Source organism: Conexibacter stalactiti (assembly GCF_033542075.1).
GTDB classification, from domain to species: Bacteria; Actinomycetota; Thermoleophilia; order Solirubrobacterales; family Solirubrobacteraceae; genus Conexibacter; species Conexibacter stalactiti.
This window is the reverse complement of record NZ_JAWSTH010000026.1, coordinates 1-57136: the sequence shown is the minus strand read 5'-3', so window position 1 is coordinate 57136 and position 57136 is coordinate 1. Positions and strand designations below refer to the sequence as shown.

Genomic DNA, 57136 nt, shown 5'->3' with positions numbered 1-57136 from the left:
GCACCGCCGAAGCTGCCAACAGTCGCTGCCAGATTGTCATCAACTACATTCGCGGGGGCGGACGCCGCCGGCAGAGCGCTGCCGAGAAGAAATGCCGCCGCGAGTACCGCGATACACCGACCTAAGGTCATCTCATCCTTCCGTAGATTTGAACTGTTCCGTGTCATCTCAGCGGCGATAGCGATCGTCAAATTGTGCTCTCTCAAGCAACAATTCTCTCGAATCGATTGCGATGCCCCTGTGAGTCTTCGTCATCTCGGACGACTGCTCTCAAGTCATCCACGCGCCCGAATCTCGATCCGCCGACGCGGCCTCCGCAAAGGTGCTCGACCTGCGAACAAGGTTGGCGCAAGCTCAGGAGCCAGCACGATTTGCTCGAAGCGTCAGCAACGCGTAGAGCGTCGGCACGACGGTGCCGGCCAGCGCGAGCAGCGCCCCCCAAGCAAGGTCTGCTCTTGATGCTTGTCCGAGACGTTCGTTGAGTTCATTCCGGGCAAATCCAGCAGTGTGGCCAGCAGGATTCCGAACGTTCCGATCCCTACCGAGAGATGCCATGAGCGCTCTGCGAAACCACAGCGCGAGTGCAGCGATCGAACTGCCCGCTACGACCAGCGCGCCGCCATGACTCCATGAGGTCGCAGAACTTGTCGCGGAGTCAACAAACGTAACGGTCACCCATGGCCCACCGCAGCCGCCAAGAACTGCGATCCACGCCGCGCCAGGAACGATCGCTCGTTTCATCTACGACCAGACCGCGACGCACGAAGCGACGAACAGACGGACCACTACCACGATCAAACGACCTTTCGTGCACCGGCCCCTGACGCCCCGACAGACAACGGCCAATGCACAGCGCCGCCCGCCGCGCGGCACGCTAGCACAGAAGTATTAGCTCTGACGTGTGGGGTTTCGGTCCCCGGGATCGCGTTTCTCGAGATGCTCCGGGCCCTGACCGAGACTCGTACGCAACCGCTCGGATGCCGCCACGGTCGAGGCGACCGCCGCCGAGATGGACGAGCGGTCCGCCAGAGAGGTGGAGGCGACGCGACGCGTTCTCACGGCGTTGACGCGTAGTCGACCGAGCGCGCAAACAGCTCGCACGCCCCGAGCAGCTCGTCTCGGACGGCCGCGTCGTCCAGGCGCCGCGCCTCGAGGTCGGCGTCGACGTCGTCTCCTGGTGCCGAGGGGATGTAGATGAGCCGCAGTCCGGCGGCCTGCGCGGCGGCCGCGCCGACCGGCGAGTCCTCGAGCGCGACGGCGTGCGACGGGGCGACGCCGAGCCGCGCGCAGGCGGCGATGTACACGTCGGGGGCGGGCTTCCCGGGTCCGCCGTCGGCGCTGACGACGGCGTCGAGGTACCGATCGAGGCCGGCGCGGCGGAGGGCGAGCGTCGCGAGCTCGGCCGGGGCGTTGGTGGCGACCGCGATCGGCAGACGCCCGAACAGGCTGGCCAGGAGCGCATGGGCGCCCGGCATCGGGGTCGGCACCGGGTCCGTCTCGAATGCCTCCTCGAGCGCATCGTGCAGGGCCGCGGCCGGGACCTCGAGCGCCGTGGCCGCCGACGTGACGGACGCACCGTTGAGCTGGGCGAGCAGCTCGTCGTCGAGGCTGCGCCCACGGCGCTGGAGCACGCGCTCGTACGCCGCGCGCCAGGATGCCGCCGAGTCGACGAGAAGCCCGTCGCAGTCGAAGATCGCAGCGGCCGGCCGCTCCCGCGCGCCCGCCCGGACGCTGCGTGCCTTCGCGCGGGCCGTCACGCGCTCGATCGCCGTCGATCGCCCGTCGAGCCCGACGGTCACGAGCATCGCCATCAGGACGCCGTCGCCAGTCGTCACCGGCCTCGGCAGCGTGGGCTGGCCCACGCGTTCGTTGCCCACGATGTCCTGCGGTTCGAAGCCGATGAGCGCGTCGTCCGAGGCGCCCGTCATCCCGGCGTCGGTCACGTAGGCCGTCCCGCCCGGGAGGATCCGGTCGTCGGCGGTCGGGACGTGGGTGTGCGTGCCGAGCACTGCGCTGACGCGCCCGTCCAGCATCCACGCCAGCGCAAGCTTCTCCGCCGGCCAGGAGCCGTGGACGTCCACCAGGACGATGTCCGCGAGCTCCGCGATCCGCTGCACCTCATGCTCGGCGCCGTCACAGGCGGAGATCGGCGCCTGCCCTTCCCGCGCTCCGATCACGTTGACCACGCCGAGCCGCACGCCGTGACGCTCGACCACGACGCCGGCCCTGCCCGGTCCGTCGTGAGGGAGGTTGTCCGGGCGCACGATCGGCGCGTCGGAGCCGAGCAGCGCGTCGGCGCCCGGGGCGTCGTACGCGTGGTTGCCGGTGGTGATGACATCGACGCCGGCGGCGAGCAGGCGTGCGGCGCCGGCCTCGTCGAGGCCGACGCCGCTGTCGAAGGAGTTCTCGCCGTTGGCCACGCAGAAGTCGACCGCGTGGTCGTCGCGCAGCCGCGGCAGGGTCGACTCGACCGTGGTCAGCCCGAGCGGGCCGACGACGTCGCCGACGAACAGGATGCGGACCAGGGTCTCGGGCATTGGAGTAATGGGCGTCTGGATCACGCGGGCAAACATACTCGCAAATACGTCGATCACAGAAAATTCACTCGCTCAGCGGGCGGCCGACCCTACTATGCACCGCATGCCGTCCTCTACTCAGCCGCCGATGGTCCAGGCCGTCGTGGCCCGGATCCGTTCCGCGTTGCCGGCCTTGCGGCCCAGCGACGCCAAGGTCGCCCTGGTGCTGCTGGACGCGCCCGGTTCGCTCATGTCGCTCACCGTGGCCGACGTCGCCGCGGCGGCGGGCGTCTCCGACGCGACCGTCATCCACTGCTGCAAGGAGCTCGGCTTCTCCGGCTTCCAGCACCTGAAGTTCGAGCTCGCTCGCGATCACGCGCCGGCCTCGGGGCTGCTGCACGAAGCGCAGCGCCTCGGCAGCGGGTCGCCGACGGCCGATGTCGTGGCCGACGTGCTGGGGTCCACGGTCAACGCCGTGCGCGACGTCTCCGCGACGCTCGACGTCGAGCACTTCGAGGCGGTCGTCGAGGCGATCGTGCGCGCGCAGCGCATCTGTGTGATCGGGGCGATGCCGTCGCTGATCCTGGCCGAGGACGCCGCCTACCGGCTGTCCACGATCGGGCGCCCGGCCGAGGCTCCGGCGACGGACACCGCTCAGCGCCTCGCGTGCACGCAGCTGACGCCGGACGACCTGTGCCTGGTGATCAGCCACACCGGCGCGACCAAGCAGAGCTTCGCGGCGGTGCAGGCGGCGACGGCGGTCGGCGCGACGACCGCGGCGATCACGAGCTTCGCGCGCTCGCGCCTGGCCTCCTCCGTCCAGCATCCGCTGATCGCCGGCGCCGCGGCGGTCTCGGTGCGTGTGGAGGCGATGGCGAGCCGCTTCGCCCACCTCGCGGTCATCGACGCGCTGTACGTCGCCGCGGTCCTGCGCGACGAGGAGACGGCGCTGCGAGCCCGCCGCGTCGCCGACGCCATCCACGCCGAATCCCAGTTGTGATGATGCCCGACACGATCGCATCGGCCGTCGGCCGCTCGATGACGCTCCGCGTCCTGACGCTGAACGTGTGGAACACCGACGGCGCGCCCGAACGCCAGGAGCTGCTGCGGACGGGCATCGCCGAGCTGGACCCCGATCTGATCTCGTTGCAGGAGGTCGTGCGGACCGACGACTACGACCAGCTCGATTGGCTCCTCGGCGACAGCGGCCTGCACGCCGTGCACCAGCTCGACCTGATCGACGCGCCGTCGTGGGGCGGCACCGCGCTCGCCTCGCGGTGGGCTCCGACGCGCACGGTTGGGACGCTCCTGCCCGGCAAGGTGGTCGGCGCGTGCACGATCGCCGCGGTCATCCCGCTGCCGATCGGCGTCGACCTACTGTTCCACGCCGTCAAGCCGTCGGCGCAGTTCGACCACGAGGCCGACCGCTGTCGCCAAGCGCTCGCCATCACCGCGCTGGACGAGCAGCTGCGCGGGCCCGCGCCCAGCATCATCGCCGGTGACTTCGACGCCACCCCTGACGCGGACTGCATGCGCTTCTACACCGGTCGCGGCGTGCTGGACGGTCGCAGCGTCCACTTCCGCGACGCCTGGGAGCAGGCGGGCGACGGCGGACCGGGGCACACGTGGACGTCGGACAACCCCGGCGTGGCCGCGACGACGGCGCTGGGCTGGATCCAGATCCCGCACCGGCGACGCATCGATCACATCCTCGTGGGCGGGCCTTTCGCCCACCCCGACGTCGATGCGCGGATCGTGCGCTGCGACGTCGTTCTGACCGATCCCCCGGCCAGCGATCACTACGGCGTCCTCGCCGAGATCGAGCTGGTCGTGCAGCCACCGCGCTGACCCCCGCCGCGCGCGGATCGATCCGCGTCGCGCTCCCTCTCTCCCAAGCAACAACCTCTCCCCGAAGAACAGGAGTTCTCGTGCAGACCGCCCGTGGTGACCAAGCGTCCCGCGGCGCTTCGCGGCGCCGCAATCGCAGTTCCATCCTGCTGGCAAGCGCCTTCGCGATCGGTGCCTCGGCGCTGACGATCGGCTGCGGCGGCGGGTCCGACTCCCCGGCGACCAGCGCCGCTGCGGCGCCCGGCGCCGCGTCGGCGGCCAAGCCAATCGAGCAGTTCAAGATCGGGCTGTCGGCGTCGGAGCCGGTCAGCAGCATGGATCCGAGCACGGACCAGACGGCCCACATCGTCGGTCAGTACTTCCTGGAGCGGCTGACCGAGGTTGACGCGGACGGCGTGCCGCAGCCCGCGTTGGCCGAGAGAGTCACCCAGCCCGACCCGAAGACCTACGTCTACCACCTGCGCCGCGGCGTCAGATTCTGGGACGGCGCGGAGCTGACGGCCGACGACGTCGTCTACTCGATGGACCATCTGTCGAAGCCGACCAGCGTCAGCTCGTTCCCCTGGTCGACGTTCAAGAGCGCGAAGGCGAAGGACCGCTACACGGTCGTCGTCACGCTCAAGCAGGCCGACGCGTCGTGGCCGAACAAGATCAGCCACCCGATGGCACCGATCTTCCAGAAGAAGTTCGCCGAGGAGCACCCGGGGAACCTGGGCAAGCCCGGCACCTTGATCATGGGAACCGGGCCGTTCGAGCCGAAGCGGTTCGATCCCGCCTCCGGCGAGGTCGAGCTGACGGCGAACCCGAACTGGTGGGGCGGGAGAGTCGGCATCGAGAAGCTCTCGCTGAACTTCTTCACGAAGGAGACGAGCCTGGCGCTGGCGATGCGCTCCGGCAGCATCGACGCGGGCGTCGGGGCGTCGCGCGCGGAGGCGTTCCAGGCCGCGGCCGGCCCCGACGTCGAGGAGGTCGCGTTCCGCTCGTGTTCGGAGCCGTTCCTCTCGATGAACGTCCGCAAGGCGCCGTGGAGCGACGTGCACGTGCGCCGCGCGGTCGCCTACGCGATGGATCACGACGCGCTCATCAAGGCGAGCGGTGCGCGGGCGGTGACGCCCGGACCCAACCCGACGCTGATCGCGACGCCCAACCTCGAGACGGTGGGCAGCAGAGAGCAGGTGGATGCGCTGCTCGCGTCGATCCCGCAGTACGAGCACAGCGTCGAGAAGGCGAAGGCCGAGCTGGCGAAGTCGAGATACCCCGACGGCGTCAGCGCCGACTTCACCTACTACACGTGGGGCCCTTCGGGTGACGTGATGCAGGTGCTCGCGGCCCAGCTGAAGGAGGCCGGCATCGAGATCAGACCGCGGCTCGTGCAGTACGCCGCCTGGATCGCGAACGAAGGGCAGGCGAACCTCGCCGAGCGGTGGCCGACGCTCAACTACGCCGGCGCGTGCAGCAGCCCGGACCCGAGCGGCTACGCGGGCTACCTGGGCGCCGACAGCCTGCAGAAGGGCTCGTACAACTTCGCCGCGTACGGCAACGACGAGTTCAACGGCTGGTGGGCGCGAGGGCTGGCCACGAGCGACAGAGCCGAGCGCTTCGAGCTGTACTCGAAGATGGTCACGGCGATGGCCGAGGACGTGCCGTTCCTGCCGCTGTTCCTCGGCTCCGATCAGCTCTACCTGCGCGACGGCTTCGCCGTCGCCGACGCCGGGAAGTGGCTGCCGACGGACTGGCCGCTCACGATCACGGCCGAGCACTAGCCGCATGCACTCGACAGCACGGGAAGACCGATGAGCGGCCGGGATGGGATCGCGTTCGTGGCGCGCCGCCTGGCGGTGCTGCTGGTCCTGCTGGTCGTCGTGTCGTTCGCGGTCTTCTCGCTGCTGTCGATCGCGCCCGGCGAGCCCGTCGACGTGCTCCTTGGCACGACGCCCCGAAGCGCGGAGACCGTCCAGGCGCTGACGCAGAAGTACCACCTCGACAAGCCGTTCCTGGAGCAGTACTGGATCTGGCTCAGAAATGCGGTGCAGCTCGACTTCGGAGATTCGATCCAGACCCAGATGCCCGTCACCGACGAGCTGCGGCAGCGCCTCTCGACGTCGCTGTTCCTCGGGCTGTACGCGTTCGCGATCGTGATGGTGCTCGGCGTCGGCCTCGGCGTCATCGCGGCGCTGCGCCGGCGGACCGGGGCGGACCGGGCGATCGTCGGCGCCTCGATCGTCGCGCTCAGCACGCCGTCGTTCGTCGGTGGGCTGGCGCTGATCTACCTGTTCGGCATCGTCCTCGAGCTGTTCCCCGTCTACGGCGTGGGATCAGGGTTCGGCGACGAGCTGTGGCACATGACGCTGCCGGCCGTCGCGCTGGCGCTGACGAGCACGGCGGCTGTGCTCAAGACCGTACGCGCGGCGATCGTCGGGGTCGTCGACCAGGACTTCATGACGTTCGCCCGTGCGCGGGGCCTGTCACGGGGCCGCGTCCTCGTCGCCTACGGCCTGCGCAACGCGCTGATCCCGCTCGTGACGATGAGCGGCATCGTCCTGACCCATCTGATCGTCGGCGCGGCGCTCGTGGAGACCACGTTCTCGTTGCCCGGGCTCGGCGAGCTGCTGGTGACGTCCGCCACGCAGCAGGACGTTCCCATGCTGCAGGCGATGGCCGTGCTGATCGCGGCGATCGTCGTGCTCGTCGGCCTGCTCGCCGACCTGGTGCTGGTGACCGTCGATCCGCGCATCCGGCTGGGACGGCGAGCATGAGCGCGGCGCAGCGGCCGGGGTCGTTCGGCCGGCGAATCGGAATGCTCGGCATCGTCGTCTGCGGCGCGATCGTCGCCGTCGTCGCGGCCGTCGCGATCCTCGGGTCGGCGGTCGCGCCCCACAGCGCAGGCGCTCAGGACGTCGGCAACATCCTGGCCGGACCCAGCGGCGCGCACTGGCTCGGAACGGACTCGCTGGGGCGCGACGTCGCCTCGCGGCTGATCGTCGGCGCGCGCTCGGCCTTCGTCGGTCCGCTGCTGATCGCCATCGGCTCGATGCTGATCGGCAACGCGCTCGGGTTGCTGGCCGGCTACCGCGGCGGCCGTCTCGACGCGATCCTGATGCGATGGGTGGACTTGATGTGGTCGGTGCCCGCCCTGCTGGTGATCATCGTCGTGCTCGGCGTGCTCGGCACGAGCTACTGGGCGGCGGTCGGCCTCCTGACCATCTTGACCGTGCCGTTCGACGCGCGGGTCGTGCGCGGCGCCACGCTCGAGCAGGCGCCGCGACCGTACGTGCAGGCGGCCCGCACGCTCGGCATCTCGGACACGCGGATCATGTTCTTCCACATCTGGCCGAACGTCGCGGCTGTCGCGATCGCCAACACGTTCCTCGTCTTCGCCGCGTCGCTGACCGCGATGGCCGGGCTGTCGTTCCTCGGCTTCGGCCTGGCTCCGGGCAGCCCGGACTGGGGGCTGATGTTGGCCGAGGGCTTCCAGGACCTCTTCCAGAATCCGTTGGCGATCCTCGCCCCGGGGGTGGCGATCGTCCTCGCCGCGACGTCGATCAACCTGATCGGCGACTGGCTCTACGAACGGCTCTCGAGCCGAGGAGCATCACGATGACCACAGTCGGCGGCGAGCCGATCCTCGAGGTCGAGGATCTCCGCATCGAGCAACCCCGCCGCGAGGGCGCGCGCACGATCGTCTCGTCGGTCGCGTTCTCCGTGCGCGCGGGGGAGACGGTCGGCATCGTCGGCGAGTCGGGCAGCGGCAAGTCGCTGACGGCTCGCGCGATCATGGGTCTGCTGCCACGCGGAGTGGCCGCGTCCGGTGCGATCCGGCACGACGGGCGCAACCTCCTGGAGCTGTCGGAGCCGCAGCTGCGTTCCCTCCGCGGCCGCCGGATCGGCCTGATCATGCAGGACCCGTTCACGATGCTCAACCCGCTTCAGCGCTGCGGGCAGATCCTCGCCGAGTCGTTGCCGTCGGGCCGCTCGATGGGACGCCGGGAGCGGCGGCTGGAGGTCGCGCGGCGTCTGGCCGAGGTCGGGATCCACGACGAGACGGTCTTGGACCGCTACCCGTTCCAGCTCTCCGGCGGGATGAGCCAGCGCGTGGGGATCGCGGCCGCCCTGGCCCGCGACCCGGAGATCCTGATCGCCGACGAGCCGTCGACCGCGCTCGACGTCGCGACGCAGCAGGAGATCCTGGCGGTGATCAAGCGCCTGCAGGACGCGCGCGGCATGGCGCTGGTGCTGATCACGCACGACCTGCGGGTGGCGTTCTCGATCTGCGACCGCATCAACGTGCTGTACGCCGGGTCGCTGATCGAGGCGGGAGAGGCCGCTGCACTGCACAGCGAACCGCTGCACCCGTACACGCAGGGCCTGCTCCTGTCCGAGCCGCCGTCGGACCGGCGGGTGCAGCGGTTGATGACGATCCCGGGCGCGGTGCCGACGGCCGACCAGGTGACCGGCAGCTGCGCCTTCGCCTCGCGCTGCCAATGGGCCGCCGAGGAGTGCCGCCGGAGCGCTCCGCCACTGGTGGAGGTCGCCCCCGGCCGCCTGTCGGCGTGCGCGCGGCTGCCCGAGATCCGCAGCGAGATGGCCGACCTGCGCGACGTGGCGCTCGTCGAGGCGGAGGCTCCGGTGCCGAGCGCCGGCGCGGCGTTGCTCGTCGAGGTGCGCGACGTGCGGAAGGTCTTCCGGGGCGCCGGGGTCCCAGCGCTCGACGGCGTGTCGATCGAGCTGCGGGCGGGGGAGAGCGTGGGCATCGTGGGGCAGTCCGGCTCCGGCAAGACCACGCTCGCGCGGATCCTCGTCGGCCTCGAGCGAGCCTCGGCGGGCAGCATCACGATCGACGGCGTCCCCGCCGACGACTGGCCGGCTCTGCGCCCCGCCGATCGCCGGCGCCTGCGCGGTGTCGTGCAGATGGTGTTCCAGGACCCGTACTCGAGCCTGAACCCGATGCGCACGATCGGCTGGACGCTGCGCCAGGCGATCACGGCCCACGACCGTGCGGCCCGCAACGTCGACGCGCAGCTGGCAGATCTCCTGCGCTCGGTCGGTCTCTCGCCGGACTACGCGCGACACCGGCCGCAGCTGCTCTCCGGCGGCGAGCGTCAGCGAGTGGCGATCGCCCGCGCCCTTGCCGTCCGCCCACGGCTTCTGATCTGCGACGAGCCGGTCTCCGCGCTCGACGTGTCAGTCCAGGCGCAGATCCTCAACCTGTTCGACGAGCTGCGGGCGGAGCGGCAGATCGCCTACCTGTTCATCACCCACGACCTCGCGGTCGTGCGTCAGGTCACCGACCGCGTCTACGTCATGCACCGCGGAAGGGTGGTCGAGTCGGGCGCGACGTCCGCGGTGCTGCGCGACCCGCATGCGGAGTACACCCGCACGCTCGTCGCCGCGTCGAGCACCACAGCGGACCGGTGATGCCATTCGACGATCGCTATGTCGCCTCAGTAGATCTGCTGGCCGAGGAGGCCGCCCTCGACGTAGGTGAGCATCGACCGCGGCTGACCCGAGTTCCAGTACGTGAATGTGTTGTCTTGAATGCCCTGAACGGCGGCATACCCGTTGGCCTGCTGACTTCTCCGAACGCAGCCGCAAGGGCCGTCGGCGATGTCGGCGTAGACGGTGCGGTTGCCGGGAGCCTGGTTGTTCTGGCCTATCGACCACTGCAGCGAGTGCCAGGTTCCGAAGCGCAGCGTGCTCGGGACGGTCCATGCGTCGTAGTAGGTGCAGAGGTTGGCGCTTCCGTACGGCACACAGCTGTACGCGCTCGCGGAGTCGGCGGCGGCACCGGACGTCATTGTCGCGACAGCCGTGCCGGCGAGGATGGCCAACGCCTTGCGGCGGATCCCGCTGCGGCGCTTCACGTGGCTCGTCATCGGAGGATCGATCTCTTTCTCGTGCACGGTTCCGGGCCTACTTGCTCGGCTTTGCGAAGGCAGAGGTGAACGTCCCGCTCTTGTCCTGCACCTGGACTCTCGTAAACGGCAGGTCGCTTCTCGCGTAGTCGGCGTGGCCCCTGACTGACCAAACGTTGTTCACGACTGGCACTCGCTCGGGGCTGCCGTCCGCGTGCGTGACAAGCGCGGCGACGACGTTGTCCGGAACGACGCCGACCAGCGTGCCTCTCAAGCCGCCGAGGAACGAGTTGTATGTCCACTGCTCGCCCGCGAGGGTTGTCGCGATCGGCGAGCAGCCGATGCCGACCGGCTTGGGCGCGTACTTCGGGTCGGTCATGAGGATGCACGTGCCCGCGGAGCCGGGGGCGACGGTGATGCTCACGTCGTTGGCCGTGGTCACGCTGCGCGCTGCGTTCAGCACCACGCCGTACGGGAGCGGCGGCAGCAGCCCGTAGTCGACCGCCGGACGCGCACTCTGCTTCTTTCGCAGCAGGCTGAACCGCTTGTACAGCCGTCTGTCGACCGCACGTCTGGGCTGCTTTTTCGCCACGACGGCTTGGTCGGCGGCGCCTGCAGCAGGCTGCCCGGCATTCGCGACCGACGTACCGACCGGCGCACTCACGACACCGACCAGCGCTGCCCCCAACACGATGCCTCTGCCCCGATACCCCACGCTTGACTCCTGTCGTCGATCCTCCTGCCGCGCGGATCATTACATTCGATCATTAAACAGAAAAGCGCCGGCAACATGATGTTTACAAGCCTGTTTACGTGCTCGGTGTGGTGGCCAGAGGGGTGCGAAGGGGCGCGGCTGCGTCGGTGATCGTCCGCGCTGTCTGGGGTCGCGCGCTATTTCATACGTGTCGTCAATGGGGTGAATTCGTGGTGCGAGGGTGCAAGGGTCGCTCAGCGGCAGCCCACGCACCGATCACCCCTTCGCGCGCACCGGCCGGCTCGCGCGGCCGGCCGCGTCGCGGGCGCGCACCGTCACGCGCACGACCGTTCTGCGCGCGACCGTCGGGATCGTCACCGCCCGCGCTCTGCCGCGCGGGAGCAGCAGCATGCGGCGCCCGTCGGAGGTCCGCACCGCGACCTCGTAGCGCAGCCGCGCCGGCCCGCGCCAGGTGACGCGCCGGGTCGAGCCGCGCTTGAGCACGCGCACGCTTCGCGGCGCCGCCGGCCGCGCGCTGCCGGTGCGGAAGGTCGCGACGCGCAGCTTCTCCCCGGTCGGGATCCCCGCGCGCGAGAGCACGACGGCGGTGACGCTGTGGCGACCGCCGACCGGCAGCGGGGTGAAGCGCAGCCGCCCGCTCGCGCGGCCGCGCGAGGGCAGCACCTGGGCGGCGCCGCGCGCCTGCTCGACGAGCTGGACCCTGCGGCCGTCGAGGCCGCGGAGGCGGAAGCTCAGCTGGGGTCGCTGGCCACCGCTCACCCGCGCGCGGACGGCGATCCGCGGCAGCGTGCGGGCGGTCGAGAGGCCGGCGACGGCGACGCTTCCGGGCAGCGTCTCGACGCGCCAGCGGCCGGCCGCCGGGCGGTCGACGATCAGGTAGGTGGCGCGCGTGTCGGGATCGCGCACGAACAGCGTGCGCGCGTCGGAGACCTCGCCGTCGGGCGCGGGGGAGGGGTCGATCCGGCGGTTGCCGGGCGCGACGATCGCGACCGTCGGCGCGCCGCCTGAGCCGCGGATCTGCAGCGCCAGTCGCTTCTGCCCGCGCGCGACGGTGACGGCGAGCGCGCCGGCCTGCGCGGCCTCCGCACCGGGCGCGCCACCGGAGCCGGCCGCCGCCGCCCGCGCCCCGCGCTGCGCCCGCCACTCGCCCAGGCTGCACGAGCCGGCGGCGAAGGTGAGCCCGTCGACGCCCCGGCCCCAGCGGTAGCCGAAGCCGACGTTCGGGCCGGCCCCGGTGCGGCAGGCGCCGGCCCCGACGCTGGAGAGGATCGCCTCGCCACCGGCGTCCGGCCCCGGCAGCGACAGGTTCGCGCGGCCCTCGACGTTGAAGGAGCGGACGCCGTCGACCCAGCCGTCGAGCCCGCCCTTCAGGCCGTAGCCGCCGACCGTCAGGCCGAATCTCCCGCTCATCGTCACGCCGCCGTCGCCGGCGACGGTGACGCTTCCATCGGCCGCCTTCGCCTCGGCCAGCTCGAGCGCGCCGGCGATCGTCAGCGCCGACGGGTCGCCGCCGCGACCGGCGAGGTAGGAGAGCGAGCCGTCCAGTCGCGCCGCCGAGATCAGGTCGCCGTCGAGGCGGAACTGCGGCCCGAAGGTGACGGCCGCCTCGCCCCCGAGCCCGAACGGGTTGACCTGCACGGTGAAGCCGATCCGCTGCAGGAAGAAGCCGTAGACGAGCGCGCGGTTGAGGTTCTCGGCGGCGGCGCCGAGCTTGAAGTACCCGTCGCCGAGGCCGAAGCCGAGCTGGCCGGCGATCCCCATCCCGCTCATGCGGAAGGGGAAGACCGTCGCGCTGCCGTCGAAGCGGTAGACGCCGCCCGGCTGCGAGACGGCGAGCTTCGCCGACTGGATCTCGACGAAGCCGGCGCGCATGCCGGGGAAGGCGATCGAGGCACCGTCGAGCACGAGGCCGCGCTCGTTGTCGGCGGCGGCGGACAGCTCGCCCGAGTAGCCGGACAGCAGGCTGACGGCGCCGTCGTCCTTCGGGATCGTCAGCGAGACGGTCAGGGCCGTGCGACCGCCGGCGAGCCGCAGTTTCGCCGAGCCCTTCACCGGCATGCCGAAGAGCGCCTGGCCGCCGGTCGTGAAGCGGGCGCCGGGATCTCGCTTGCCGGAGCTGCCGGAGATCTCGAAGACCGCCTCCGGACGGCGCCAGTTCAGCTCGGAGCGCGTCAGCGACAGCGAGCCGACGCGGAGCTCGACCGGGCCGTCGGCCGTGACGGCGTGCGAGCGGCGGTCGATCGCGACCGTGACGCCCTTGCGCGCCGGTGTCAGGTCGAGGCCGTTGAGACGGACGCGGCTGGTCGACTCGGCCCGCGTGCCGCGCGTGCGGAAGCAGGCGGAGATCGCGCTGATCGGGCCGGCGCTGACGGTCGTCGTGCAGCCGGCCGCTCTCGACGGCGCCGGCGGTCCGCCGTAGCCGTTGCCGCGCGACGGCTTGGGATCGGGCGCGTCAGGCGCGCCCTCGGGGCCGGGCGGCAGCGGCCGCGGCGCGTCGGGGTCGCCGCCATCGCCCTCGCCGACCGGCGGTCCGGCGGGATCCTTCTCGGCCAGCGTCGCGCTCCACGCCGCGGTGCCGGAGAGCGGCTGGTTGTCGCAGCCTCTGGAGAACTCGACGAGGTAGTTGCCGCCCGCCGACGTGGCGCCGACCGTGCCGTCGAACGCGATGTGCTGGCCGGGGGCCCGATCGTCGAAGCTGAAGCTGCCGTCGGCGGCGATCTCCGTGTCCCCGCCCATCTCGCCGCCGGAGCCGCAGTAGCCGGTCAGCGAGCCGGGGCCGGGGATCGAGACGATTCCGGTCCAGTCGGTCAGCAGCACGCCGCCGCCCCGGACCTTGAAGCTGAAGCTGTAGCCCGGCAGCTGTCTGCCGGCGTAGGTCCCGTCCTGGATCGGCCGCAACGGGCCCTGCTTCACGGGGATCCCCGTGAACTCGCGCTCGCCGCAGGTGACCGTTCTGCCGTCGGCGTCGGTGCTGCTGCTCATGTTGATCGGCGAGTCGACGACGCCGTTGGTGGCGCCGAGGCGCGAGCGGCCCGATCTGCGACTCCATCTCGTGAAGCTGCCGTCCGCCTCGATCATGAAGGGGCTCTTGTAGAACGGCTCGGTGCCGCGCCCGCCGCAGAAGACGACCGCGTTGCCGATCGTCCGCCGGTTCCCCTGCGCGCGCACGACGAAGGAGAGCTTGACCTTCCCCTTCTGCCCCATCCAGAGGCCGGGCTTCGGCTGTGCGGCGGTCGCGGCGGGCGGGGCCGCCGCGGCGGCGAGCAGGGCGAGGGGGAGGATCACGGCGACGCGCATGCGCCGCTTCGTACCCGTTCGGCGCCCGCCGGATGCGCGCCTACGTGCCGCAGAAGGTCTGGAACGAGTCGCCGAAGCCGGGTGGTGCCGGCGCGGCATGACGTTCGAGGCCGGGGCGTTCGTCGAACGGTTGCGTGACGGCGCCGAGCAGGCGCTCGAACGGCTCCAGCTCGCCGGCCGTCGCGGCGCTCAGCGCCTCCTCGACGAGGTGGTTGCGCGGGATGTAGACGGGATTGACGCGATCCATCGCGGCGGCGGCCTCATGCGGATCGCAGCTCGACCAGCCGAACTGCGCCTGCCAGCGGGCGAGCCAGGCGTCGAGCGGCGCGGCGTCGAGGAACTGCGCCCGCGCCGGCTCGGCGTCGCCGCGCGCCGCGGCCGAGAGCGCGCGGAAGGTCGCGGTGAAGTCGACCCGCTGCTCCTCCATCAGGCCGATCAGGTCCTCGCCGAGCCCCTCGTCGTCGAGCTCGCCGTCCGGCGGCAGGCCGATCTTCGCGCGCAGGCCGCGCTCGAAGTGCGCGTGGTACCGGGTCCCGTACGTCTCCAGCACCGCTGTGGCGGCCTCGCGCGCCGGCTCGGGCTCGTCGGCGAGCAGGCGCAGCAGCGTCTCGGCCAGCCGCGTCAGGTTCCAGAGCGCGATCTGCGGCTGGTTGCCGTAGGCGTAGCGGCCGCCGTGGTCGATCGAGCTGAAGACGGTCGCGCGGTCGAGCCCGTCGACGAACGCGCAGGGGCCGTAGTCGATCGTCTCGCCGGAGATCGTCATGTTGTCGGTGTTCATCACGCCGTGGACGAAGCCGACGAGCATCCACCGGGCGATCAGCGCCGCCTGCGCCTCGACGACCGCCGCGAGGAAGGCGAGATAGGGGTTCTCCGCCGTGGCCGCGTGCGGGTGGTGGCGGGCGATCGCGTAGTCGGCGAGGCGCCGCAGGAGCGCGTCGTCGCCGGTCGCCGCCGCGTACTGGAACGTGCCGACGCGCAGGTGGCTGGCCGCGACGCGCGCGAGCACGGCGCCGGGCAGCAGCGTTTCCCGCACGACGGTGTCGCCGGTCGCCACGACGGCGAGCGAGCGCGTGGTGGGGATCCCGAGCGCGTGCATCGCCTCGCTGACGAGGTACTCGCGCAGCATCGGCCCGACGGCCGCCCTGCCGTCGCCGCCGCGCGCGAACGGCGTCCGCCCGGAGCCCTTCAGGTGCAGGTCGCGCCGGCGGCCCTCGGCGTCGATCAGCTCGCCGAGCAGCAGCGCGCGCCCGTCGCCGAGCCGCGGCGAGTAGCCGCCGAACTGGTGGCCGGCGTAGGCCTGTGCGACCGGTGTCGCCTCCTCGGGAAGCGCGGTGCCGGTCAGCAGGCCGACGCCGCCGGGCGTGTCGAGCGCGGCCGGGTCGGCGCCCAGCTCGCGCGCGAGCGCGGCGTTCAGCGCCAGCAGCCGCGGCGCGGACGCCTCGGCGGCCTGCCACGGGAGGTAGAGGCCTTCCAGCTCGCGGACGAAGGAGTCGTCGAACGTGAACAGCGGGCGCGCCGAGACGGTCATGCGACGAGGCTAGCGGGCTCTTCCGCGCGGCTCTGTCGACAGCGGGCGCGCTTGCGGGCGCGACCCGGCCTCAGGTGTCTGATATATTAGTTGAATGGAGCGGGAGGAGAGCCTGTCCACGGCGCCTGGAGCGCGTGGCGAGCCGGTCGAGATCGGCGTCGGGATGATCGGTCACGGGTTCATCGGGCGGGCGCACTCGATCGCGCTGCGGAAGCTGGAGTGGGCGGCGACCGTGCCTTCACTGCGTCCACGGCTGGTCGCGATCTGCGGGCGTGACGGCGCGGCCACGGAGTCGGCGGCGCGGCGGTTCGGCTACGAGCGGGCGAGCACCGACTGGCGTGATCTGATCGCCGACCCCGCGATCGGCCTGGTCTCCAACGGCGGGCCGAACGGGCTCCACGCCGAGCCGACGATCGCGGCGGCGCGGGCCGGCAAGCACGTGCTGTGCGAGAAGCCGCTCGGGCGCGACGCCGACGAGGCCTACGAGATCTGGACGGCGGTCGCGCGCGCGGGCGCGGTGCACATGGCCGGCTTCAACTTCCGCTTCTTCCCGGCCGTCGCGCTCGCGCAGCGGCTGATCGCCGACGGTGCGCTCGGCGAGATCCGCCACTTCCGCGCCCGCTACCTGCAGTCGTGGCTGGTCGACCCGGCCGCGCCGGTGACGTGGCGGCTCGACGGCGCCGCCGCCGGCTCGGGCGCGCTCGGCGACCTCGGCTCGCACGTCGTCGACCTCGCTCGCCACCTCGTCGGCGAGCCCGCCGCCGTCACCGCGCGGACGGCGACGTTCGTCGGCGAGCGGCCCGGCGGCCACGTCGACGTCGACGACGCCTTCGCCGCGACGGTCGCCTTCGAGCAGGGCGCGATCGGCACGCTGGAAGGGAGCCGCGTCGCGCCGGGCCGCAAGAACCAGCTCGCCTTCGAGGTCAACGGCACGCGCGGCTCGCTCGCCTTCGACCAGGAGCGGATGAACGAGCTGCAGGTCCACCTGCCGGAGGCGCCGGAAGCGGGCGAGCACGGCAGCGCCGCGCCCGCAGGCATGGCCGCCGCCGGCTTCCGTCGCGTGCTCGTCTCCGAGCAGCACCATCCCTTCCTCGCACAGAGCTGGCCGGCCGGCCACACGATCGGCTGGGAGGACAGCTTCGTGTTCGAGTTCGAGCACCTGCTGCGCGCGATCGGCGACGGCACGCAGGTCGGGCCGCTCGGCGCAGACTTCGAGGACGGCTACCGCTGCGCCGAGGTCTGCGACGCGATCGCGCGCGCCGCCCGCACCGGAACCGAGCAGCAGATCTCCTATCGCGACCTGGACGACCACACATGACCACAGCAGAGACATCCGCCACCTTCGGCGGCAGCCACCGCTTCAGCGACCGCGTCGTCGTCGTGACCGGCGCCGGATCGGGGATCGGCTGGCAGATGGCGCGCCGCTTCCGCGAGGAGGGCGCGCACGTGATCGCGGGCGACCTCGATCCCGCGCACGTGCCCGACGGCGTCGAGGGCGTCGCGCTCGACGTGACCGACTCGGACGCGGTCGAGGCGCTGATCGCACGCGCGATCGCCAGGCACGGCCGCATCGACGTGCTCTGCAACAACGCCGGGGTCGGCTCCACCAGAGACGTGCTCGACTGCACGCTCCAGGAGTGGGAGCAGGTCTTCGCCGTCAACGTCACGGGCGTCTTCCTCGGCGTCAAGCACGCGCTGCCGCACATGCTCGCGGCCGGCCGTGGCGCGATCGTCAACACCGCGTCGGTCGCCGGCCTCGTCGGCCTGCGCGACCGCGCCGCCTACTGCGCCAGCAAGGGCGCGGTGATCGCGTTGACGAAGCAGGTCGCGGTGCAGTGGGCCGCCAGCGGCGTGCGCTGCAACTGCATCTGCCCGGGGACTGTCGACTCGCCGTGGGTTCAGCGGCTGCTGGACGGCAGCGAGGACCCGCAGGCCGCGCGGGCGGCGCTCGTCGCGCGTCAGCCGGCCGGCCGGCTCGGCCGTCCGGAGGAGGTCGCGGAGGCGGCGCTGTACCTCGCCTCCGACGCCGCCGCGTTCGTCACCGGAACTGAATTCACCATCGACGGCGGCCTCACGGCCGCCTGACAAGCAGTGGAGAGAACGAGACAGATGCGGGTCATCCTGGGGCAGATCAGCCGGCTGGACGAGGGGCTCGCGGCGTACGCGCGCCAGCTCGGCATCACCGGCGTGCAGTTCAACACGCCCGACCTTCCGACCGCGGGCGGTCGCTGGCGGTACGAGGACGTCGCCGCACTGCGCGGTCGCTGCGCGGCGATGGGGCTGCGGCTGGAGGTGATCGAGAACCTCCCGTACGGCTTCTACGACGACGTGATGCTCGGCGGCCCGCGCCGCGACGAGCAGCTCGCCGCGATCGCCGACACGATCCGCGCGATCGGCAGAGCCGGCGTGCCGATCCTCGGCTACAACTTCATGCCGACCTTCGTCTGGCGCACCGACCTCGCCGCGCCCAGCCGCGGCGGCGCCGAGGTGACCGCCTTCGACCTCGCGCAGGTCGAGGCCGGCAACCGCATCGAGGTGCCGCACGCGTCGCCGTCGGAGCAGCTCTCCGCCGAGGCGCTGTGGGCCAACCACGACCGCTTCCTCGCCGAGCTGCTGCCGGTCGCGGAGGAGGCCGGCGTGCGGCTGGCGCTGCATCCGGACGACCCGCCGGTCGCCGCGATCGGCGGCAACGCGCGCATCTTCACCTCGCCGGAGGCGCTCGCCAGAGCGGACGCCGCCAGCGGCGGCTCGCCGGCGTGGGGGGTCGACCTCTGCCTCGGCACCGTCTCGGCGATGCCGGGCGGCGCGGCCGCGGTCGAGCGCGCGATCGACCTGCTCGGCCCGCGCGGGCGGATCGCCTACGTCCACTTCCGCGACGTGCGCGGCACCGTCCCGCGCTTCGAGGAGGCGTTCATCGGCGACGGCAACTTCGACCCGGCCGCGGTCATGCGGCAGCTGCGGCGCGTCGGCTTCGACGGCCCGCTGCTCGACGACCACGTGCCGAGAATGATCGGCGACAGCGGCTACCTGCAGGCGAGAGCGCACGCGATCGGCTACCTGCAGGCGTTGATCGCGGCGGCGGCATGAGCGTCCTCGTCACAGGCGCCGGCGGCGGCATCGGCCGCGTCGTCGTCGCCGAGCTGGTCGCGCACGGCCACGCGGTCGTCGCGCTCGACCGCGCCGGGGCGTCGGTCACGGCCGGCGACGGCGGCGCGCAGCGGGTCCACGTCGGCGACTGCCGCGACGCCGAGGTGGTGCGCGCGGCGATGACGGGCGTCGAGGCTGTCGTCCATCTCGCCGGCGTGCCGCGGCCGGACCTGGTCCCCGACGCCGAGCTGTTCGCCGGCAACACGCAGGCGACGTTCACCGTGCTCGACGAGGCGGTCCGCGCCGGCGTGCGGCGGATCGCGACGGCGTCGAGCGTCTCGGCGCTGGGGCTCGCGTGGGGCAGCGGCGCGATGTCGCCGCTGTACGTCCCGATCGACGCGTCCCATCCGCTGCGCCCGGAGGAGGCGTACGCGCTCGCCAAGCAGGTCGACGAGGCGACCGAGGAGATGTTCTGCCGCCGCCACGGCGTCACGGTCGTGGCGTTGCGCTTCCCGTTCACGGACACGGCGGAAGCGATCGCCGAGCGGGCTGCGCTGGTGGCGCAGGATCCGCTGGAGGCGTCGAAGGAGCTGTGGGCCTACCTCGACGTGCGCGACGCCGCGCGCGCCTGCCGGCTCGTGGTCGAGACGGATGTCCCCGCCGGCTTCCACCCGCTCTACGTCGTCGCTGACGACACGCTCGCATCGCTGCCGACCGAGCAGCTGGTGCGGCGGTTCCACCCGCGGACCGAGCTGCGCGAGCCGCTGCCGGACCGCGGGACCGCCTACGACACCGCCGCGGCGGCGTCGCTGCTGGGCTTCAGGGCCGCGCACCCGCGCGGCTGACTCGCGAAATGTCGTGACCGCGGCCTTGACAGGGCGGCGGTGCAGTGGTGATTATCTCATATATCAGTTGGGTGGCCGGTCGCGGGCACCCGAGGAGGAGAGCATGGCAGGCATGACCGATGGGCGCGGACGGCTCCGCGCAAGGACGCGCGCGGCCGCACTGCTGGCGGCCGGTGCCGTGATGGCGCTCGGCGCCGCGGGCTGCGGCAGCAGCGACGACGGCGGCTCGAGCGGCTCCGGCGACGCGGGCGGCAGCGGCGGCAAGTCGCTGACGATGTGGACCTTCAAGCAGTCCAACGTCCCCGGCCTCGAGGCTGCGGCGGCGGCGTGGGGCAGAAGAACCGGCAACACGCTCAGAGTGCAGGTCTACACGCCCGACGACGCCTACGCGACGAAGGTCCGCGCGGCCGCCAACACGCGCGACCTGCCCGACATCGTCTCCGCGCACAGCGCCAGTGAGGAGTGGCAGTTCGCCGCCGCCGGCGTGCTCGACGACATCACGGACGAGTTCGACCAGGCGTGGCAGGACGAGCTCTACCCGAGCGCCGTCAGCGCCACCAGCCTGACCGAGGAGAGAATCAGAGCGTCGGAGGCCAACTCCAGCACCAGCCTCGCCGGCCTCGAGCCGGGCCACTTCTACGCGGTCCCGTACCTGTCGGGCTCGGCCGGCTTCGTCTTCGCGCGCAAGTCCGCGCTCAGAAGAGCCGGCGTCGACGTCTCCAAGCCGCCGGCGACCTACGAGGAGATGGTCTCCGCGATCGAGAAGACGCGCGCGAGCCTCGGCGAAGCCGGCGGCATCGCGACCGGCCTGAAGATCCCGCAGACCGGCTACTACTGGCTCTTCCGCCCGATGTCGTTCGGCTTCCTCGGCAGAGCGGACTTCCTCGGCCGCCAGGGCAGGGACCCGAGCGTCGCCTGGAACTCGCCCAAGAGCGTCGAGACGCTGTCGCTCTACGACAGACTGACGCCGCTGTGGGTGCCCGGCGTGCTCGCGCTCGGGATCGACGAGGCCGACCAGAAGTTCGCCGACGGCAGCGCGACCTGGGACGTCGGCGGCACCTACACGCTGTCGTTCCTGCTCGACCAGGGGATGGACCTCGACGACGTGATGGTCTTCCCGGTCCCGCCGCCGGCCGGCGGCGCCTACGACCAGACGAAGCTCGCGCCCGCGCCGCTCGTCTCGGCCGGCGTGGCGAGCACCAGCGAGAACCGCGCGGAGGCGATCGACTTCCTCAGATTCCTCAGCAGCAGAGAGGGCGCGATGCTGTTCGGCGAGGGCGCCAACGACATCCCCGCGACCGATCTCGGCGACGCGACCGCGAGCTGGAACCCGGCGCTGCGCGAGATGTTCGCCGCGCTCAGCCCGCCCGGCGAGGACGTGCTCGACGTCAACGACTTCTCCGCCGATCCCGGCGCGGGCTCCGGCCCCGTCACGGCGGCGAGCGCGGACGTGCTCAACAAGATCGTTGCGGGCAAGGCGACGCCGCAGCAGGCCGGCGACGAGCTGGCAGAGATGTACGAGAAGGCATGGGCAGCGCAGAAGTGAGCACCGAGACGGGGGCGCGGCGTCACAGCCGCGCCCTCGCGCGCCCGCGCCATCGTCCCCGCCTGCGCCGCTACGGCCTGCGGCAGTCGCTGACCGCCTACGGCTTCCTGGCGCCGGCGCTGACGCTGTTCGCGATCTTCGGCGTCTACACGGTCGCGTACGGCTTCATGCTCAGCTTCAACCGCTGGAACGGCCTCTCACCCGAGTGGGAGTGGGTCGGGCTGCAGAACTTCAAGGACCTCTTCTCCGCCGACCCGGTGCTGGCGCCGCAGGTCCGCGGCGCGGTCGGCAAGACCGCGATCGTGATGGTCGCGCTGCCCGTGCTGGTGATCGCGATCAGCCTCCCGATCGCCGTGATGCTGAACTCGCTGACGCGGCTGCGCGCAACGCTGCGCACGCTCTACTTCCTGCCGTACGTGACCGCCGGCGTCGGCGTCTACTACGCCTGGCGCTTCATGTACGAGCCGGCCGGCGCGATCAACACGCTGCTCGACGGGATCGGCCTCGGCGGGCTCGTGCAGCCCGACGGCTTCCTCGGCAGCACCTCCACCGCGCTGCCGGCGACGCTCGCCGTGCTCGTCTGGATGACCGTCCCGCTCGGGATCCTGCTGTTCCTGACCGGCCTGCAGACGATCGACGACTCGCTCTTCGAGGCCGCCCGCGTCGAGGGCGCGAGCCAGTGGACGATCGTGCGCCGGCTGATCTGGCCGCTGCTGGCGCCGATCACGGCGCTGCTGGTCGTGATCTGCCTGCGCGAGGCGCTGCAGAACTTCCAGCTGTTCCTGCTGATGACCAACGGCGGGCCGGTCGACGCGACCAACGTGCTCGGCCTGGAGGTCTACAGACTCGCCTTCGGCCGCGGCAACAACAACCTCGGCCTCGCGAGCGCGCTCGGCTGGGCGCTGTTCGCGGTCGCGCTGGCGCTGTCGCTGCTGAACCTGCGGATCATGCGCGATCGGACGCGCTCATGAGCGCGCGGCTGCGTTCGATCCGGCCGCTGCGCGCGCTCGTCGGCGCGCTGCTGGCGCTCTACCTCGCGGTCAGCGTCTACCCGTTCCTGTGGATGCTCGGCGGCGGCTTCAAGTCGCGGCAGGACGTGCTCGGGACGGCCTCGCCGCTGCCGGCCGACCCGACGCTCGACGGCGTGCGCGCCGTCTGGGACCAGCTCGACTTCCTCACGCTGCTGCTCAACAGCACGCTGATCACGGTCGTCTCGATCGCGCTGATCCTGATCGTCTTCCCGCTCGCCGCGTACGCCTTCGCGGTGCTGGAGTTCCCGCTGCGCAACGCGCTCTTCCTGCTGTTCGTCGGCGCGCTGCTGGTGCCCGCGGTGACGGTGCTGCTGCCGATCGTGATCCTCGATCGCAACCTCGGCCTGATCGACACGAAGTGGGGCGTGATCCTGCCGCTCGTCAACGGCGCGGGGCCGCTCGCGATCCTGATCCTGCGCGCGTACTTCGCGTCGATCCCGCGCGAGCTGCGCGACGCGGCGCGGATGGAGGGCTACGGCGAGCTGGCGGTCTTCGCGCGCGTCTACTTCCCGCTCGCGCGGCCGGCGCTGATCACCGTCGCGGTGCTCAACTGCGTCGGCATCTGGAACGAGTACGTGCTGCCGAGCGTGACGCTGAACGAGCGCGACTCGTTCACGCTGCCGCTGGGGCTGCAGAACCTGCTGAGCCAGAACGTCGTGCACTGGAACGAGGTGCTCGCCGCGGCGACGATCATCGTCGTCCCGATCATCGTTCTGTACGCCGTCCTGCAGAGATACGTGAACGCCGGCCTGACCGGCGCGGTGAAGGGTTGATCAATGGCAACGGTTGAATTCGACGGGGTCACGAAGACCTTCCCGGACGGCTCGCGGGCGGTCGACGGGCTGAGCCTGAGCGCGCGCGACGGCGAGCTGGTCGTGCTCGTCGGCCCCTCCGGCTGCGGCAAGTCGACGACGCTGCGGATGCTGGCCGGGCTCGAGTCGGTCAGCGCGGGCGAGATCCGGCTCGGCGAGCGCGTGCTCAACGACGTCGAGCCGCAGCGGCGCGACATCGCGATGGTGTTCCAGAGCTACGCGCTCTTCCCGCACCTGTCGGTCGCGGACAACATCGCCTTCGGGATGCGCGCGCGCAGAGTGGCGAAGCCGGAGCGCGAGCGCCGCGTCGAGCAGGTCGCGGCGACGCTCGGCCTCACGCCGCTGCTGAAGCGCAAGCCGCGCGCGCTCTCCGGCGGCCAGCGCCAGCGCGTCGCGATGGCGCGCGCGATGGTCCGCGACGCGGCGCTGCTGCTGATGGACGAGCCGCTCTCCAACCTCGACGCGAAGCTGCGCGTGCAGATGCGGATGGAGGTCAGCCGGCTGCAGCGCTCGCTCGGCGTCACGACGCTGTACGTCACGCACGACCAGGTCGAGGCGATGACGCTCGCGGACCGGATCGCGATCATGCGCGACGGCGTGCTGCAGCAGTTCGCGACGCCGGAGGAGCTGTTCGAGCGGCCCGCGAACCTGTTCGTCGCGAGCTTCATCGGCAGTCCGGCGATGAACCTGTTCGAGGTCGAGCTGGCCGCGGGCGGCGACGGCGGCGGGGGCGCGCGTGGCGTGGTCGCGCGCGTCGGTGGGGAGGAGATCGCGCTGCCGGCGGCGCAGGCCGCGGCGGTCGCCGATCGCGTCGGCGGGCGCGTCGCGCTCGGCGTGCGGCCGGAGGATCTCGGCGACCCGGCCGCGCGGCCCGGCGCGCCGCGGATCTCCGGCGTCGTCAGCGGCACGGAGGTGCTCGGCTCCGAGGTGCTCGTGCACGTCGACGCCGACGCGCGGCCGGTCGCGACCGCCGACGTCGAGGCCGCGCGCGAGGCCGAGGACGGCACGCCGGCGCCGCTCGCCGGCAGCGGCAGCACGCTGATCGCGCGGCTGTCGACGCGCGCGGGGATCGGCGTCGGCGAGCGCACGCAGCTCGCGCTCGACCCGGAGCGGATCTACCTCTTCGACCTCGAGCGCGGGGAGACGCTGGCGACGCCGGCCGGCGAGCGCTCGCGCTTCGGGGTGGCGGCGGCAGGGGGCGCGGCGGCGGCCGGGGGCGGCGCGTGATCGCGCCGGCGCCGTCGCCGCTCGTCGCGCTCGAGCGGGCGCGCAGCTTCCACGACGGCCAGGCGGCGACGCCGCGGATGAGTCATCCGGAGGGGATCGCGGTAGCGTCGGACGGGACCGTCTGGTGCGGCAGCGAGACCGGCGAGCTGCACCGGATCTCGCCGGACGGGGGAGAGCGGCGCGTCGTCGCCAGCACGGGCGGCTTCCTGCTCGGCGTCGCCGTCGACGAGGCGCGCGGACGCGTGCTCGTCTGCGACGCCCACGCCGCGCTGCTGTTCGCCTATGACCGCGCGAGCGAGCGGCTGGAGCCGCTGGAGGCGACGCGCGGGCTGCTGGTGCAGCCCAACTTCATCGTCGTCGACGAGGCACGCGGCTGCCTCTTCGTCTCCGACAGCGCCACGCGCGAGGGCGCGCCGCGGCCGTCGATCTGGCGCTTCCCGCTCGACGGCGGACCGGGGCGGATCTGCGTGCCGGAGCCGCTGCACTTCGCCAACGGCCTGGCGCTGTCGCGCGACGGCGCGACGCTGTGGGTCGCCGAGACCTTCCGCGAGCGGGTCGTCGCGATCGCGCTCGACGCGGCCGGCGACGCCGCCGGCCCGGCGCGGATCGTCACCCAGACGCCGGGTGCGCTCCCTGACGGCCTCGTCGCGACGCCGGACGGCACGCTGCTGGTCTGCTGCTACGAGCCCTCGGTCGTGTTCGCGGTGGAGGCGGAGGCGGCGAGCGCCGAGCCAGGGGCGGCACCGCGGGACGCGCCGCCGCGGGTGCTCGTCGGGGATCCCTCCGCGCACCTGCTGTGCCGGCCGACGAACGGCGCGCTCGACCGCGCCGGCGACCTGCTGCTGGCGAACTTCGGCGGCTGGCACGTCACGCGCGTGCCGCTGCCGCGCGAGCCGCGCGGCGAGGCGCTCGATGCGTAGCGCGTCAGGCGAACAGGTCCGGCCGCACGCGTTCGAGCCGTTCGAGCACTTCGAGCACGCGGCGGAGGTGGACGCGCAGCGCGGCGGTCGCGCCGTCGACGTCGTCGTCGCGCATCGCCGCGACGAGTCGCGCATGGTCCTCGATCAGCTGCGGGAACGCCTCCGGCCGCTCGTTGAGCTTGCGCACGCGATCGAGGTGCGCGCGGCTGGGCGCGGCGACTCTGGCGACGGCCGGGAAGCCGCTGGCGTCGAAGATCCGCTGGTGCAGCTCGGTGTCGAAGACGCCGAAGCCGGGGATGTCGTCGCGCGCGATCGCCTCGCGCTGGCCGGCGATGTTGGCCGCGAGCGCGTCGAAGTCGAGCCGCTCGCGGTTGGCCATCGCGGCCTGCAGCGCGGCCACCTCGAGCGCCTCGCGCACGAACTGCGCCTCGCGCACGGCATGGCGGTCGATCGGCGTGACGAACGTGCCCGAGCGCGGGCGCACCGCGACGAGACCCTCGTCGGCGAGCCGCAGGATCGCCTCGCGCGCGGGCGTGCGGCTGACGCCCAGCTCGGCCGCGACGGCGACGTCGGAGAGCCGCGCGCCGGGCGGATAGCGCAGCTGGACGATGCCGTCCAGCAGCGTGGCGTAGAGCACGTCGCGCGCCTGGCGCGGAGCCTCCGGATTGCTGACCATAGTGATATATTACTCAAGGACCTGCGATGACGCTGCAGCTGGCGGAGATCCTGCTCGACCCCCAGCCGACGGCCGCGTGGCGGCAGTTGCGGCAGGTCGGCGTCGACCGCGCCGTCGGTGTGCTGCCGCGGCGGCTGAAGGACTGGCGCGGCGATGACGGGGAGGTCCCGTGGGGGCTGGCGCCGCTGTCGATCCTCCAGGGGATGGTCGAGGCCGAGGGCTTCTCGCTCGACGTGATCGAGGACAACCCGCCGATGGACCGCATCCGCCTCGGCCGCCCCGGTCGCGAGGAGGAGCTGGAGCAGTTCACGCTGCTCGTGCGCACGATGGGACGGCTCGGGATTCCGGTGCTCTGTTACAACTGGAGCGCGCTGCTGGGCTGGGTGCGGACGGAGCTGGCCGCGCGCGGCCGCGGCGGCGCGATCGTCGCCGGCTTCGACGCGCGCCGCTTCGAGGGCGCCGAGATCCCGCTGCGCGACGGCGAGGACGAGGCGGCGCTGTGGGAGAACCTGCGCTGGTTCCTGGAGCGGATCGTCCCCGTCGCCGAGGAAGCCGGCGTGCGGCTGGCGATGCACCCCGACGACCCGCCGCTGTCGCCGGTGCGCGGCGTGCCCCGGATCATGCGCTCGCTGGAGGCGATGGAGCGGCTGCTGGAGCTGCATCCGAGCGCCGCCAACGGCCTCACCTTCTGTCAGGGCAACGTCACGTTGATGACGCCTGACGTGCCGGCCGCGATCCGCCGCTTCGGCGCCAGCGGCCGCGTGCACTTCGTCCACTTCCGCGACGTGCGCGGCACGCCGGAGCGGTTCCTCGAGACGTTCCACGACGAGGGGCCGACCGACATGCTCGCGTGCATGCGCGCCTACGTGGCCAGCGGCTGCGACGGCGTGCTGCGGACCGATCACAACCCCCTGCTGGAAGGAGACACGGCCGGCGTCCCCGGCTACTCGGACCTCGGCCGGCTGCACGCGATCGGCTACGTGCAGGGCCTGCTGGAAGCAGCGACCGCAACACCCTGAACCGCACCACGGCGCCGCGTCGCGGCGCCCGCACCCGAGGAGAGAGATGTCCGTTCCCCTGCGCCGCGCGCTCGCGCCGGCGTTGGCCGCGCTTGCCTGCGCGGCCGGATCCGCCGTACCCGCATCCGCGGCCGACGCGCCCGCCACATCCGCCGCGCCCGCGGCCACCCCGAGACCGAGAGCCGGGCTGCCGCAGCTCGTGCGCGACCCCGACGGCGTCCCCGTCGTCGCGCGCTACGACGTCGCCGCCTATGGCGCCGACGCGAGCGGCGCAAGCGACGCCTCAGCAGCGATCCAGGCGGCGCTCGACGCGGCCGGCGCCGACGGCGGCGGCGTCGTCTGGATCGGCGCCGGCAGCTACCGCGTCGTGACGCCGCTGAGCGTCCCGAAGGGCGTCACGCTGCTCGGCAGCTGGCGCGACCCCGAGAACGGCGGCGGCCGCCGCGGCGCGGGGCAGACGGTGCTGCTCGCCGAGCCCGACCCGGCCGCGGCGACGCCGTTCCTGACGCTGATCGGCGGCGGCGGGATCCAGGGCATGAACGTCTACTACCCGGGGCAGAGCGCGGAGGCGCCGGTCGCGTACGCGCCGACGGTCCGCCTCGGCGGCAACGGCTCGCAGTTCGCCTCCGTCAAGCAGGTGACGCTCGTCAACCCGTACGAGGCGGTCCGCGCCGGCACCGACAACAACGAGCTGGGCGTGCTCAACGAGGTGCGCATCTCGCCGCTGGACAGAGGCATCACGATCGACTTCGCGACCGACGTCGGCCGCATCGAGGACGTCTCGATCTCGCCGCGCTGGTGGGCGAGCTGGGACGGCACCTCCGAGCGCCGCATCGCCGCGCACGCGCGCGAGCACGTGGTCGGCCTCGACATCGGTCGCTCCGACACGCAGTACGTGAAGGGGCTGGAGGTGACTGACGCCGCGATCGGCGTGCGGCTGCGGACCGACAGAGGCGTCACGGGCGACGTCACGACCTCCTCCTCGGGCCAGTACTCCGACCTGGAGCTGCGGCGCGTCGGCACCGGCATCAGCCTCCAGGACGTCAACACGATCGCCGTGCAGCTGACGCACGCGCGGATCGACGCCGAGCAGGTCGGGATCGAGACCGGCGACAGCTTCTCGCGCACGACCTTCAACTGCCAGGACTGCCGCGTCTCGGCGCCGTCCGGCACGCCCGTGCACCTCGCGGCCGGCTCCGACGGGACCGTCGGCCTCTACAACTCCTCGCTCGGTGCGGCGCAGGGTCCGGCGGCGGTCGTCGAGGGCGGCGCGCTGCAGCTCCAGCGCTCGCTCGTGCAGCGCCCCCGCCGCGGCGCGGCGATCGAGCTGCGGCCGGGCGCCGGCGCGCTCGACCTCGTCGACACCAACCTCGGCAGACGCGACGTGGCGGTCAGCGAGCCGGCGGCGCAGGTCGTCATCGACGCAGGCCTGCTGCCGCTGCAGCTGCGCCCGGCGCCCGACGCGCCGCGCCTGCCCGAGCTGCCGCGCCCGCGCGGCGGCGCGCTGATCGACGCGACGAGCGCGCCGTACGGCGCCGTCGGCGACGGCACGACCGACGCCACCGCGGCGATCCAGCGGGCGCTCGACGCGACCGCCAGAAGGGGCGGCGGCATCGCCTACCTGCCGGCCGGCCGCTACCTGCTGGCCGGGTCGCTGACGGTCCCCAGCGGCGTCGAGCTGCGCGGCGCGCAGATCACGCCGTTCCACACCAACGCGGCGGCGACGGTCCTGTACGTGACCGGCGGCGCCGGCAGAGCCGACGGCGCGGCGGCGATCACGCTGCAGGCGCGCGCCGGCGTCAGCGGGCTGCTGACGTGGTACCCGCAGCAGTCGGCCGACGCGGCCGTGGCCTATCCGTTCGCGGTCCGCGTCGCCGGCCGTGACGCGTGGGTGCGGATGGTCGACGTCGGCAACGCCTGGCAGGGCGTCGACGCGGCCAGCACGGACACGACCGGCCACCAGCTCGACTGGGTCGTCGGCGCACCGCTGAAGACCGGGATCGCGCTCGGCCGCTCGCAGGGCGGCGTCGTGCGGCGGACGCACTTCAACCCGCACTTCTGGTTCCGCACCAGCGGCACGACGCTGCCCGGCGCGCCCGCTGACTGGGACGCGATGATGGCGCTCTTCTTCAAGATCATGAAGATCCAGGACACGAACCTGGACTCCTTCCTGCTCGGGTCGGCGCGCAACGAGGTGATCGACCAGGCGTTCGCGTACCGCCAGAAGGTCGGCGCCCGCTTCGTGCGCCAGGACGGCAGAGGGTTCGAGGGGCTGCTGTACGGCTTCTGGATCGACGCCGCGGTCGACTCGTACGTGGTCGAGGCGACCGGACCGCGCGGCTTCGACTGCGTCAACTGCGACGCGGGCGCGATCCCGTGGGGCTTCGACGCGAGCAGAGGCGAGATCCCGACGCCCGACCCGGGCACGTTCAGCGAGTCGTACCTGCGGATGGAGCCGGGGGCGGGGGCGGCGTCGAACGCGCGCTTCTACAACTTCGGCGGCAACGCCTTCAACTGGAACCCGTTCAGAGGCGTCGTCGTGCGCGACGGCTCGCTCGATCTCGTGCAGGCGGCGTTCACCGCCAACCCGCGTGACGACGGCGGCGCGCTGCAGCTGCTCGGCGGCAAGACCGACGCGGTCGCGCTGAGCTTCAACCGCGTCGGGCGGATAGCGCCCGACAACGTCACGTTCCTGCACCAGCCGGTCTGGACCGACGTGCACGTGGCGGCCGGCGTGAGACACGCGCTGGTGGCGGGCGCGGTCGCGCGCGAGGGCTTCAAGGGCGTGCTGCAGTCGAGATCGCCGCTGGTGCGCGTGCGCGGCGCGGTCGTGGTCAGATGAGCGGCGCGGGGAGGACCCTGCGCCGGAGCGCGGCGGTGCTGGGGGCGGTGGTCGCTGTGGCGGCCGCCGCCGGCGGCGCCGGCGCCGCGACGGCGGCGGCTGCGCAGCCGACCCAGTTCGTCGCGAAGCTGTACACGGAGGGGCTCGGGAGGATCCCGGACCAGGCCGGCTGGGCCGACGCGATGTCGTTCTTCGACGTCAACGGCTGCTCTGCCGCCACCTTGAAGACGAAGGGCCAGCAGATCTTCGGCTCGCCCGAGTACGCCGGACTGGGGTACGCGAACGCGGCGAAGGTGCTGACGGCCTACCGCGCGATCCTCAGCACAGAGCCCGATCAGGTCGGCTACGACAACGCCGTCGCGGCGCTCGACAGCGGCTATGCGTTCGCGTCGTTCGTGACCGACCTGTTCGACAGCGCCGCGTTCAGATCGGCGGCGTCGACGATCTGCACCGCCGACCAGGGCTACGGCTGGGGCGGCAACGACGCGCCGACCGCGCCGCTCGGCGGCAGGGGCTTCTCGGGCACGCAGGCGGCGCTGCAGGCGGCGATCGACGCGACGCCGGCCGGCGGCACGCTGGCGCTGGCGCCGCGCGCGGTCGTGCGGCTGACGGGGACGCTGTTCGTGAAGGCGGGGGTGACGCTGACGACGACCGGCGCGCCCGACGTGAACCACTACGCGAACATGGGCCGGCTGGTGCGCCAGCCGGGCTGGAGAGGCGTGTCGGTCGTGCTCAACCCGGGCGCGCGGCTGGAGCACGTGTGGGTCTCGGGCGCGCGGGCGCGCGAGAGCGGCTACGACCGCGAGCGCTACAGCGTCCAGGTCCACGGCGGCGTCGGCGCGGGCGTCGTCGGCAGCCGCGTCGACAACCCGTCGGGGGCGTCGAGCATCCGCGCGCTCGGGACGGCCGACGGCTTCCCCTGCACCGACATGGAGGTGACGGGCAACCTCGTCGAGAGCTACACGGCCGACTACTTCTCCGTGCGGCAGACCGACGGCATCAGCGTCGGCTGCGAGGACACGACGATCACCGGCAACAGCGTGATCGACGCGACCGACGTGGCGTTGATCGTCTTCGCCGTCTCGCCGACCGTCGCGCAGGCGTCGCAGGTGAGCGGCAACACGATCGTCGCCGCCGGCCACAACGCCAACGCCGCGCTCGGAGCGGACCCGTGGATCTGCACGGCCGGTCCGGACGGGCCGGGCGTCGCGAGCCGCAGCCTGGCCGGCATGAACATGACGAGAAACACCTTCTGGACCGGGTCGCGGACCTACTTCCAGATCGGCATCTCGGTCGGCACGCGCGAGTGGTTCCCGAGCAACGGCTGCAACGCCACCGGCGGCTCGTTCACCGCCAACGGCACCGGCAGCGGCAGCGCTCGGGTCGGCACGGGGATCGCCGTCTCCGGCGTGCTGAGAACGACGGTCACGGGCAACAGCCCGACGATCACGCTCGTGCCGGGCGTCAACACCTGCCCGAGCCACGCCGTCGGCGCCTCGGTCAGAGACGGCTACGCCTCCGGCACGATCCAGAGCTACACCGACGCGCTCTACTTCGGCTGCATCTATTGGCCGACGTGAGCTGACGCGGGCGCCGGAGCACGCGGCGGCGCGCGGGATGTCCGCGCGCCGCCCCTCAGCGCGCCGGGCGCGGCGGCTCGCCGTGGAAGTAGTCGACGACGCTCGCGCGTTCGACGATCGCGTCCTCGGCTTCGTCACCGGTGTAGAGCGCGACCTTGCCGCTGTCCGGGTAGGCGGTCCCGGTCGGCAGCACGACCTCGGACCACATCAGCAGCCGCACCGGCTCGTCGGAGTCGTTGCGCAGCTCGTGCGCGCCGTCGGGGCCGGTCGGGAAGAAGAGCAGGTCGTGCGGGGAGAGCCGCTCCTCGCCATCGGGCGTGCGCACCGTCGGCCGGCCCTCGAGCACGAGCGCCCACTCCTCCTCGCCGTACTCGTAGTGATAGGGGCAGACCGCCTGGCCGGGTGGCAGCACGTACAGCGAGGCGCTCGTCCGCCGCGCGCCGAGCGCTTTGCCGAAGCGTGCCATCCCGGCTCTGAACCCGTCCGGGTCGGCGGGGTCCCAGTCGAGCGGCAGGTCGTCTGCGAGGTTGACGCGGGGCATGGACGCGAGCATGCCCGCAGGCGCGGACGGCGACGCGGGCTGCGGCCGGGCGCGCGGGGACGGCAGCCGGGTCGCTCACCCGCTCGGCGTCGCGCCGTCACCCCGCCGCGACGTCGAGCACCACGCGGCCGACGCTGCGCCGCGCCTCGATGCGGCGATGCGCGGCCGCGATCTCCGCGAGCGGGAAGCGGTCGAAGATTGGCGGCGGCAGGAGCGTGCCCGCCGCCACGGCGGCCCACGCGGCGCGCGCCGTCGCGATGCCGGGGGTGGAGGCGCCGGCGATCGACTGCCGGCGGCGGTAGAACGAGGGCACGTCGAAGCGCGCCTCGCCCGCGCCCTGCGCGCCGCAGGTGACGAGCCGGCCGAGGTCGGCGAGCGCCTCCAGCGACGGCTGCAGCAGTCCCTCGCCGAGGACGGTCGCGACGACCACGTCGACCCCCTCGCCGCCGCTCCAACGGCGGACCGCCCGCGCCCACTCCGGACGCGTGTAGTCGAAGACGGCATCGGCGCCGAGCGCGTCGCGGCAGCGCTCCAGCTTCTCGTCGGACCCGGCGGCCGCCGCGACGGTCGCGCCGAGCGCCTGCGCGACCCGCACCGCGGCGATGCCGACGCCGCTCGCCGCCGAGGTCACCAGCACCCGCTCGCCCGGCCGCACGGCGGCCGTCTCGGCGACCAGCGCCCAGGCGAGCGGATAGGTCAGCGCCATCGCCGCCGCCTCCCCGTCGGGGATCTGCGGCGGCACGGGGACGACGTTGCCCGCCGGCACCGCCACCAGCTCCGCCTGGCCGCCGTGGCGGTGGAGGCCGACGACCTGCGGTCGCGCGCAGACGCCCGCGCCGCCCAGGCAGAGACGGCAGGCGCCGCAGGCGACGCCCGCGACGACCGCCACCCGCTCGCCGACCGCGACGCCCGCGGCCTCCTCTCCCAGCGCGGCCACGACCCCGACCGGGTCCTGCCCGAGCACGTGCGGGAGTGCGACGCGGTGACCGGCGCCCGACCGCACCCGCAGGTCGAGCGCGGCGGTGGTGACGGCTCTGACCGCCACCACCACCTCGCCCCGGCCGGGGAGCGGGTCCTCCAGCTCGCCGTGCTCCAGCGCGGAGGCGTCCCCGAAGCGCCGCAGGACGACGGCGCGCACTACCTGCGGATCCAGGCCGGGGAGGGAGGCCCCCAGCGGTTGGCCGGCTCCTCCAGCGGCCACGTCTTCGGCCGCTGCGGCACGTCGACGTGCCACGGGCGCGGGTCGAAGTAGCCGAGCGCCTCGTCGAGCATCGTGTCCAGCTCCGCGATCAGCTCGATCAGGTGGCCGTCGGCGTCGTGGTAGTAGACGAACAGGTTGTGCCCGGCGCCGTGACGCCCCGGCCCCCACACGACCGGGATGCCCTCCTGGCGCAGCAGGTCGCATGCGTCGCCGAGATGCTGGAGGTCGCGCAGCTGGTAGGCGATGTGATGGACCGTGCCCGGGTCGGCGGCCGAGCGGAAGAAGTTCATCGCGTGGTGGTCGGCGTTGCAGCGCATGAACAGCGCCAGGTCGCCGATCCAGTCCGACGTGCGGAAGCCGAGCACCTCGCCGAAGAACGTCTCCATCGTGCGCGGCTGCTGGACGCGCCGGGCGACGTGCCCGAGCTTGTGCGGCGCGATCCCGTTGCCGCGCGCCGGGGCGTTCGGAGCGAGCGCCGGATCGGGCGCCAGCACGAGCCGCAGCCCGTTGCCCTCGGGGTCGTCGAAGTCGATCGCCTGCACGACGCCCGGCTCGGGGTCGGAGCTGACAGCGGCGGTGACGCCGTGGCCGGCCAGCTCGCGCACGACCTCCTCGACCGAGGATCCGGGCGCGAGCACCAGGCTGACCCGCTCCAGGTGCGCGCGCGAGCCGGCGCGCACCCGCAGGGAGGGCAGGTCCCGGCCGGTCCCGAGGTAGACGGCGCCGTCCTCGCGCGCCACCTCGACCAGCCCCAGGACGCGCTCGTAGTGCGCGACCAGGGCCTCGACGTCCGGGGTCTCGAGGCTCGACGAGCCGATGCGGGAAACGTTCATCGCTTGCTTTCTGTCAGCGTCGTCTCGAGGCGGCCCAGCTGGTCCACCTCGACCACGACGAGGTCGCCTGGTTGGAGGAACTGCCCGGAGCCCTTCCCGACGCCCGCGGGGGTTCCGGTCGCGATCACGTCACCGGGCTCGAGCGTCATCACCGACGAGAGGTGCTCGACGATCTGCCGGAAGCCGAAGACCATGTCGCGGGTGCTGCCGTCCTGCTTCAGCTCGCCGCCGACCCACGTGCGGATGCGCAGCGCCGCGGGCTCCGCGACGAACGCGGCCGGCGTCAGCCACGGCGCCATCGGCTTGAAGCCGTCATGGGCCTTGCCGACGACCCAGTCGTTGCCGACCGCGGGCCGTCTCGGGCCCGTCCAGTCGCGCACCGAGAGGTCGTTGACGATCCCGTAGGCGCCGATCGCGGCGTCGGCCTCGGCGCCGGCGACGTCGCGGGCGCGCCTGCCGATCACGATCGCGACCTCGCCCTCCCAGTCGACCTGCTCGGCACCGCGCGGGAGCGCGACCGTCGCGCCGGAGGGGACGAGCGTGGTCGTCGGCGGGACGACGAAGCTGTACGGCCACTGCGCGGGCTTGGAGCGCATCTCCTCGACGTGCGCGCGGTAGTTGGAGCCGATGCAGATCAGCTTGCGCGGGAACCGCAGCGGCACGTCCAGGGCCGGCGGCGGCGCCGCGACCGACGGCGCGCCGCTCGCGAGCGCGTCGCCGATCGCGGCGACCGCCGCCGCCCAGTCGTCGAACAGCTCCAGCATCGAGCCGGCCGCGCCCGCGCCGAGCAGCGCACGCAACGGCGTCACGCCTCCGGCGTGGCCGACGACGACCTCGAAGCCGTCCCCGGCCGCCGCCGTCGCGAGCCTGAACGGCGCGCTCACGCGGCCGGCCCCCGCCGCGCCGCGGCGTCGAGCGCCGCGCCGCTGTAGCCGGCGACGCGCTTGTAGCCGTCGAGCAGCTCCTGCATCTCGTCGGCGCCGATCACGTCCTCCAGCCGCTCGAACGGCCGGTCACCGGTCAGGCGCGCGACCTCCTCGATCAGGAAGTCCGGCGGCTGCGTGCGGTTGCGCAGCACGATCGCGTTGACGCGCTCCAGCCGCTCGTCCTCGTAGGCGCGCAGCGCGTCCGTGATCGGCGTGCCGCCGGCGAGCGCGTCGGCCAGCACGCGCGCGTCGACGATCGCCTGCATCGCCCCGTTGGAGCCGCGCGGGATCATCGGATGGGCGGCGTCGCCGGCGAGCGCGACCCGCTCGAACGCCCAGCGGTCGACCGGGTCACGGTCGGACATCGGGTACTCGTAGACGACGTCAGCGTCCTCGATCAGCTGCGCGACGTCGAGCCACTCGAAGCGCCAGGAGGCGAACGGCTCGATGAAGTCGGCGATCCTGCCGGGGGCGCTCCAGTCGACCTCGCCGCGGTGCGGGTCGCGGATCTCCGCGACCCAGTTGACGAGCTGGTTGCCGGCCTCGTCGACGTCGTCGCGGATCGGATAGACGACCATCTTCCCGGGGTCGACCGTTCCGACCCGGCAGTGGCTCCCGCCCGACAGGAACGGCTGGCGGCGGGTCACGCCGCGCCACATGTTCACGCCGGAGAAGACCGGCTCGCCCTCGTCGGGATAGAAGGCCCGGCGCACGCGCGAGTGGATGCCGTCGCAGCCGATCACGGCATCGGCCCGGCGCTCCGGGAGCGCCGCGCCCGAGACCGTGTCGGCGAACTGCGCCGTCGCGCCGTCGGCGTCCTGCTCGACCCCGGTGCAGGTGTGCCCGAGCACGAGCGCCTCGGCACCCAGCCGCTGCCGCACCGCGTCGACGAGCAGCTCGTGCAGGTCGCCGCGATGGATCAGGAACTGGCGCCAGTCCTCCGGGGCCGGGTCGCGGTGGATCAGCTGCCCGAAGCGGTTGAAGAAGCACGACTCGCGGAAGGCGACCGCGCGCCGCTGCACCTCGCCGAGCAGGCCGAGCCCCGCCAGCACCTGCGTCCCGTGCGGAAGCAGCGAGATGCCGACGCCGAGCGGGCGCAGCTCCGGAGCGGACTCGTAGACCTGGCAGCGGACGCCGCGCTCGTGCAGGCAGAGCGCGAGCGTCAGCCCCGCGATCCCGCCGCCGACGATCACTGCCTCGCGCTGCTGCTCAGGCTGCATGCCGTTCCTCCTGCGCGTCGATCAGGTCGTAGAACTCCGTCGCGAGCGACCCCTGCAGCTCGTAGAGCGCGGGGTCGCTGAACGACCGCGGCCGTGGGAGCGTGACGTCGACGCGATGCGCGATCCGGCCCGGGTTCGACCGCATCATGTAGATCGTGTCCGCGAGGAAGGCCGCCTCCGACATGTCGTGCGTGATGAAGAGGACGGTCACTCTGCTCGTCTGGCAGATGCGGACGGTCTCCTCGCGCAGCGCCTTCGCCGAGATCTCGTCGAGGTGGCTGAACGGCTCGTCCATCAGCAGCAGGTCGGGCTCGACGGCCAGCGCGCGGGCGATGCCGACGCGCTGCTGCATCCCGCCCGAGAGCCGCAGCGGGTACTCACGCAGGACCGACGTGAGGCCGACCAGCTCGAGCTTCTGCTCGACCCGCTCCTTCCACAGCGCCTTCGGCACCGACCGGCTCTGGAGCGCGAACTCGATGTTCTGGCGGACGGTCAGCCACGGCAGCAGCCGCGCGTTCTGGAAGACGTAGGCGGTCTCGAGCGGCCGCTCGCGACGAGCGGCGACGATTCTTCCGCTGGTCGGCGCGACCAGCCCCGCGACGACGTTCAGCAACGTCGACTTGCCGCAGCCCGACGGCCCGAGGATGACGGAGATCGTCTCCCTCGGGATCGTCAGCGAGATGTCCTCCAGGACCTTCTGCGGCTCACGGCGGCCGGTGTCGAACGCGACGTCCAGGCCCTCGATCTCGAGCACGGCGTCGGTGGCCATCACACTCCTCCCTTCGGGCGGCGCGTGCCGCTCGACAGGCCCGTCGGCATCCAGCGGAACGCGTACTTGCGCGCCGGGCCGATGATCGCGTTCTCGATCACGATGATCACGATCGCGAACGTCGCCGTCCACGCGAAGACCTGGGTCATGTTGAACTGCGCGTACCAGTACTCGAAGATCGACCCGACGCCGTTGGGCAGGCCGAAGACCTCGACGATCAGCACGATCTTCCATGCGAGCGCGAAGCCGTAGCGAATCGAGCTGAAGATGTAGGGGCCCAGGTGCGGGATGTAGATGCGCCGCCACACCTGCCGGCGCGAGGCGCCGAAGACGTTGGACATCGACACGAGGTCGCGATCGACCGCCTTCGTCCCCTCCCACATCGAGACGACGATGTAGGGGAGGATGTCGATCGTCACGACGAAGATGCCGCTCCACTCCGTGACGCCGAACCACATGATCGCCAGCACGACCCAGGCGACCGCCGGGATCGCGAGGCCGGTCGTGACGATCGGCTTGAAGAGGCCCTCGGCATTCGCCGAGATCCCCATCAGGATCCCGATCACGCAGCCGAGCGCCATCGCGAGGCCGAAGCCGATCACGATCCGCTGGAGCGTGACGAGCAGGTAGGACCAGCCGGTCTTGCCGAGCGGGTCGGTCGTCGTGAAGTTCTCCCAGATCGTCGCCGCGATCTTCTGCGGCGTGGGCATCATCTGGGGGTTGTCGATCACCAGGGCCAGCACCCACCAGCCGAGGATGAGGCCGCCGACCGCGATCGTCGCCAGCAGCGTCGAGCGGCCGGACTTCGGCAGGCTCGGACGCAGCCGGCGGACGAGCGCCGCCGGCGTGAGGCCGGGCGCGGGCCCGCCGGGCGCCGCCCCGCCGGAGGCGGGGGCGACGCTCGGGTTCGAGGATGCGGAGCTCACGTCTCTGTCCTCACCCTCCGACGATCTGGCAGGCCGGGCTGTCCGGCTGCTCGGCGCAGTAGAGGACGCCGTCGGGCAGCTCCTCCAGCACGCCCGTGGCGACCGCGTCCTCGAGGAATCTCAGCTCGCTTCTGACGCGCTCGGGACCCATGTCGGAGTCGTAGAGCGGCCCGTCGGCGATCAGCTTCACCAGCTCGGCCTGGTCGGCCGCGGTTCTGAGCCCGAGGTCGGGGCCGTATCTGGCGACGACCTCCTCGGCGTTCGCCGCGATGAACTCGTTGGCGCTCTTGAACACCTGCACGAGCGCGGCGGCCGTCGCCGGCTCCTTCTCCAGCATCTCGTCGCGCACCGTGACCCCGCTCAGCATCAGCGGCTGCCCGGCGGTCTCCTCCCAGATCTTCGTCATCGGCCCGTAGACGACCGAGTACTCGTCGGGCTTGGCGAGCAGCGGCACGTCGAGCGTCGGGAACAGCGCGATCGAGTCGACCTGCTCGCGGTCGAGCAGCGTCGGCAGCACCTGCGGGTCGGAGTAGACCTGCTCGAAGTGGGTCAGGTAGTCGACGCCCGGGTCCTCCTTCATCAGCACCTGGAGCTGGCGCGAGGTCGTCGAGCCGGCGCCGATCTGGCCGTGCTTGGTGCCTCTGAGGCTCGCGATCGTCGCGTCCTCGCCGGCGCGCGCGTAGATCGACGTCATCTGGTTGAACAGCGGGCTGACGACCGTGATGTCGACGCCCTCGGCGCGCGACAGGGCGACGTCGATCGGCGCGCCGAACGACATGTCGATCCGGCCGGCCAGGAACAGCATGCCGTCATCCTTGTCGCCGACCTTGATCATCTCGACGTCGAGGCCCTCTCTTTCGAAGAAGCCCTCTTCGCGTGCGACGGCCATCAGGATCGCCGAGGCGCCCCCGATCGTCTCGGGGATCTTCAGGGTGCGGGAGGAGACGTCCTCGGCAGCCGTCGCCGTGGCGCCCGAGCCCGTGCTCGTCTGCTCGTCCGCGCCGTCCGACGCCCCGCAGCCGGCGCCGGCAAGCGTCAGCGAGCAGGCGACAGCGGCGAGGACGGACGCGCGAGGACCGCGTGACCCGGTGATGCGGCGGACGAACCGGCCCGCGCTGTGACTATCGCTTCTCATCGTCCCTCCGTCGTGTTGGAGAACAGGACCACCGCGCTTCATGACTCGCTGGCACTGGCGAGGTTCGCCAGTCCGGGGGGTGAGACCAGGCCGAGAAGTCGGCAGGCGTTTCCGGCGAACACCTGAGCGGCGTCCGCCGGCGCGAGGTTCGACTCGACGAACTTCACGCCGCCAGCGGGCGGGAAGTACGGGTAGTCGGTCGCGAAGAGGAGTTGGTTGACGCCGTACAGCTCGATCGCCAGGCGCAGCCCGCCGGGCGACTCCGAGACGGTGTCGGTGTAGAAACGGTGGAGGTACTCGCGGATCGGGCGCTCCATCTGCCAGCGCCCGAGGCTGCGGTAGACGTCGACGCGGTCGACGAGGTAGGGCAGCGTGCCGCCCAGGTGCGGGTGGACGAAGCGGATCTCGGGGAAGCGGTCGAGCACGCCGCCGACGATCAGCGAGAGCGCCGCGACGGTCGTGTCGAACATGTACGAGAGCGGGTGCTCCATCGCGTAGTCGGCGATCCGCGCGACCGGCTGTGCGTGTGTCGGGTGCAGGAAGACCGGCACGCCCAGCTCCTCGACGCGCGCGTACAGCGGCCACAGCTCCGGGTCGGCGATCGAGCCGCCGGCGACGTTGGAGTGCAGCAGCAGTCCGCTCAGGCCAAGCCGCTCGACGGCGTCGTCGAGCACGTCGACGGCGGCGTCGGCGTCCTGCGTCGGCACGACCGCGAGGCCGTGGAAGCGGGACGGGTGGGTCCGCTGCGCGCGCGCCAGCTCCTCGTTGTAGAGGAGGCAGACCTCGCGTGCGTCGGCGACGTCGAGCGCGGCCACGTCCGCGGCGATCACCGGGCTCACGACGGCGGCGTCGATGCCGTTCTCGTCCATGATCTCGAACTGCCGATCGAGGTCGACGAAGTCGCGGTTGTAGTGCCACACGACGCCCTCGCTCGGCTCGAACACGTAGCCGTCCTCGTGGCGGCGCCAGAGCGGGTAGGCGCGGCGGCCGAGCAGCGCCTCGCAGACCGCGCGCGGGTACCAGTGCCACTGGCAGTCGACGACCGGGCCGCGGTAGGCGGCGCGCACGCCCGGCTCCTCGGTCCGGATCGTCTGGTTCTGAAACGACGACCCGCCGCTCATGCGACGGTCCCGCCGAGCGCCGCGCCGGGCGCGTCGAGGTCGGCGCCGAGGCCGAGCGCGGCCGCCAGCTCGGCGGCCGTCGCGGAGGCGGCCGAGATCACCGGCAGGCCGAGCTGCTGCTCCAGCGCGCCGAGCGCGGCGAGCGACGGCATCTGCACGCAGGCCGAGGCGACGACGACGTCGACCCCGTCGAGCGCGAGCCGCTCGGCGTGCTCGGGCAGTCGCATCGGGTCGAGCCGGCCGACTGCGACGTTGTCGGTCACGGCGAGGCTGACGGTGCTCGCGACCTCGCAGCCGTGGCTCTCGATGTAGGCCGCCACCTGCTCGGTCAGCGCGGGCGCGTACGGGGTGATGATCGCCGCCCGCTTCGCGCCCAGCCGCTCCAGCGTCCGCACGAGCGCGCCGGCGCTGCTGACGATCGGGGCGTCGCAGCCGTTGTCGCGGGCGATGCCGGCGAGGCGGGCCTCGATCTGCTCGTGCGCCCCGTGGCCGCGCGCCATCACCGCGACGAGGCAGGCGTAGACGAGCGCGTCGACGCGCGCGTCCGCCAGCTCGGCGGCGCAGCGGTCGCTGGCGGTGACCATGCGGTCGAGCGACTCGGGATCGACTCTGTGCAGCACGGCGCGGCTGGAGTGGAAGGTCAGCCGCCCGCCCGCGACCGCGCCGGCGAGCATCCGCGGTACCTCGGTCTCGATCGTGACGTTCGAGCTGGGGACGATCAGGCCGACCCGCTGCGGAGCGGTCGCGCTCATGCCGTGACCTTCAGCTCGTCGACGACGATGTCGCCGTCGACGACGATCGGCCGCCCGTCGAGGAAGAGCGAGCAGTTGCGCATCGGCACGTCGACGTGGCAGAGCGTCTCGTTGGGCCCGCCCAGCTCGCCGTTGGGGCCGGTCGAGAACAGCACGTTGCCGTAGAAGGAGCGGCCGTGCATGCCCATCCCGCGGCGGTCGGCCGCGAGCGTCTCCCAGCGCGCCGTCTCCAGCATCCCCCAGCCGATGTGCGAGATGCCGTACGCGTTCGGGTCGTCGAAGCCCTCCATGTAGGCGCGCAGGAGGTCGGCGTCGAGCGCGCCGTCGATCCGCACGATCCTGCCGGCCTCGATCGTCAGCTCGATCGGCGTCTGCACGTAGCTCTTGAACGGGAAGACGATGTCGCCCGGCGCGATCACGACCGTGCCGTCGACGCCGTCGTCGGCGCCGCCGGTGAAGAGGAAGCCCGACGGCCAGTGGTCCCAGCGCCCCGGCGTGTCGGTGTAGCCGTACTGCGTGATCACCGGGTATGTGCCGAGCCTGTAGGTCACGTCGCTGCCGTGGCGGTTGGTGAAGCGCAGCTCGCGCGCGGCGCCGAGCAGCTCGGCGCCGGCCTCGACCCGCTCCCGCAGCCGTCTGGTCGGCGCCATCTGGCGCAGGTGCTCGATCGGCTCGATGCAGAGCAGCACCTTGACGCCGGCCTCCTGGATCTCCTTCTGCTCCCGGCTGAACAGCAGGAAGATCGTGTCGACGACGAGGTCGACCCGCTTCAGCGCCTCGATCGCCGGCCGGTTGCCGGCCAGCGGCGTCGCGCCGACCTGCCAGGCGCCGACCTCGCCGTCGAGGCTGGAGTCGACATGGGGCAGTCGCACGTTGAAGCCGACCGCGCCGAGCTGCTCGGCGGCGGCGAGGAAGGCGTCGACGTACGCGGTCCGGTTGGCGCCCTGCGAGAGGACGGCGATCGTGTCGCCCTCGCCGATCCCGCACAGCGCCAGCTCCTCGCGGCAGAGGTCGGTGAACGTCGGTACTGGCATGCCTGCTCTCTCTCGTGTCAGCCCGCAGCGAGCGTGGCGGGCGGGATGTCGAAGGTCTCGGCGAGCAGCGTTCGCAGCGCTGCGATGAACTCGTCGCGGCGGTCCCACGGCACCATGTGGCCGGCGCCGGCGACGGCGACCACCGGCGCGGCCGGGTTGGCGGCGGTGAGGTCACTTGCGTCCGCGGGCGTGACGACGGGGCTGTCGGCGCCGCGGATCACCGCCGCGGGGGCGGGCACGTCCGGCCAGATGGCGAAGAAGTCCTCCTCGGCGAAGCGCGCGTGGCTCTCCAGCACGGCGGCCTCGTCGCAGGTGCGCAGCCAGCGGGCGCGCAGCGCCAGCTCGGCGCGCGGCCAGGCCGGGTAGTGGCGGGCGACCGCGTCGGCGGTCGTGCCGGCGCGCCCCTCGGCCAGCTGCTGCACGAAGGCGGCGCGCGGCGTCGGGTAGCCGCCGCGGCCCGGCCCGCTCAGCGGCGGGTCGATCGCGATCGTGCCGGCGAGCGCGACGTTGCCGCGCACCGCGACCGCGGCGGCGATGCGCGCGCCGAGCGAGTGGCCGAGCAGCAGCGGGCGGTCGAGGCCGAGCGCGTGGACGGTCGCCTCCACGTCGCCGGCGTAGTCGTCGAGCGCGTAGGAGGCGGCCGCGTCGGAGAGCCCGCGGCCGCGCAGGTCGAGCACGACCGGGCGCACCACGTCGCGCAGCTCGGCGACGACGAAGTCCCACGTCACAGCGGGGCTGGTGATGCCGGGCAGCACGACCAGCGGGGGACGGTCGCCGCCGTAGTCGAGCGCGTGCAGGCGGACCGTGCCTTCGACCCAGGCGCTCGCGGCGCCGAGCGAGCGCAGCTCGGCGAGATGGCCGTCGTCGAAGCGGCGCGTCTCAGCGGACATGCGCCGCCGCTCCCGCGTCAGCGAGGTAGGAGAGCGCGTCGTCGAGCGCGACGACGTCGCCGTACTTCGCGTCGATGTCGAACAGGTTCGCGTCGTGCGGCCCGCTCGCGCGGTCGCCGACGCACTCGCGCGGGACCAGCACGTTGAAGCCGTGCTGGACGGCGTCGACGACGCTCGCGCGGACGCAGCCGCTCGTGGTCGCGCCGCAGACGAGCAGCGTGTCGACGCCCTGGGCGACGAGCACGCTCGCGAGGCCGGTGCCGAAGAAGGCCGAGGCGCCCTTCTTCACGATCAGCGGATCGGCCGGGCGCCGCGGGAGCCGCGGGTCGAGCGCGACCGCCTCGCTGCCTTCGCGCAGCGAGGCCAGCCCGGGCGCCTTGCGCAGCCAGGCGCAGGCGCCGCCGGCGTCGGCCTTGTCGTAGGCGATCACGGTGAAGACGACCGGCGCGCGGACGGCGTGCGCGGCGTCGACCAGGCGCACCGTCGCAGTGACCTCAGCGGTCAGGTCGGCGCCGGTCGCGAACGCCGGCTCGGTGAATCCGCGGCTGAGGTCGACGACCACGACGGCGGGTCGCGAGCCCCGCTCGGAGCGGGCTCCGAAGCCCGCTCGCTCGTACGTTCGCTGCACGGTCTCTCCTGGCATGGCGGCCACATTAGGCCCGCCCCCATGCCCAACTCAAAGACCGATCTCCTACCGACCCATAGGCGTCTCCTATGGGCTTTGATCTCCTGGAAATACGCCTTTGCACGGACGTTTCGCGGCAGTAGGCTGCGCCCGCATGAAGCTCGGGCAACTGCGGTACTTCGTCGCGCTCGCGGACACCGGATCGTTCACGCGCGCCGCCGCCGTCACCCACGTCGCGCAGCCGTCGCTGTCCCAGCAGATCCGCGCGCTGGAGGCCGAGCTGGGCGGCGAACTGGTCGAGCGTCACGCCCGCGGGATCCGGCTGACCGCCGCCGGCGCCGCCTTCCTACCGGAGGCGCGCGCGGCGGTCGACGCGAGCGACCGTGCGCGCGACGCCGCGCTGCAGGAGCTCGGCCGCACCCCCCGCACGATCGACATCGTCACCGTCCGCTCGCTCGCGATGACGGTCGTGCCGCAGACGATCGAGCGCTGGTACCGCAAGCACCCGGAGTTCCTGATCCGGCTGCACGAGTACTCCAGCTCCCCGCAGACCGAGCGGGCCGCGCTCGCCAGCAGCGGCCGGCTCGGGATAGGCCCGATGCCGGTCACCTGGTCGGGCCCGGTGCGATCGCTCGGCTGGGACGAGCTCGTCGCGATCGTCCCCGTCGACGATCCCGGCGCGGCGTTCGATCCGATCGAGCTGGCCTCGCTGTCGGAGCGCAGCTGGGTCCTGTACGAGCGCAACCACGGGCTGCGCTCCGTCACCGACGCCGCCTGCGCGGCGGTCGGCTACATGCCGCGCCCGGCGGCGGAGACCGGGCAGATCGAGACCGCCGCCCGGCTCGCCGCGTCGGGACTCGGCCCCAGCCTCGTGCCGCGCCACACGGTGCCGCGGGATCTCGAACCGGCCGTGCGACTGCTCGACCCGCCGCTGATGTGGGAGGTCGCCGCCTACTCGCGCACGACCTGGCCGCGCTACGTCGACGCTTACCTGGACCTCTTCCGCGGCACCGCGCTCGACCGTGTCCCGCCCGAGCAGATCCAGCACGTCTCGCCGAGCGAGTTCGCGGCCACCGACGAGGAGTGACGCCGGAGCAACGACCGCAAAGAGATCAGCCGGCCATCCGCCCAGCGCACGCCGCGCTCATCGAGCCGCCGCACTCACCCAGCCGCCGCACCCGCTCCGGCGACCGCCTCCGCGATCTCGGCGCCCAGCTCGGCGGTCGTGCCGCTGCCGCCGAGGTCGGGCGTCAGCGGCGCCTGCTCGGGACCGCGGGCGAGCACCTGCTCGATCGCGGCCAGCACCGCGGCGCCGGCGGCGTCGTGGCCGAGGTGGTCGAGCATCATCGCCGCGCACCAGATCTGGCCGATCGGGTTCGCGATCCCCCTGCCGGCGATGTCGGGCGCCGAGCCGTGGACCGGCTCGAACAGGCTCGGGAACCGCCGCTCGGGGTTGATGTTGGCGCTCGGCGCGATCCCGATCGTGCCCGCGCAGGCCGGCCCGAGGTCGGAGAGGATGTCGCCGAAGAGGTTGGAGGCGACGACGACGTCGAACCAGTCCGGGTGCAGGACGAAGTTGGCGGTCAGGATGTCGATGTGGAACTGGTCGACGTCGACCTGCGGATACTGCTGGGCCATCGCCGCGACGCGCTCGTCCCAGTACGGCATCGTCACCGAGATGCCGTTGCTCTTCGTCGCCGAGGTGAGCTTCCGCCGCGGCCGTCTGGCCGCCAGCTCGAAGGCGAAGCGCAGCACGCGGTCGACGCCGACGCGCGTCATCACCGTCTCCTGCATCACCGTCTCGCGCTCAGTGCCCTCGAAGATCCGCCCGCCGATGCTGGAGTACTCGCCCTCGGTGTTCTCGCGCACGACCCAGAAGTCGACCTCGCCCGGGGAGCGTCCGGCGAGCGGGCTGGCGACGCCGGGCATCAGCCGCGTCGGCCGCAGGTTGACGTACTGGTCGAAGCCGCGCCGGAACTGCAGCAGGCTGCCCCACAGCGAGACGTGGTCGGGCACGACCTGCGGCCAGCCGACGGCGCCGAAGAAGATCGCGTCGAAGCCGCGCAGCGTTTCGAACCAGTCGCCGGGCAGCATCGTGCCCGTGCGCGTCCAGTAGTCGGCGCTGGCGAAGTCGAACTCGCGGTAGGCCAGCTCGAAGCCGAAGGCGCCGGCGGCCGCGTCGAGGACGCGCACGCCCTCCGGCACGACCTCCTTGCCGATGCCGTCGCCGGGGATCACCGCGATCGTGTTCGCGTCGGGCACGTTGCTCTCTTCCTGCGGCCTACGCGGCCGCGCGTGGTTCGGGGAAATGGCAGGCGACGGCGTGGCCGCCCTCGCCCTCCAGCGGCGGCGCGACCTGCGCGCACAGCTCGGTCGCCTTCCAGCAGCGGGTGCGGAAGCGGCAGCCGCTGGGCGGATCGGCCGGGCTCGGCACCGAGCCTTCGAGCACGATCCGTCTGCGTCTGCGCTCGATCACGGGGTTCGCGACCGGCACCGCCGACAGCAGCGCCTGCGTGTAGGGGTGCAGCGGCGCCGCGAACAGCTGCGCGACCGTCCCCGTCTCGACGAATCTGCCGAGGTACATGACCGCGACGCGGTCGCTGACGTGGCGCACGACGGAGAGGTCGTGCGCGATGAAGACGTACGTCAGGCCGAGGTCGCGCTGGAGGTCGGCGAGCGTGTTGACGACGCCGGCCTGGACGCTGACGTCGAGCGCGCTGACCGGCTCGTCGAGCACGATCACCTCGGGCTCGACGGCGAGCGCCCGCGCGATCCCGATCCGCTGCCGCTGGCCGCCGGAGAACTCGTGCGGGTAGCGGTTGGCGTGGGCCGGGTTGAGGCCGACGAGGTCGAGCAGCTCGCGCACGCGCGCGTCGCGTCCGCCGCGGTGCAGGCCGTGGATCGCGAGCGGCTCGGTCAGGATCGCGTTGACCGACATGCGCGGATCCAGCGACGCGTACGGGTCCTGGAAGACCATCTGGATCTTGCGCCGCACGGCGAGCCGGCGCCCGCGGGCGCGCGCCGAGATCTCCTCCTCGCCGAGCCGCACGGCGCCGCCGTCGAGCGGGTGCAGCTGGACGATCGAGCGCGCCAGCGTGCTCTTGCCGCAGCCCGACTCGCCGACGATCCCGAAGGTCTCGCCGCGCGCGACCGCGAAGCTGACGCCGGAGACCGCCTGCACCGGCGTGCCGCGCCGCCGCAGGCCGTTCCCGCCGGTCTCGTACGCCTTCACCAGCTCGTGCACTTCGAGCGCTGCGGTCACGACCATCCCTCTCTGGCGGCATCGATGCGGGCGCAGGCGGCGACGTGGCCGGCGCCGACGGTCGCCAGCGGCAGCGGGTCGCTGTCGCAGAGGCCGGCGAGCGCGTGCGGGCAGCGCGGCAGGAAGCGGCAGCCGGCCGGCAGCGCGGTCGGGTTCGGCGGGCGGCCGGGGATGTAGCGCAGACGCCCGTCGTCGCCGTCGTCGTCGAGCCGCGGCAGCGACTGCAGCAGCCCCTGCGTGTACGGGTGCGAGGGCAGCGCGAACAACGGCTCGACCGCCGCCTCCTCGACCTTCCCGCCGGCGTACATGACGAGCACGCGGTCGGCGAGGCCGGCGACGACGCCGAGGTCGTGCGTGATCAGCAGCACCGCCGCGCGCGTCCGCTCCTGCACCGCTCTCAGGACCTCCAGCACCTGCGCCTGGACGGTCACGTCGAGCGCCGTCGTCGGCTCGTCGGCGATGATCACGTCAGGGTCGTTGGCGATGCTCATCGCGATCATCACGCGCTGCCGCATCCCGCCCGAGAACTCGTGCGGGTACTGGTCGGCGCGCTGCCGCGCGGAGGGGATCCCGACCGTCTCCAGCAGCTCGATCGCGCGCGCTCGCAGCTCCGCCTTGGGGACCGCGCGGTCATGCACGCGGATCGCCTCCGTCAGCTGCCGGCCGACGGTGTGAGCCGGGTTGAGCGCCGCCAGCGCGTCCTGGAAGACCATCGCGATGCGGTTGCCGCGGATCGCCCGCAGCTCCCGCTCGGGCGCTCCCAGCAGCTCCTGCTCTCCGAAGGCGATCGAGCCGGTGACGGTCGCCGTGCCGGGCAGCAGCCCGAGCAGCGCCATCGCCGTCGCGCTCTTGCCCGAGCCCGACTCGCCGACGATCCCGACGGTCTCGCCGGGGAACAGGTCGAAGCTGAGACCGTCGACGGCGACGGCCGGGCCGTCGTCGGTCGCGAACGTGACGCGCAGGTCGCCGACGCGCAGGATCGGCGCCTCGCCGCTGTCGTTGGTGCGCTCCATCATCGTCTCCTGGCGCGCTGGTCGAAGGCGTCCCGCAGACCGTCGCCGATGAAGTTCACGCACAGGACGGTGACGAGGATGAAGACGCCCGGGAAGATGAGCAGGTAGGTCTGGTCGGTGCCGAGCAGGCCGGCGGCGTCGCTCAGCAGCTGTCCCCAGCTGCTCTGCGGCGGCTGCACGCCGAAGCCGAGGAAGCTCAGCGTCGACTCGACGATGATCGCGGCCGCGACCGCCAGCGAGACGTTCACGGCGATCACCCCGGCGAGGTTGGGCAGCATGTGGCGGACGATGATCCGCGTCGTGCTGGCGCCCAGCAGCTTCGACGCCTCGATGAACTCCTTCTCGCGCAGCGAGACGACCTGCGAGCGCGCGACGCGCGCGATCGAGGTCCAGCCGATCGCGCTCAACACGAGGATGATCGTCAGCGGCGAGCTGCCGAGGCCGCGCAGCGCCAGCGCCAGCACCGCGATCGCCGGCACGATCAGGAACAGGTCGACGATCCGCATGATCAGCTCCTCGACCCAGCCGCCGAGGTAGCCGGCGAGCGCGCCCAGCAGCGTCCCGATCAGGGTCGAGAGGACGGCGACCGCGAGCCCGATCGAGAGCGAGATCCGCCCCGCGTAGAGCAGCTCGCTGAGGAAGTCGCGGCCGAGGTTGTCGGTCCCCAGCAGGTGGCCGTCGGTGCCGGGGCCGACGGCGCCGACCAGCAGGTCCTGCTCGTTCTGCGGGTACGGCGCGATCACGCCGGCGCCGAAGCAGCAGACGATCAGCAGCAGCAGCACGACCGTGCCGGCCATCGCGAGCCGGTGGCGGCGGAAGCGGCGCGCGACGACGCGCCACTGCGAGCGCGCGCGCTCGGCGGCGACCGGGGGAGTCTCCAGCTGGGCGCTCATCGCAGCTTCACCTTCGGGTCGAGCAGCGCGTAGCTGACGTCTGCGAGCAGGTTGAAGAAGACGACCGCGAGCGCGACGACGAACATCCACGGGACGAGCACGAAGACGTCGCCGGCCTGCAGCGACTGCAGGAACAGACGGCCCATCCCGGGGATCGAGTAGATCTGCTCGGTCACGATCAGGCCGCCGAAGAGGACGCCGGTGTCGAGCGCGACGATCGTCACGAACGGCGCCAGCGCGTTGCGCAGCGCGTGGCGCATGACGACGGCCAGCGGCGGCACGCCCTTCGCTCTCGCCGTGCGCACGTAGTCGCTGGAGAGCGTGTCGAGCATCGCGGTGCGGGCGAAGCGGCTCCAGCTCGCGGTCAGCGTCACCGTCAGCGTCGCCAGCGGCAGCGCGAGGTGGCGCAGGTAGTCGAGATTGAAGCCGCTCTGGCCGGGCGTGTGCAGCCCGACGAAGTAGAACGGCGGCTCCGACCAGCCGAGCGACTGGACCGGCCAGACGGCGAGCACCTGGATCAGCATCAGCCCGAACCAGAAGGCCGGCAGCGAGATGCCGACGTAGGCGAGCGTGCTGAGCACGTAGTCACCGGCCGAGTACTGGCGCACAGCGGTGTAGACGCCGATCGCCAGCGCCACGAAGGCCGCCAGCAGCACGCCCCAGAACATCAGCTGCACCGTCGGCCACAGCGCCTGGCCGATCAGCGACGAGACGCTGCCGCCGGTGCGGGTGCTCGTGCCCCAGTCGCCGGTCACGAAGCCCTTCATCCACAGCAGGTACTGCTCCGGCACCGAGCGGTCGAGGCCGAGCCGCTCGATCTCGCGCTGCACGGCCCCGGCGTCGCGACCCTGCCGCAGCTTCGCGACAGGGTCGAAGGTCGCTCGCACCGCCCAGAAGAGCAGGAACGAGGCGAGCAGGACGACCGGGACCGACCAGGCGAACCGCCGCAGCGAGAATCGCAGCAGGCTAGCCACGCGTCCATTCCTCGAGGTTCCACCACGGACCCTCGGAGGGGTTGATGCTGACCGGGCCGCCGATCGAGTCGCTCGTCATGAGCACGTTCGGCACGGTCGCGATCGGCAGGGAGGGGACGTCCGCCGCGATCAGCGCGTCGGCCTCCAGCGAGGCCGCTCTGCGCTGCGCTTGGTCGGTCGATCTGTCGACCGTCCCCAGCAGCTCGTCGACGCCGGGGATTCTGGCGCGCATGAAGTTGATGCCGGAGTTGCCGTTGGCCTCGGTCGGGATCGACCTCGAGCTGAAGGTCGCGCTGAGCGACGGCTCCGGGTACTGGTCGATCAGCGTCCAGAGGCCGAGCTGGTAGTCGCCGCTCGGCGCGACCTTGCCGAACAGCTCGGCCGGGGTCGTGTTCGCGATCGTCATCTTGAAGCCGGCCTCGCCGAGCTGCTGCTGGAGGATCTGCTCGGTCAGCTCGCGACGCTTGTTGCCGGCGAGCGAGACGATCGAGAACTCGGCCGCTCTGCCGTCCTTGGCCCAGATGCCGCTGCCGTCTCTGGCCCAGCCGTCGGCCTCCATGATCTCGTCGACCTTGGCCGGGTCGGCGCTGAATCTGCTGAAGTCGCTGCCGGCGAAGGCGCCGACGAGCGGCGTCACGAAGCTCTGCGCCGGATCCTCGACGCCGAGCGGGCCGTAGAGGCGCTCGACGATCGCCTCGCGGTCGACGGCATAGGCGACCGCCTCGCGCACCGCCTTGCTGTCGAAGGGGAATCTGGCGTTGTTCATCCAAAGCGCCTCGAGGTTGCCGGTGGCGGCGTCGACCTCGACTCTGGTGTTGGGGATCCCGTTCTTGATCTGCGAGATCGCGTCGACCTGCGGCGAGGGGTACAGCGACTGCACCTGGCCGCTCTTGAGCGCCTGGAAGGCGGCGGCGGTGTCGGGGATGAACTGGAAGACGACCTTGTCGAGCTTCGGCTTCGCGCCCCAGTATCTGTCGTTGGGGACGAGCGTGACCGAGTTGCCCTTCTGCCACTTCTCGATCTTCCACGGGCCGCCGGAGAAGGAGTAGCCGTCCTTCATCAGGGCGTTGCGGTCCTTCCCTCTGAGCAGGTGCGCGGGGAGGAGGCTGTAGCTGCCGCCGAAGAGCGCGCGCCAGGGGCCGTAGGTCGATCTCATCGTCACGACCGCGGTCTTCTCGTCCGGCGTCTCGACCTTCTCGATCTGGTCGTAGCCGGTCTTGTCGAAGATCCCCTCGCCGTCGCGGATCTGCGTCGCGGTGTAGGCGAAGTCGGCCGAGCTGATCGGCTCGCCGTCGGACCAGACCGCTCTGGGGTCGATCTCGTATGTGATCGTCTGCTTGCCGCCTCTGACGACGACCTCGGGCTCGCCGGCCAGCACCTCGGAGGGCACCAGCGTCCAACTGCCGTCGACCTCGCGCGTGTCGAACGCGGTCGGCAGCGTGGTCGTCTGCATCATGTAGCTGCCCCAGATGTTGCCGGCGCAGACGGCGATCCAGTCGGCGCAGTCGGGCTCCTGCTCGGCGCCGACGACGAGCGTGCCGCCGCGCGCGGCGCTGCTCGCGCTCGTGTCGCTCGTGCTGCTCGCATTGTCACCGCCTCCGGCGCCGTTGACCGTGCCTCCGCCTCCGGAGGAGCCGCCGCAGGCGCTGACGCCTACGGCCAGCAGCGCCGCGATGAGGGCGGTGTGCCCGCGACGGCGGGCCAAGAGAAAGTCCGGCATTTGCCACCTTCCACCAGGGATACGACGACGAACGTGCTGACCCCGGGGGAGGCCGCACCACCACTTGACGAGAGCGATCGTACTCCGCCTCACAGTGACTGTCAACGACATAGGCAATGACGTTGACTTACTCATGGGCAACTGCTGTGGACATCCTCCCGCCACTGTATGGTGGGCGGGTGCCACAAGCGAGAGATGCGTCGAGAAGAGCGACCAGAAGAGCCCGGCGCGGCCGCGACACGCTCAGCCGCGAGGTGATCCTCGAGGCGGCGCGCGCGATCGCCGTGCGTGACGGCCTGGAAGGCCTCACCTTCCAGGCGATCGGGCGCGAGCTGGAGGCTCACCCGACCTCGGTCTACCGTCACTACCGCGACAAGGACGAGCTGCTGCTGGACCTGATCGATGACATCCGCGCGCGCTCCTACGGCGGGACGCTCGTGCCGAGCGACGACTGGCGCGAGGACCTCCGCTCGATGACAAGAGCGGTCCACGACCACTACCTGCGCTACCCGACCTTCGCGCAGCAGATGGCGGCGCGCACGACGCGCCGGCCGACCGAGTTCGCGAACGTCGAGTTCGGCGCCCAGGCGCTGCTGCGGGCCGGCCTGACGCCGGCCTCGGCGGCGATCTGCCTGCGCGCGCTCGGCAACTACATCCGCTCCTCGGCGAGCATCGAGGCCTCGCTGCAGACGCTCAGCGAGGAGACGCGGCACGCCGACAACCTCGCGTGGGAGGTCGAGTACCGCCAGCTCGACCCCGAGCAGTACCCGGCGATCAACGCGCTCGACGGCCACCTCTCGCCGATCGGCGACCCGCACGCCTTCTGGACCGGCTTCGAGATGCTGCTCGACGGGATCGAGCTGCGCGCGACGCAAGAGCGCGCCGCGCGCGGCGAGGGCGAGGCCGCCTAGACAACGCCGCCTCGGACGAGGCGCCGGCCGGCAGCAGCCTAGGCGGCGGCCGGCTCGCTCCAGCGCTGGCCGGCGATCGCCGCTCGCGCCAGCTCCAGCATCCGCCGCTGCGACTGCAGCGGCCCGTCGAGCCCGACCGGCTCGTGGCCGCCGTCGAACCACTCGACGACGGCGTCGCCGCCACGCGCCAGCAGCGCGTCGACGTAGCGCTGGGCCTGCGCCGGCGGGGTGCGCGTGTCGCGCACCCCCTGCGACAGCCAGACCGAGCCGCGCACCTGCTCGATCCACGAGATCGGGCTGAAGTGCGCGATCGCGGCATCCAGCTCGCGCGTCTCACCCACGCGCGAGGGGCTTGTGAGGAAGTTGACCCAGGCGACGCGGATCGCCGGGTTCATGTCGTCGAGCGCCGCCTGCCAGTCGGCCATCGCGACATGGCCGAAGGCGCCCGCGAACAGCTCCGGCAGCCGTCCCAGCGACAGCAGCGACATGTGGCCGCCGTAGGAGGCGCCGGTGATGAAGGTCGAGGCCGGGTCGGCCGCGCCGCGCCCGCGCAGGAAGGCGATCGCGGCCGCGACGTCGTCGATCTCGGCGTCGCCGGCGCGGCCCCAGAAGCCCTCGCGCATGTCGCGGCCGAACAGCACCGAGCCGCGGTAGTTGAGCGCGCCGACGGCGAAGCCCTCGTCGAGCCACGCCTGCAGCGACGGATCCCAGCCGTCGACCGTGACGAGGTTGGGGCCGCCGTGGATCGACAGCACGGTGCCGGCGACCTCGCCCTCCGGCAGCGCCCACCACAGCTGCACGGGCGTGCCGTCGGGGGAGGTGACCAGCGTCGAGGTCAGCGGCCGCCCGGCCGGCGCCGGGTCGGAGGCGCACAGCTCGCGCGCGGCGCCGCCGGCGTCGAGCGCCAGCAGCCGCGGCGGCGCCGTCCAGTCCTGCTCGAAGACCCGCGGCGTGCCGTCGGTCGCCAGCCACGAGGTGCTGTACCAGGCGTTCTGCGCGGCGACGTCGGGCTCGGCGTAGCTGCCGGTGCCGGCGCGCACGACCGTCACCACGCCGCTGCTCTCGTCGAGCGTCAGCAGCCGCTGGATCCCGTCCTCGACGTGCAGCAGGAGCAGCGTCCCGGTCGCGGCGTCCCAGTCGAGCGGGACGACGTCCCCGCGCAGCTGGGGCAGGTCGAAGTCGACGCGGGCGCCGCTGCGCGGCGCCCAGATCGCCGGCCGCGCGAAGCCGCTGCGCTCGCTGCACAGCAGCAGCCGCTCGTCGCCGGGGACGCGCGCGAAGCCGACGGCGCGGACCGGGCCGGCGGGCAGGTCGTCGCAGACGCCGACGACGGCGCCGGCGCGGTCGCGGACCGTCACGGCGGGACGGCGGACGCCGGGGTTGTGATCGTTGGTGTCGGCGCTGACGAGCGCGCCGTCGGCCGAGACGCGCGGGAACCACGACTCGTTCTGCGTCGTCGCGAGCACGCTCGTCGCGCCCCACGGGGAGGCCTCGATCGTGATCAGGTGATGGCCCTGCTCGTCGACGATCGAGGCGACCAGCAGCGAGCCGTCGGCGCTCTGCGCCAGGCCGCGCACGACGTACGGCTCACGACCGGGGGAGAGGTCGACCGGCGCGCCGCCGTCGACCGGGTGGGCGTGCAGGTGGCCGACCTCGGAGCCGCCGTCGTCGGCGAGCTGGATCACCCAGGCGCCGTCGTTGGTCAGCAGCGAGTCGTAGTTGGCCGCAAGCGCCAGCGGCGGCGACAGCGTCTCGCTCGCGCCGTCGAGGATGCGCGCCTCGGCGCCCGCCGGCCCGTTGACGACGACGAGCGCCGTCGACGGGTCGCCCGCCGTCGGGCGCGCCGTCAGCAGGTGGGGCGCGCGGAAGCGGCGCTCCCAGTGCGCCGTGGTCTCGGCTGCCGACATCGTCATCGCTCCTCTTCCCGCCGCCGCGCGGCGATCGCATCGATGATCCCGGCGATCAGCCGGGAGCGCTCGACGACGGCGTCGAGCGCGACCCATTCGCTGCGCGCGTGCGCGCCGCCGCCGAGCGGGCCGAGCCCGTCGAGCGTCGGCACGCCGAGCGCGGCCGTGAAGTTGCCGTCGGAGGCGCCGCCGACGGCGACGGCCTCCAGCTCGCCGAGGCCGTCGCGCCGCGCGACCTCGCGCGCCAGCTCCAGCAGCGGCCGTGCCTGCTCCGCCTCCAGCGGCGGCCGGTTGACGCCGCCCTCGACCGCGATCGTCACGCGCGGATCGGCGGCGGCGACGGCGCCGAACCAGCGGTCGACCCGCTCCAGCTCGGCGAGCGTGCGCGCGCGCACGTCGAAGCTCAGCTCGGCGTGGGCCGGGACGGAGTTGATCGTCGTGCCGGCGGCGGCGAGCGTCGGCGTGACGGTCGTGCCGGCGGAGGGGTCGGCGACCGCGCCGACCGCGAGGACCTGGTGCGCCAGCTCGGCGAGCGCGCTGATCCCGCGCTCCGGTTCGAGCCCCGCGTGCGCCGCGCGGCCCGTGAAGACCATCCGGTAGATGCTGGCGCCGCAACGGGCGGTCTTGAGCGCGCCATCCTGGCTCGGCTCCAGCACCAGCACCGCCTCGGCGCTGCCGGCGACGCGCTCGACCAGCGCGCGCGAGGTCGGCGAGCCGATCTCCTCGTCGCCGGTCACCAGCAGCGCGACCCGCGCCGGGTCGGCGATCGTCTCCAGCGCGCCGACCGCGGCGACCAGGCCGGCCTTCATGTCGAAGACGCCCGGGCCGCGGGCGATCCCGTCGGCGTCGATCGCGAACGGCCAGCCGGCGAGCGTGCCGGCCGGCCAGACGGTGTCGGCGTGGCCGAGCAGCAGCACCGACGGCGCGGCCGCGGCGGCGAACAGCAGGTGGTCGACGCCGTCGACGGTGACCAGCTCGCCAGGACGGCCGAGCGCCGGCTCGACCCATTCGCGCAGCGCCGCGAAGGCGACCGCCAGCCGCTCGCGGTCGCCGGTCGGCGTCTCCGCCTCGGTCAGCGTCCGCAGCCGCGCGGCGGCGCGCTCGCGCGCCGCCAGGTCGGCCGCGCCGGCCGCGCGCGTCCCGCTCACGGCGCCGTCTCCACGCCGTCGAGGAAGCGCGCCAGCACGGCGGCCGTCTCGGCCGGCCGCTCCTCCGCCATGTAGTGGTCGGAGTGGATCGCCGCGCCGCTGACGGCGCGGGCGTACGGCGCCCACACGGCGGGGACGTCGAAGCTGCGGCCGACGTAGCTCTCGCTGCCCCAGACCGCGAACAGCGGCGCCTCGATGCGGCGGCCGCGCTCGCGGTCGGCGCGGTCGGCGTCGAGGTCGACCGTCGCGGCGGCGCGGTAGTCGGCGCAGGTGGCGGCGATCGCCTCCGCGGTCGCGAACCACTCCTGGTAGCCGGCGAGGCGCTGCTCGGAGATCGGCAGCCCGTCGCCGACGCAGCGGCCCTCGAAGCGGCTGCGCAGCCAGACGGCGGGCGCGGCCTCGATCAGCCGCGCCGGCAGCTCGCCGTCGAGCGCGAGGAAGAACCAGTGGAAGTAGGTCGCGGCCATCGCGCGGTCGACGTGCTCGAACATGTGCAGCGTCGGCACGACGTCCATCACCGTCAGCGAGCGCACCGCCTCGGGATGGTCGAGCGCCAGCCGATGGCCGACGCGGGCGCCGCGGTCGTGCCCGACGACGTCGAAGCGGTCGAAGCCGAGCGACGCCATCAGCGAGTGCTGGTCCGCGGCCATCGCGCGCTTGGCGTAGGTGCTGTGGTCGGGGGCGGGGGAGGGCTTGCCGGAGGCGCCGTAGCCGCGCAGGTCGGCGGCGACGACGGTGCGTCCGGCGGCGAGCACCGGCGCGACCTCGTCCCACATCGCGCGCGACTCGGGGTAGCCGTGCAGCAGCAGGACCGCCGGGCCGGCGCCGCGCACCTCCGCGCTGATCTCCACCCCGTCGCCGGAGCGATGTGTCACGACAGCCGCCTTCACCGCGTCTCCTCCCCGCGTCATGCAGACGCATTGTCAATGTCATTGACTATACATGTGACAAGGGTCCGCGACGAGTCGTCCGACGGACTCGCCGACCGGCGCCGGGTCCGCTAGGGTGCCGCGCCGTGACCCCACCGCGAGGAGTTCCGCGGGTGCTGTGCGCGCCCGACAAGCTGCGCGGCGCGCTCGACGCGGCCGCCGCGGCGGCCGCGCTGGCGGCTGGTGCGCGAGCGGCCGGGGCGGAGGCGGTCGAGCTGCCGATCGCCGACGGTGGCGAGGGGACGCTCGACGCCTTCCGCGACGGCGCGACGATCGCCGCGGTCGCCGTCCACGACGCGCTCGGCCGGCCGCGCCAGGCGCGGCTGGCGCGGCTCGACGACGCCGGGACGTTCCTCGTCGAGGCGGCCGAGGCGGTCCCGCTGCACGACCTCGCCGCGCACGAGCGCGACGTCGAGCGCGCCTCCTCGCGCGGCGTCGGCGAGCTGATCGCGGCCGCGCTCGACGGTGGCGCGCGGACGCTGCTCGTCGCCGTCGGCGGCACCGCGACGATGGACGGCGGAGCTGGGATGCTGCGCGCGCTCGGCGCTGCCTGCGCCGCTGACGGCGCGGAGCTGCTGGCCGATCAGGCGGTCGACCTCGCCGGCCTCGACCCGCGCCTGGGGGAGGTCGAGATCGAGCTGCTCGTCGACGTCGCCGCGCCGCTGACCGGTCCCGACGGCGCCGCCCGCCGCTTCGGCCCGCAGAAGGGTGCGGACGCCGCGCAGATCGCCGCCCTCGACGCCGCGCACGGTCGCTGGGCGCGGGCGCTCGGCATCGACCCGGGTATGCCCGGCGCCGGCGCGGCCGGCGGCCTCGGCGCGGCGCTGCAGGCGCTCGGCGCCCGCACCGTCGCCGGCGCCGACGCGGTCCTCGACCTCAAGCGGTTCGACGCGCTGCTCGCCGGCTGCGACCTCTGCCTCACCGCCGAGGGCTCGGTCGACGCCTCGACGCTGCAGGGCAAGGCGGTCGCCGCCGTCGTCGCCCGCTGCGCGGCGGCGGGCGTCCCGGTCGTGGTGCTCGGCGGGCGCGTCGAGCCCGGCGCCGCCGCCGAGCTGCGCCGTCGCG

General features: G+C 72.7%; 49 protein-coding genes. 21 read left to right on the top strand and 28 right to left on the bottom strand.

The window, feature by feature from the left end; all coding sequences use genetic code 11:
* Positions 1–1055: 1055 nt before the first annotated feature.
* Positions 1056–2561, bottom strand: a complete 1506-nt coding sequence (locus R7226_RS11980; protein ID WP_318597395.1) for a YmdB family metallophosphoesterase — start codon at positions 2559–2561, stop codon at positions 1056–1058.
* Here R7226_RS11980 and R7226_RS11975 point away from each other — a divergent pair.
* From R7226_RS11975 to R7226_RS11950, 6 genes are all read left to right on the top strand, one after another.
* The gene (locus R7226_RS11975) at positions 2545–3516 is read left to right on the top strand and encodes a MurR/RpiR family transcriptional regulator (RefSeq protein ID WP_318597394.1); all 972 of its coding nucleotides are present in this window, start codon (positions 2545–2547) and stop codon (positions 3514–3516) included. The genes R7226_RS11980 and R7226_RS11975 overlap by 17 nt on opposite strands.
* Positions 3517–3518: 2 nt before the next feature.
* Complete coding sequence (locus R7226_RS11970; RefSeq protein ID WP_318597393.1) at positions 3519–4364, top strand: endonuclease/exonuclease/phosphatase family protein; 846 nt, start codon at positions 3519–3521, stop codon at positions 4362–4364.
* Positions 4365–4444: 80 nt separating this feature from the next.
* The gene (locus R7226_RS11965; protein WP_318597392.1) at positions 4445–6127 is read left to right on the top strand and encodes an ABC transporter substrate-binding protein; all 1683 of its coding nucleotides are present in this window, start codon (positions 4445–4447) and stop codon (positions 6125–6127) included.
* Between the two features lie 30 nt (positions 6128–6157).
* Complete coding sequence (locus tag R7226_RS11960) at positions 6158–7120, top strand: ABC transporter permease (protein ID WP_318597391.1); 963 nt, start codon at positions 6158–6160, stop codon at positions 7118–7120.
* Positions 7117–7965, top strand: coding sequence for an ABC transporter permease (locus R7226_RS11955; RefSeq protein WP_318597390.1), 849 nt, complete (start codon positions 7117–7119; stop codon positions 7963–7965). The genes R7226_RS11960 and R7226_RS11955 overlap by 4 nt, the downstream gene beginning before the upstream one ends.
* Positions 7962–9779 (top strand): ABC transporter ATP-binding protein, encoded by a 1818-nt coding sequence (locus R7226_RS11950; RefSeq protein ID WP_318597389.1) that lies wholly within the window; start codon positions 7962–7964, stop codon positions 9777–9779. The genes R7226_RS11955 and R7226_RS11950 overlap by 4 nt, the downstream gene beginning before the upstream one ends.
* A 26-nt stretch (positions 9780–9805) precedes the next feature.
* Here the strand turns inward: R7226_RS11950 and R7226_RS11945 are convergent, their stop codons facing one another.
* The 4 genes from R7226_RS11945 to R7226_RS11930 all read right to left on the bottom strand — a co-directional run bounded on the left by R7226_RS11945 (position 9806) and on the right by R7226_RS11930 (position 15756).
* Positions 9806–10264: a hypothetical protein gene (locus tag R7226_RS11945; protein WP_318597388.1), complete on the bottom strand. Its 459-nt coding sequence runs from the start codon at positions 10262–10264 to the stop codon at positions 9806–9808.
* A gap of 10 nt (positions 10265–10274) precedes the next feature.
* On the bottom strand, positions 10275–10931 hold the full coding sequence (locus R7226_RS11940; protein WP_318597387.1) for a hypothetical protein: 657 nt from the start codon (positions 10929–10931) through the stop codon (positions 10275–10277).
* A gap of 255 nt (positions 10932–11186) precedes the next feature.
* Entirely contained in the window at positions 11187–14228 is a 3042-nt protein-coding gene (locus R7226_RS11935) for a hypothetical protein (protein ID WP_318597386.1), read from the bottom strand.
* A 40-nt stretch (positions 14229–14268) separates the two neighbouring features.
* Positions 14269–15756, bottom strand: a complete 1488-nt coding sequence (locus R7226_RS11930; RefSeq protein WP_318597385.1) for a protein adenylyltransferase SelO — start codon at positions 15754–15756, stop codon at positions 14269–14271.
* A gap of 94 nt (positions 15757–15850) precedes the next feature.
* Between R7226_RS11930 and R7226_RS11925 the strand changes: the two genes are divergently transcribed.
* From R7226_RS11925 to R7226_RS11885, 9 genes are all read left to right on the top strand, one after another.
* Entirely contained in the window at positions 15851–17074 is a 1224-nt protein-coding gene (locus R7226_RS11925) for a Gfo/Idh/MocA family protein (RefSeq protein ID WP_318597384.1), read from the top strand.
* On the top strand, positions 17071–17841 hold the full coding sequence (locus tag R7226_RS11920) for an SDR family NAD(P)-dependent oxidoreductase (RefSeq protein WP_318597383.1): 771 nt from the start codon (positions 17071–17073) through the stop codon (positions 17839–17841). The genes R7226_RS11925 and R7226_RS11920 overlap by 4 nt, the downstream gene beginning before the upstream one ends.
* Before the next feature lie 24 nt (positions 17842–17865).
* Positions 17866–18843, top strand: coding sequence for a mannonate dehydratase (locus tag R7226_RS11915; protein WP_318597382.1), 978 nt, complete (start codon positions 17866–17868; stop codon positions 18841–18843).
* A complete protein-coding gene (locus R7226_RS11910; RefSeq protein WP_318597381.1) occupies positions 18840–19688 on the top strand; it encodes an NAD-dependent epimerase/dehydratase family protein in 849 nt (282 codons plus the stop codon). Before R7226_RS11915 ends, R7226_RS11910 begins: the two co-directional genes overlap by 4 nt.
* Positions 19689–19791: 103 nt before the next feature.
* Positions 19792–21234 (top strand): ABC transporter substrate-binding protein, encoded by a 1443-nt coding sequence (locus R7226_RS11905; protein WP_318597380.1) that lies wholly within the window; start codon positions 19792–19794, stop codon positions 21232–21234.
* Positions 21216–22205, top strand: coding sequence for a carbohydrate ABC transporter permease (locus R7226_RS11900; protein WP_318597379.1), 990 nt, complete (start codon positions 21216–21218; stop codon positions 22203–22205). The genes R7226_RS11905 and R7226_RS11900 overlap by 19 nt, the downstream gene beginning before the upstream one ends.
* Complete coding sequence (locus tag R7226_RS11895) at positions 22202–23038, top strand: carbohydrate ABC transporter permease (RefSeq protein WP_318597378.1); 837 nt, start codon at positions 22202–22204, stop codon at positions 23036–23038. The genes R7226_RS11900 and R7226_RS11895 overlap by 4 nt, the downstream gene beginning before the upstream one ends.
* A gap of 3 nt (positions 23039–23041) precedes the next feature.
* Complete coding sequence (locus tag R7226_RS11890; protein ID WP_318597377.1) at positions 23042–24304, top strand: ABC transporter ATP-binding protein; 1263 nt, start codon at positions 23042–23044, stop codon at positions 24302–24304.
* Positions 24301–25224: an SMP-30/gluconolactonase/LRE family protein gene (locus R7226_RS11885; RefSeq protein ID WP_318597376.1), complete on the top strand. Its 924-nt coding sequence runs from the start codon at positions 24301–24303 to the stop codon at positions 25222–25224. The genes R7226_RS11890 and R7226_RS11885 overlap by 4 nt, the downstream gene beginning before the upstream one ends.
* Before the next feature lie 4 nt (positions 25225–25228).
* Here R7226_RS11885 and R7226_RS11880 read toward each other — a convergent pair whose 3' ends face one another.
* Positions 25229–25900 carry a GntR family transcriptional regulator gene (locus R7226_RS11880; protein WP_318597375.1) on the bottom strand — a complete coding sequence of 224 codons (672 nt, stop codon included), beginning with the start codon at positions 25898–25900 and terminating at the stop codon, positions 25229–25231.
* Between the two features lie 26 nt (positions 25901–25926).
* Between R7226_RS11880 and R7226_RS11875 the strand changes: the two genes are divergently transcribed.
* From R7226_RS11875 to R7226_RS11865, 3 genes are read left to right on the top strand one after another with little or no spacing between them, the layout of a single operon-like run.
* Positions 25927–26919: a mannonate dehydratase gene (locus R7226_RS11875; RefSeq protein WP_318597374.1), complete on the top strand. Its 993-nt coding sequence runs from the start codon at positions 25927–25929 to the stop codon at positions 26917–26919.
* A gap of 46 nt (positions 26920–26965) precedes the next feature.
* Positions 26966–29761, top strand: a complete 2796-nt coding sequence (locus R7226_RS11870; protein WP_318597373.1) for a glycosyl hydrolase family 28-related protein — start codon at positions 26966–26968, stop codon at positions 29759–29761.
* Positions 29762–29808: 47 nt separating this feature from the next.
* Positions 29809–31341 (top strand): hypothetical protein, encoded by a 1533-nt coding sequence (locus R7226_RS11865; protein WP_318597372.1) that lies wholly within the window; start codon positions 29809–29811, stop codon positions 31339–31341.
* Between the two features lie 55 nt (positions 31342–31396).
* Here R7226_RS11865 and R7226_RS11860 read toward each other — a convergent pair whose 3' ends face one another.
* The 13 genes from R7226_RS11860 to R7226_RS11800 form a co-directional block, all read right to left on the bottom strand.
* Positions 31397–31882, bottom strand: a complete 486-nt coding sequence (locus R7226_RS11860; RefSeq protein ID WP_318597371.1) for a cupin domain-containing protein — start codon at positions 31880–31882, stop codon at positions 31397–31399.
* Positions 31883–31979: 97 nt separating this feature from the next.
* Positions 31980–33020 (bottom strand): zinc-binding dehydrogenase, encoded by a 1041-nt coding sequence (locus R7226_RS11855; RefSeq protein ID WP_318597370.1) that lies wholly within the window; start codon positions 33018–33020, stop codon positions 31980–31982.
* The gene (locus tag R7226_RS11850; RefSeq protein ID WP_318597369.1) at positions 33020–33916 is read right to left on the bottom strand and encodes a VOC family protein; all 897 of its coding nucleotides are present in this window, start codon (positions 33914–33916) and stop codon (positions 33020–33022) included. Before R7226_RS11850 ends, R7226_RS11855 begins: the two co-directional genes overlap by 1 nt.
* Positions 33913–34800, bottom strand: a complete 888-nt coding sequence (locus R7226_RS11845; RefSeq protein ID WP_318597368.1) for a fumarylacetoacetate hydrolase family protein — start codon at positions 34798–34800, stop codon at positions 33913–33915. The genes R7226_RS11850 and R7226_RS11845 overlap by 4 nt, the downstream gene beginning before the upstream one ends.
* On the bottom strand, positions 34797–36062 hold the full coding sequence (locus R7226_RS11840; protein ID WP_318597367.1) for a flavin-dependent oxidoreductase: 1266 nt from the start codon (positions 36060–36062) through the stop codon (positions 34797–34799). Before R7226_RS11840 ends, R7226_RS11845 begins: the two co-directional genes overlap by 4 nt.
* Positions 36052–36831, bottom strand: a complete 780-nt coding sequence (locus R7226_RS11835) for an ABC transporter ATP-binding protein (protein WP_318597366.1) — start codon at positions 36829–36831, stop codon at positions 36052–36054. Before R7226_RS11835 ends, R7226_RS11840 begins: the two co-directional genes overlap by 11 nt.
* Entirely contained in the window at positions 36831–37757 is a 927-nt protein-coding gene (locus tag R7226_RS11830) for an ABC transporter permease (protein ID WP_318597365.1), read from the bottom strand. The genes R7226_RS11835 and R7226_RS11830 overlap by 1 nt, the downstream gene beginning before the upstream one ends.
* A gap of 10 nt (positions 37758–37767) precedes the next feature.
* Positions 37768–38892, bottom strand: a complete 1125-nt coding sequence (locus R7226_RS11825) for an ABC transporter substrate-binding protein (RefSeq protein ID WP_318597364.1) — start codon at positions 38890–38892, stop codon at positions 37768–37770.
* 38 nt (positions 38893–38930) lie between these two features.
* Complete coding sequence (locus tag R7226_RS11820; RefSeq protein WP_318597363.1) at positions 38931–40013, bottom strand: amidohydrolase family protein; 1083 nt, start codon at positions 40011–40013, stop codon at positions 38931–38933.
* Complete coding sequence (locus R7226_RS11815) at positions 40010–40765, bottom strand: maleate cis-trans isomerase family protein (RefSeq protein WP_318597362.1); 756 nt, start codon at positions 40763–40765, stop codon at positions 40010–40012. The genes R7226_RS11820 and R7226_RS11815 overlap by 4 nt, the downstream gene beginning before the upstream one ends.
* On the bottom strand, positions 40762–41799 hold the full coding sequence (locus R7226_RS11810) for a M29 family metallopeptidase (RefSeq protein WP_318597361.1): 1038 nt from the start codon (positions 41797–41799) through the stop codon (positions 40762–40764). Before R7226_RS11810 ends, R7226_RS11815 begins: the two co-directional genes overlap by 4 nt.
* Before the next feature lie 17 nt (positions 41800–41816).
* Positions 41817–42689 (bottom strand): alpha/beta fold hydrolase, encoded by an 873-nt coding sequence (locus R7226_RS11805; protein ID WP_318597360.1) that lies wholly within the window; start codon positions 42687–42689, stop codon positions 41817–41819.
* Positions 42679–43332, bottom strand: coding sequence for an isochorismatase family protein (locus R7226_RS11800; protein WP_318597359.1), 654 nt, complete (start codon positions 43330–43332; stop codon positions 42679–42681). The genes R7226_RS11805 and R7226_RS11800 overlap by 11 nt, the downstream gene beginning before the upstream one ends.
* A gap of 136 nt (positions 43333–43468) precedes the next feature.
* Between R7226_RS11800 and R7226_RS11795 the strand changes: the two genes are divergently transcribed.
* Positions 43469–44401 carry a LysR family transcriptional regulator gene (locus R7226_RS11795; RefSeq protein WP_318597358.1) on the top strand — a complete coding sequence of 311 codons (933 nt, stop codon included), beginning with the start codon at positions 43469–43471 and terminating at the stop codon, positions 44399–44401.
* Between the two features lie 74 nt (positions 44402–44475).
* On the opposite strand, the gene R7226_RS11790 is transcribed toward R7226_RS11795, so the two are convergent.
* From R7226_RS11790 to R7226_RS11765, 6 genes are read right to left on the bottom strand one after another with little or no spacing between them, the layout of a single operon-like run.
* Positions 44476–45576 (bottom strand): tartrate dehydrogenase, encoded by a 1101-nt coding sequence (locus R7226_RS11790; protein ID WP_318597357.1) that lies wholly within the window; start codon positions 45574–45576, stop codon positions 44476–44478.
* A gap of 19 nt (positions 45577–45595) precedes the next feature.
* Complete coding sequence (locus tag R7226_RS11785) at positions 45596–46582, bottom strand: ABC transporter ATP-binding protein (protein WP_404827818.1); 987 nt, start codon at positions 46580–46582, stop codon at positions 45596–45598.
* Positions 46573–47589, bottom strand: a complete 1017-nt coding sequence (locus tag R7226_RS11780) for an ABC transporter ATP-binding protein (protein ID WP_318597355.1) — start codon at positions 47587–47589, stop codon at positions 46573–46575. The genes R7226_RS11785 and R7226_RS11780 overlap by 10 nt, the downstream gene beginning before the upstream one ends.
* A complete protein-coding gene (locus R7226_RS11775; protein WP_318597354.1) occupies positions 47589–48482 on the bottom strand; it encodes an ABC transporter permease in 894 nt (297 codons plus the stop codon). The genes R7226_RS11780 and R7226_RS11775 overlap by 1 nt, the downstream gene beginning before the upstream one ends.
* Positions 48479–49456 carry an ABC transporter permease gene (locus tag R7226_RS11770; protein ID WP_318597353.1) on the bottom strand — a complete coding sequence of 326 codons (978 nt, stop codon included), beginning with the start codon at positions 49454–49456 and terminating at the stop codon, positions 48479–48481. The genes R7226_RS11775 and R7226_RS11770 overlap by 4 nt, the downstream gene beginning before the upstream one ends.
* Positions 49449–51176, bottom strand: coding sequence for an ABC transporter substrate-binding protein (locus R7226_RS11765; RefSeq protein ID WP_318597352.1), 1728 nt, complete (start codon positions 51174–51176; stop codon positions 49449–49451). The genes R7226_RS11770 and R7226_RS11765 overlap by 8 nt, the downstream gene beginning before the upstream one ends.
* A 179-nt stretch (positions 51177–51355) precedes the next feature.
* On the opposite strand from R7226_RS11765, the gene R7226_RS11760 reads away from it, so the two are divergent.
* Positions 51356–52087: a TetR/AcrR family transcriptional regulator gene (locus tag R7226_RS11760; RefSeq protein WP_318597351.1), complete on the top strand. Its 732-nt coding sequence runs from the start codon at positions 51356–51358 to the stop codon at positions 52085–52087.
* Positions 52088–52125: 38 nt separating this feature from the next.
* On the opposite strand, the gene R7226_RS11755 is transcribed toward R7226_RS11760, so the two are convergent.
* From R7226_RS11755 to R7226_RS11745, 3 genes are read right to left on the bottom strand one after another with little or no spacing between them, the layout of a single operon-like run.
* Positions 52126–53994: an alpha/beta hydrolase family protein gene (locus R7226_RS11755; RefSeq protein ID WP_318597350.1), complete on the bottom strand. Its 1869-nt coding sequence runs from the start codon at positions 53992–53994 to the stop codon at positions 52126–52128.
* Positions 53995–53996: 2 nt separating this feature from the next.
* A complete protein-coding gene (locus R7226_RS11750; protein WP_318597349.1) occupies positions 53997–55142 on the bottom strand; it encodes a M20/M25/M40 family metallo-hydrolase in 1146 nt (381 codons plus the stop codon).
* Entirely contained in the window at positions 55139–56053 is a 915-nt protein-coding gene (locus R7226_RS11745; RefSeq protein ID WP_318597348.1) for an alpha/beta fold hydrolase, read from the bottom strand. The genes R7226_RS11750 and R7226_RS11745 overlap by 4 nt, the downstream gene beginning before the upstream one ends.
* Positions 56054–56157: 104 nt before the next feature.
* Between R7226_RS11745 and R7226_RS11740 the strand changes: the two genes are divergently transcribed.
* Positions 56158–57136 (top strand): glycerate kinase (locus R7226_RS11740; RefSeq protein WP_318597347.1); only part of this gene is annotated, 979 nt, incomplete at its 3' end.

Coding starts and splice junctions, on each gene's coding strand:
- R7226_RS11970 (WP_318597393.1), top strand. CDS start 3,519: ATGCCCGACACGATCGCATCGGCCGTCGGCCGCTCGATGACGCTCCGC.
- R7226_RS11900 (WP_318597379.1), top strand. CDS start 21,216: ATGGGCAGCGCAGAAGTGAGCACCGAGACGGGGGCGCGGCGTCACAGC.
- R7226_RS11910 (WP_318597381.1), top strand. CDS start 18,840: ATGAGCGTCCTCGTCACAGGCGCCGGCGGCGGCATCGGCCGCGTCGTC.
- R7226_RS11805 (WP_318597360.1), bottom strand. CDS start 42,689: ATGTCCGCTGAGACGCGCCGCTTCGACGACGGCCATCTCGCCGAGCTG.
- R7226_RS11920 (WP_318597383.1), top strand. CDS start 17,071: ATGACCACAGCAGAGACATCCGCCACCTTCGGCGGCAGCCACCGCTTC.
- R7226_RS11780 (WP_318597355.1), bottom strand. CDS start 47,589: ATGGAGCGCACCAACGACAGCGGCGAGGCGCCGATCCTGCGCGTCGGC.
- R7226_RS11890 (WP_318597377.1), top strand. CDS start 23,042: ATGGCAACGGTTGAATTCGACGGGGTCACGAAGACCTTCCCGGACGGC.
- R7226_RS11745 (WP_318597348.1), bottom strand. CDS start 56,053: ATGACGCGGGGAGGAGACGCGGTGAAGGCGGCTGTCGTGACACATCGC.
- R7226_RS11785 (WP_404827818.1), bottom strand. CDS start 46,582: ATGGTCGTGACCGCAGCGCTCGAAGTGCACGAGCTGGTGAAGGCGTAC.
- R7226_RS11960 (WP_318597391.1), top strand. CDS start 6,158: ATGAGCGGCCGGGATGGGATCGCGTTCGTGGCGCGCCGCCTGGCGGTG.
- R7226_RS11765 (WP_318597352.1), bottom strand. CDS start 51,176: ATGCCGGACTTTCTCTTGGCCCGCCGTCGCGGGCACACCGCCCTCATC.
- R7226_RS11905 (WP_318597380.1), top strand. CDS start 19,792: ATGGCAGGCATGACCGATGGGCGCGGACGGCTCCGCGCAAGGACGCGC.
- R7226_RS11935 (WP_318597386.1), bottom strand. CDS start 14,228: ATGCGCGTCGCCGTGATCCTCCCCCTCGCCCTGCTCGCCGCCGCGGCG.
- R7226_RS11860 (WP_318597371.1), bottom strand. CDS start 31,882: ATGCCCCGCGTCAACCTCGCAGACGACCTGCCGCTCGACTGGGACCCC.
- R7226_RS11775 (WP_318597354.1), bottom strand. CDS start 48,482: ATGAGCGCCCAGCTGGAGACTCCCCCGGTCGCCGCCGAGCGCGCGCGC.
- R7226_RS11825 (WP_318597364.1), bottom strand. CDS start 38,892: ATGAGAAGCGATAGTCACAGCGCGGGCCGGTTCGTCCGCCGCATCACC.
- R7226_RS11880 (WP_318597375.1), bottom strand. CDS start 25,900: ATGGTCAGCAATCCGGAGGCTCCGCGCCAGGCGCGCGACGTGCTCTAC.
- R7226_RS11895 (WP_318597378.1), top strand. CDS start 22,202: ATGAGCGCGCGGCTGCGTTCGATCCGGCCGCTGCGCGCGCTCGTCGGC.
- R7226_RS11835 (WP_318597366.1), bottom strand. CDS start 36,831: ATGGCCACCGACGCCGTGCTCGAGATCGAGGGCCTGGACGTCGCGTTC.
- R7226_RS11975 (WP_318597394.1), top strand. CDS start 2,545: ATGGGCGTCTGGATCACGCGGGCAAACATACTCGCAAATACGTCGATC.
- R7226_RS11815 (WP_318597362.1), bottom strand. CDS start 40,765: ATGAGCGCGACCGCTCCGCAGCGGGTCGGCCTGATCGTCCCCAGCTCG.
- R7226_RS11755 (WP_318597350.1), bottom strand. CDS start 53,994: ATGTCGGCAGCCGAGACCACGGCGCACTGGGAGCGCCGCTTCCGCGCG.
- R7226_RS11820 (WP_318597363.1), bottom strand. CDS start 40,013: ATGAGCGGCGGGTCGTCGTTTCAGAACCAGACGATCCGGACCGAGGAG.
- R7226_RS11840 (WP_318597367.1), bottom strand. CDS start 36,062: ATGCAGCCTGAGCAGCAGCGCGAGGCAGTGATCGTCGGCGGCGGGATC.
- R7226_RS11850 (WP_318597369.1), bottom strand. CDS start 33,916: ATGAACGTTTCCCGCATCGGCTCGTCGAGCCTCGAGACCCCGGACGTC.
- R7226_RS11925 (WP_318597384.1), top strand. CDS start 15,851: ATGGAGCGGGAGGAGAGCCTGTCCACGGCGCCTGGAGCGCGTGGCGAG.
- R7226_RS11875 (WP_318597374.1), top strand. CDS start 25,927: ATGACGCTGCAGCTGGCGGAGATCCTGCTCGACCCCCAGCCGACGGCC.
- R7226_RS11950 (WP_318597389.1), top strand. CDS start 7,962: ATGACCACAGTCGGCGGCGAGCCGATCCTCGAGGTCGAGGATCTCCGC.
- R7226_RS11870 (WP_318597373.1), top strand. CDS start 26,966: ATGTCCGTTCCCCTGCGCCGCGCGCTCGCGCCGGCGTTGGCCGCGCTT.
- R7226_RS11915 (WP_318597382.1), top strand. CDS start 17,866: ATGCGGGTCATCCTGGGGCAGATCAGCCGGCTGGACGAGGGGCTCGCG.
- R7226_RS11955 (WP_318597390.1), top strand. CDS start 7,117: ATGAGCGCGGCGCAGCGGCCGGGGTCGTTCGGCCGGCGAATCGGAATG.
- R7226_RS11795 (WP_318597358.1), top strand. CDS start 43,469: ATGAAGCTCGGGCAACTGCGGTACTTCGTCGCGCTCGCGGACACCGGA.
- R7226_RS11800 (WP_318597359.1), bottom strand. CDS start 43,332: ATGCCAGGAGAGACCGTGCAGCGAACGTACGAGCGAGCGGGCTTCGGA.
- R7226_RS11810 (WP_318597361.1), bottom strand. CDS start 41,799: ATGCCAGTACCGACGTTCACCGACCTCTGCCGCGAGGAGCTGGCGCTG.
- R7226_RS11930 (WP_318597385.1), bottom strand. CDS start 15,756: ATGACCGTCTCGGCGCGCCCGCTGTTCACGTTCGACGACTCCTTCGTC.